Below are 50,878 nucleotides of genomic sequence, written 5' to 3' on the forward strand. Positions count from 1 at the left end.
TGGCGACCACCGCAGCGCGCTGGCCGCGCATCTCGACGCCTGCCAGGCCCGGCAGCCGGCGGAAACGCTCCTGCGCCTGCTGACGGGCGCCTGGACCACGCAGGCGCTGGCCGCGTGCGCGCAACTGCGGCTGCCCGAGGCGATGTACGACGCCCTCGCCGCCGACGAGGGCGAGGAAGGCGCCCCCCGGGACGACCCCCACGGGACGGACGCCCCCCGCCCCGCCGTCGGCGTGGACGCGCTGGCGCAGGCCATCGGGGCCGATCCGCAGAACCTGGCCACCCTGCTGCGCTACCTCGCCATGCTGGGCGTGGTCACCGCGGAGCCGGACGGCTTCCGCCTGACCGGGCTCGGCGCGCTGCTGCGGGCGGACTCCCCCGGGTCCATGCGGCCGCTGGCGCTGATGTACGGGGGTGCGTTCTACCAGTCCTTCGCCCTGCTGGCCCATGCCGTGCGGACCGGGCAGACCGGGTTCGAGCAGCTCTTCGGGGAGAACCACTTCGACTACTTCGCACGCAATTCCGAACTGGCCGAGCGCTTCGACCAGTCGATGGCCGCGAGTTCGCGCATGTTCGATCCGCTGCCCGCCCACCCGGTCATCGCCGCCGCCGGGGCCGCGCCCGGCCGCCGTACCGTCGTCGACGTGGCGGGCGGTACGGGGGAGCTGCTGGGCCGCATCCTGGCCGCGCGCCCGGCCCTGCACGGGGTCCTGCTCGAACGCCCGCACGTGGTGCAGGCCGCCCGCCGGCACCTCGACGCGGCCGGGGTCGGCGCCCGTTGCACCTACCGGGTCGGGGACTTCGCGGAGGTACCGCCCGGCGGGGACGTGTACGTCCTGTCCCGGGTGCTGCACGACTGGGACGACGCCCGCTGCGTGGAGATCCTGCGCCACTGCGCCCGGGCCATGCCGTCCCACGCCGACCTGCTGATCGTGGAGCGGCTGCTGCCTTCGGACGGCTCACCCTCGCTGGCGACGGCGTGGGACCTGCACATGATGTGCAACGTCGGCGGCCGGGAGCGCCGGGCCGGGCACTACGCCGACCTGCTCGGCCGCGCGGGCCTGCGGCTGGCCGGCCACTCCCCGCTGCCGCTGGGCGCGAGCGTCCTGCACGCGCGCAAGGCGACGGCGGCCGGCGGCGGGACGCGGCTGCCGTCCCCTTCGCGTCAGGGCTGACCGACCCGTCCTGGACGCGCACGAGCACGCGCACGATCACGATCACAACGAGTTCGAGTACGTCCCCGAGCACGCCCCGCAACCGCGGGGCGTGCTCTGGCCGTTCGGGACCGCGTACCGCTCGCGGGACCGTGCAGGTCACGGCGGGCGGAAGGCCGCCTTCCGTGAACGGGTCATGGCAGCTGTGTGAACGGGACCGCGCCGGGCGGCGGCACGGAGGGAGCGAAAAGAGCCACCCGCACCCCTTTTCAGCACCATGTGATGTGTGCAATGTTACAGCGCACACTGTTTTGCCGTGCTCACGACAGCGCCGGTTTGCGTCACATTCCGGCGTTGCGACCAATACCCCACACCCGCCGTGCTCGCCGCACGGCCCGCAGGCCGCTCGGAGGCCACATCCCCATGCGCAGTACCCCCACCAAGGGCCGTGTCCGGCCCCTCATAGCCGCCCTGGCGTGTTGTCTCGGCGTAGGAATGCTCGCTCCGGCCGGGCAGGCGCTCGCGAGCGACACCCCGGCCACCGCCGCCGCGCCCGCCACCACCACCTCCGCCCCGGCCGCCTTCCGCAAGGACGGCCTCGCGCCCCAGCCCTCGGCGGAGGCGGCCGCCGCCGACGCCCTCCGTGCCGAGCACGGCCGGCCGGACGCGGACCTGGCGCAGCGCGCCCCGCTCCGGTCCGCCGCCAAGGACCTGGCGCTCACCGAATGGCGCAAGGACGGCCGCACGCCGCAGGCCGGCGCGGGCGCCTTCGACGCCGCCGCCTGCAACGTCGCGGACTTCACCTCGAAGACCGGCAGCGCGCTGGTCCAGCAGATCAAGTCCTCCGAGCTGGGCTGCGTGAACTCGCTGTTCCTGCTCAAGGGCGCGGACGCCAAGGCCGCCTTCCGCGAGGCGCAGATGGTGTCGGTCGCCGACGCACTGCGCGCCAACTCCGCCACCTACCCCGGCGACAACAGCACGTCCACCGGACAGCTCGTCCTGTTCCTGCGGGCCGGCTACTACGTGCAGTGGTACAACAAGCCCGCCGTCGGCGACTACGGCCCGGCGCTGACGAGCTCGATCCGCGGCGCCCTGGACGCCTTCTACGCCGCTCCCCGCTCGCGCGACGTCACCGAGGCCAATGGTGCGACCCTGGCCGAGGCGGTCACGCTGATCGACAGCGCGCAGGAGAACGCGCGCTACCTGGACGTCGTCAAGCGCATGCTGACCGGCTACAACGCCTCCTACGACGCCTCGTGGTCGATGGTGGCGGCGGTCAACAACAGCTACACCGTCCTGTTCCGCGGCCACCAGACCCCGGAGTTCCTCCCGGCCGTGCAGGCCGACCCGTCCGTCCTGACCGTGCTGCGCGACTTCGCCGTCGCCCACAAGGACCTGCTCGGCACCTCGAAGTCCTACCTGACGGCCAACGCGGGCCGTGAGCTGGGCCGCTTCCTCCAGCACTCCGCGCTCAAGCCGACCGTCCGCCCGCTGGTGAAGCAGCTGCTCGACGGCGGTTCGATCACCGGCCCGAGCGGGGCCCTGTGGGTGCCGCTGGCCGAGATGACCACCGAGTACGACGCGGACAACTGCGCCTACTACAGCACCTGCAACCTGCCCCAGCGGGTCAAGGACGCGGTGCTGACCACCAAGCACACCTGCAGCCCGTCCCTGCGGATCGTGGCCCAGCAGATGGCCGCCGCCGAGCTGGCCGCCACCTGCACCAGCGTGGCCAACCAGGACGCCTACTTCCACAACCTGATGAAGGACAGCGGCCCGGTCGCCAACGACAACAACACGACCCTCGAAATGGTCGTGTTCGACTCCAGCGCCGACTACAAGACGTACGCCGGCATCATCTTCGACATGAGCACCGACAACGGCGGCATGTACCTGGAGGGCAACCCGGCCGCCGCCGGGAACCAGCCGCGGTTCATCGCGTACGAGGCCGAGTGGGTGCGGCCCACGTTCCAGATCTGGAACCTGAACCACGAGTACACGCACTACCTCGACGGCCGCTTCAACATGGCGGGCGACTTCAACGAGGGCATGAAGACCCCGACCGTGATGTGGGTCGAGGGCGCCGCCGAGTACGTCTCGTACCACTACCTGAACGTCGTCAACGACCGCGCCATCGCCGAGGCGGCCAAGAACACGTACAAGCTCAGCACGCTGTTCGACACCACCTACGACAACTCCGACTCGACCCGGGTCTACCGCTGGGGCTACCTGGCCGTGCGCTACCTGATCCAGTCGCACCCGCAGGACGTCGCCACCCTGCTCGGCCACTACCGCACGGGGAACTGGGCGGCCGCCCGCACCCTGCTCACCTCCACCATCGGCACCCGCTACGACGCCGACTTCGCGGCCTGGCTCGCCAAGTGCGCCGCCGGCGACTGCGGCGGCGACAGCACCCCGGGCAACAAGCCCCCGGTGGCGGCCTTCACCTCCACCGCGAGCGGCCTGACCGTCAGGCTCACCGACACCTCCACCGACCCGGACGGCACCATCGCCTCCCGCGCCTGGGACTTCGGCGACGGCACCACCTCGACCGCCGCCAACCCGTCGAAGACCTACGCGGCCGCCGGCACGTACACCGTCCGCCTCACGGTCACCGACGACAAGGGCGCCACCGCCACCACCAGCAAGCCGGTCACCGTGGCCGCCCCGACCAAGCCGGCCGAGTGCACCCACCCGGACGCCCGCGTCCTCGGTGACAACTGCTACCGCTCCAACGTCTCCGCCACCACCGGGAACTACGGCTACTTCTACCTCGACGTCCCGGCCGGCACCCCCGCCCTCAAGATCACCGTCTCGGGCGGCACCGGCAACGCGGACCTCTACTACAACCCCACCACCTGGGCGAGCACGAGCGCGTACACCCAGCGCTCGGTGAAGGCCGGCAACTCCGAGTCCCTCACCGTCAAGAACCCCTCGGGCCGCGTCTTCATCAGCCTGCACGCCGTGGAGGGCTTCGCCGGGGTCAAGGTCACCACCAAGTTCGGCGTCCTCCTCACCAAGTGCGCGGACCCGAACGTCCAGGTCATGGGCCCGAACTGCTACCGCTCGGGCATCAAGGCCCCGACCGGCGACCACCGCTACTTCTACGTGAACGTCCCCGCCGGCACCGCCGCCCTCAAGATCACCGTCTCGGGCGGCACCGGCAACGCGGACCTCTACTACAACCCCACCACGTGGGCGAGCAAGACCGCGTACACCAAGCGCTCGGTGAAGGCCGGCAACTCCGAGACCCTCACCATCAAGAACCCGAAGGCCGGGTACGTGTACCTGAGCCTGTACGCGAAGAAGGGCTTCGGCAAGGTCAAGGTGACGACCGAGTTCTGATCCCGCGATGAACGCCGGCCCGCCCCTCCTCGCCGAGGGGCGGGCCGGTCACTGCTTCCGGGTCTCGGCGTCCGCGCTGTTGAGGAGCTCGGCGAACGGCTTCTCGGCCACGGAGCCGCGGACCTGTGCGAGCCCGTAGCGCTCGTTGTGCCCCCTGTTGGCGTTCGGGTGGTCGGGGTCGAAGGCCTTCGTCTTCTTCCCGAGCGGCCCCACGTACACGTACACGTACGGGTTCGCGCTCTTGTACATCCACCACACGGTCACCCGGTGCCGTCCGCGGGTGGCGTTGAGGATCTCGTTGCTGTTGGACACGGTGCCCTCGTAGCGGAAGTACTCCCCCGGCGGCCCGTCGGGCTCGCGTGCCAGTTCCTCCTGGGTGAGGCCGTTGCGGTACCTCATGGACAACTCGTAACTGGGATCGATCTTCAGCCGGTCCTGCCGGACCATGTACACCTCGGTGTGGGCACGCACGGTCTCGTAGCAGGACCACTTCTCGCTGCCGATGTTCTTGACCGCGTCCCCGGAGAACTCCTCCCCGGGGTTGAGGGCGCGCCCCGGCGGCGCGATGAACTCGCCGGCCTCCAGCAGCACGGTGTCCGGGACGCTCTTCTTGTCCTTGACGAACGGGAGGCACTTCTTCATGTACGCCGGATCGCCCTTCTCGGCGGACTTCGGCGTGGCCTTGATCCAGTAGATGGTGCCCAGCACGTAGACGGGGACGTCGCCCTCGTTCCGCACGGTGAGGTGGACCGGTACGTACAGCTCCTTCCCGTCCTTGCTGAGGCTGGTCGCCTCGAACGCGGCGGGGCTCTCCACCAGGGGAGCGGCCACGTGCGGCACGTACACCTGCGTGTACAGCAGGTTCGTGCCCGCGAGGAGCCCGGAGAGCACGGCTCCCATGGCAATGCGCTTCGGATTGCGCAGCCCCCTCCAGGCCTGGGCGCGGACGAGCACGTAGAGCGCCCACACCGACCAGGCGATGAGCGCGAGCCACACCCACAGGTACGGGGTGTAGGTGCGGCCGGCGATCTGCACGTACAGCAGGGCCACGTTGACGACGAGCGAGATCGAGGCCGTGAGCAGGAGGACGCCGCCCGAGAACCGCGACTGCCGCTTCGTCCAGTAGTCCGCTGCGGCCAGGATGCCGAGGAACTCCACGATGCCGGCCGCGATGAAGGTCGCCCCGGCGAGGCGTCCGGCGTAGCTGAGGGCTCCGGCGGCGTCCGCCGTGCCGAATCTGATGAGCAGGACGGCGGTCGCGAGGAGGCCGGCTGCCATGAAGGCACCGGTGATGCGCCGGGGCCACGGCCGGTCCGGCCAGACCGTGCTGTCTCCGCCGCACCACTGCACATCGGACTCGAAGGCCAGCCCGTGGTGCCGCAGCAGCCTGTGCAGCTCGGCGGCGGACCGCACCCTGCCCAGTGTCTTTCCCCCGGCGGAGACCTTTCGCATGCCGAGACCATCCGGCGCCCCCACGGCGACCGCGGGGTTGTTCTCCATGCCTCCAGTGTGCTGCGGGCCGCCGCGATCCGCCCCCGGAGTGGCGGAACCGCAGCGGCCGCGCGGTAATCGGAAGGGGAACATCCACCGGACCGACTTTCCGGGAGTCCGCATGCGCACCCGTCTTCCCCGCCCGGCCGCCGCCCTCCTCACGGCCGTCCTGGCCCTCTCCGCCCCCGCCGCACAGGCGGCACAGGCCGCACCCTCGCCGAGCCCGACCGTGACCGACGCGCAGAAGTGCGTCACCGGCGGCGGCACCGTCGAATACGACTCGGACAAGGGCCAGTGGACCTGCTTCGGCGGCGAGTACAACAAGCTGCCGATCGAGTAGCAGCGGTCCGACCGGCCTCGGCCCAGGTCAGCCGAGGCGGGTCAGGCGAGTCGCGAAGGAGGGCTCGGCCAGGTCCGCGCCGACCGCCACCGGGACGCTCCGCGCACCGGCACCCTCGCCGACCGTGAGCACGCCGACCTCGGTGCCCGCCGCGGCCGTGTGCGGTACGGAGCCGCCCTCGGCTGCCTTCCCGTCCTTCCCCGCACTGTCGAGCGCGATGCGCAGCCGCTGCCCGGGCGTGCCGACGACGTTCAGGTCCTTCGTCGCCACCAGCGGGGTGCGCCCGCCGAGGCCGTCGTCCACGTACCCGACGGTCTGCCCCTTGCGGACCACCGGCGTGGCGGCGAGCGCACCGCGCACCGCCTCGACGACCTTCTTGCTGTTGGCCAGTACCAGGGCCAGACTGCGCGTCGCGTTCGGGTCCGCCCCCTCCGCGCGCTGGTCCATGAGCGCGCCCAGGATCATGGGGGTCTGGTCGCCGACCGACTTGTACCCGGCCCACACGAGGGCGCCGCCGGCCGGGGTGCTCGACCCCGTCTTGATGCCGCGGATGCTCAACTCGGGCGCGCTGAGCAGGGTGTTGTTGTTGATCAGCCGCTTGGAGAGGTTCTCGATCTCGGCGTCCGGCAGCGCGACCACGGAGCGGAACACCTCGTTCTGCATCACCGCCTCGGCCAGCTTGAGCTGGTCCACGGCCGTGCTGACGGTGCCCGCGTCCAGCCCGCTGGGGTCGGTGTACTTGGTGTCCTTCATGCCGAGTTCCCGCGCGGCCGCGTTCATCCGCTGCACGAACACCGCCTCCGAGTCGCTGCCGGTGTCCCAGCGCGCGAGGAGCCGGGCGATGTTGTTCCCCGACGGGATCATCAGCATCTTCAGCAGGTCCAGCTGGCTGTACGCACTGCCCTCGGCGAGGCCCTCGATGCGCGACTCGTCGTCGGAGTTGCCCTGCGCGACGGTCTTCGCGTCGATCTCGATGGAGGGGCCGTCCTGCCCCTTGCGCAGCGGGTGGTCCTTGAGCACCACGTAGGCCGTCATCACCTTCGCCACGCTGGCCGTCGGCACGGGCTTCTGCGGCCCGAACGTCCCGATGGTCCCGGAACCCGGAATGCGCACCGCCCCCTGCCCCTTGGCGGGCCACGGGATCTGGAACTGCCCCGGCACGGTGTGCACCTGCTCGGCGGCTACGAGCCGGGCGTCGGGCAGCGGACGCAGCATCTGCGCCCCGGCGAACGCCCCGGCGAGGAGCAGCAGGACCGGCGTCCACACCTTCACCCGGCGCACCGCGGTCCGGCGGAGGGTCTCGGCCGGGGGCGGGGTGTTGGTCAGCTGCGCGAGCAGGTCGAGGGGCGCGGCGTCGGGGTCGGCGGGTTCGGCGGCGGCTGCGGGGGCCGGTGCAGGTGGGGCCACGGGCGCGGCGAACTTCGCCGTGGGCGGGTCGAGCTCCTTCAGCGGAATGAGCGTACTGGTCCGCTCGGCATCGCTGTCGCGGTGAGCCCAGGAGGGTGCGGGCTGCTGCCCGTGCGCACCGGGACCGGCCGCGGTGCCCTCGTCCACCACCGCCGACCCCGTGGTCCGCGTCCCCTTCCCGCTCCCGTCACGCACGACCGTGCCGAGATCGAGGGTCGCTCCGGCGGCGGCCGCGGCCGCCTTCCCGCCGGCCCCGGAAGACGCGCCACCCTCCTCGCCCTTCACGTCCTCAACGGATCCGGAACCGGATCCGGAACCGGAGCCCGCACCGGCACTTGCGGCGAAATCAGCAGACCCGCCCCCCTCGCCGGAGACACCGCCTTCATCCGCCGACTCGACGGACTCGACGGATTCAGCGGACTCGGCGGACTCGCCGGACTCGGCGGACTCGCCGGACTCGCCGGATTCAGCGGACTCGCCGGACTCGGCGGACTCGGCGGACTCGCCGCACTCGACGGATTCAGCGGAGCCGGAGTCCTCGCCGGAGTCACCGTCAGGGTCTACGGACGCGCCCTCCCCGGCCGACTCGGCGACGACAGGCTCTTCGGCCGCAGCCGACTCGACGCCGGAGCTCGCGGGGGCGCTCTTTTCACCCGACTCGGCGTCCCGCCGATCGGTAGTGTCTTCTCCACCGTCCCCGGCGCCCCGGGACCCGTCAGCCCCACCCGCCGCGGCTCCGTCCCCGTCCCGACCCGAGCCCGGCTCGGGCTGGGGCTCGGGCTCGGGCTCGGGCTCGGGCTGGGGGTCAGCCTCGGTCTCCGAGCCCGCCTCTTGAGCCGCGCCACCCACCGGCGCCGCGCCCTGCTCCGGCGCGGCGCCGTGCTCCGGCGCCGCGTCATCCGCCGAACCCGAGCCCGCCCCACCTCGTACCGGCGCGGCAGCAGCGCAACCCGACGCGGCCCCCTCCGCCCCCTCCGGCTTCTCCGCCTCCGGAACCTCGGGGGAACCGCCCGCCACCGCCACCGTCGTCATCCCAGCCCAGCCTTGCTCTCAGATCCGTTCCGGGGCCCACAACGCCCCGCCGCCCTCCAAGATGTCCCCGACCCGAAATCTGTTCCGCCAACCAGATCTTGTGACCATCCGGTCATATTCCGCCCCTGGCACCCCCACCCCGCGCCACCTCACGCAACCCAGCCAAGCCCCCACCCCGCCCATCCCCACCCCGCCCCACCCATCCCCACCCGGTTAGGCTGACCCCATGACCGCCGTGCTCGAGTACGAAGACTTCGGAACCGGACGCCACCGCGAGGCCTCCCTGATCCGCCACGCCCTGGGCAGCGTCCACGACGAGGCCTTCGTCGCCGGCATGGCCGGGGGCATCGGTTTCATGTACTTCGTCTTCGAGTACGCCGGCCGGCTCCCCCTCCCCACGATCGTGGCCCAGTCCCACCCCGAGCCCTGGGTGCAGGTCGCCCTCGGCCGCCTGGGCGTCCCGTACGAGGCCACCCGCGCCATGAACCCGCGCTGGGGCCGGGTCCGTGCCGCGCTCGACTCCGGACAGCCCGCCTTCTGCGTGGTGGACCGTTCCTCCTTGCCCTGGCACGCGGCCGACACAGACGCCGAGATGACCGGCGCCGACGCGTACACCGTGGTCATCGCCGGTTACGACGGGGACGAGCTGCTGATCGAGGACGGGGCCGAGACCCCGTACCGGATCGACCGCGAGGAGTTCGGCGCCGCCTGGACCGCGCACCGCAAGGGGCGCCACCAGCTGATCGTGCCCACCGGGCCGTCCGAGGAGGAGCCGGACGTGGCCGGAGCCGTCGCCTCGACCGTCAGGCACCTCACCGGGCCCGTGCTGGGCAACAAGTTCGACGTGAACTTCGGCTTCAGCGGGATGGAGAAGCTCGCCGCGCAACTGCGCGACGCCACCACCAAGACCGGCTGGGAGCGCCGCTTCGGCAGCTCACCGGAGGCCTTCCGGACCGGCACCGGCCGCCTGTACGCCTGCCTGGAGGAGGAGTGGACGGCGCCCGGCGCCACCCGCCCCCTCTACGCGGACTTCCTCGACCTCGTGGGGCACGGCGAGGCCGCCGACCTCTTCCGCGAGTCGGCCGCCCACTGGTCCGCCCTGGCCACGCTCGCCCGCGACGCGTCCATGTCCGCGTCCGCGTCCGCCGACGCCATCGAACGCCGCACCCTCTTCGACGCCTGCGCCGACCACGTGGACCACTCCCTCACCCTGGAACGCCGGGCCGCGGTCCTCCTGGCCAAGTAGGCCGCACCCCGGTCCACCCCTGGCCCGGCACCCCCCCGCCCCGAGCCGCGACACCGCGCTCGGGGCTTCGTGCTGCCACCCTCGAAGCGCTCGCCGTCCTCACCGCCCTGGGACAGTACCCACCCCCACCCCCACCCGCAAGCAGCATGAAAATTTTCTGAAGCTCCATCAAGCTTCTCCTGCAAGCTGCCAGTTGGTCCTACCTGCGGCGCAATGCGCCATCGGGCCGCGAACCGGGCCCGCACCCGGGTTCCACCGGCGCGCCCTCACCGCGCACGGCTATTGACAGCGCCTGCCACCAAAGCATCAATAGGCAACACAGTCCAACAACTTCCAACACGGCGTGCAGTGACAGGCCCGTTCGTGCCTGCCGTCGTGCCTCCCGCGGCGCTCGCCTGCCGTCCCCTGCTCCCGGTCTCTGCTTTGACGGGGGCAAGGCAGGCCCTCCTCACGCGTCGCGAGGAGCCCCCCACCCGAAAGGACCCCTGCACATGCAACGTCATGCCTGTGTACTGACCGCCGCCCTGCTCCTCGCAGGCAGTGCGGCGGTCGCCCTCCCCGACACACCCGCAGCCGCAGCCGCAGCCGCAGCACCCCAGCTCAACGCCGGCCCCTACGTGCTCGAAGCCGAGAACATGGCTCTGACCAACTTCTCGACGGAGACGGTCAACCACACCTGGAACGGCACGACGGTCGACAACGTCACCTACGTCCGCGGCACCGCCGGCCAGACGAGCACCGCCCGCACGACCTTCAACGGCTCGGCCGGCACGTACGACCTGATCACGCGCTACAACGGCAAGACGGCCAACGGTGTCGCGTACGAGCTGTCCGTGAACTCCACCTCCGTGGACACGTGGGCCGGCGCCCAGCGCTACGGCCGCGACCACACCGACCCGATGAGCATCGACACCCGCACCTCCGTCAAGGTGGCGCTCAAACCCGGCGACCTCATCGAGCTCAAGGCCACGTCCGCCGGGGAGGTGCCGCGCGTGGACCGGATCACGGTTCAGGCGCACGTGGGGCCGCCGACCAGCCCGCTGACCCTGACCTCCCCGAATGCGACCCTGAACGACGGCTTCGCCTGGGGCAAGAACCGGGCCCTGGGCATGACCTTCCACCCGGGGAACCCGATGATGGGCCACGAGCCGGAGTGGTGGCGCCTCAAGAACGCCGCGCACCCGGCCGTCGAGCCCGGCTACTGGGGCGCGTACACCAACCGGGAGTCCTACTACAACCGGGACATCTCCCACCAGTCGGACGGCGCGCACGCGCTCGGGCTGGATGCGGAAACGTTTCACATGATGAAGACGTTCGCCGCGGACGCCGACGATCCGGGCCAGAACGGCTGGCCGCTGTGGGCGCACAGCTCCCACGGCGCGATGTACTACATCGACGGGACGGGTTTCCGCGAGCTGCCCTCCCCCTTCAACCTGATGGCGAAGGCGTACAAGCAGTACCAGTGGACCGGCGACGCCAAGTGGATCAACGACCCTGACCTGTCCGCGTTCTACGACTCCACGATGGGGCCGTTCCTGGCCGGCCACGAGGTGAAGTGGAACGACGCGGACCCGTCCGCCGAGCAGCCGGTCTCGCGGAAGCAGCCCGGGGAGTACACGGCGACCTTCTTCGAGTTCCCGAACGAGAACCTCGTCTCCGCCGCCGATTCGCTCGGCTACCAGTACCAGTCGATGACCGCGTACGCCGCGATCCTGAAGGCCAGGGGCGACCAGGCCGGCAGCGCGAAGTGGACCGACCGCGCGAAGCGGGTGCGCGAGCACTTCGAGCGGAACTGGTGGGACGCGTCGGCCGGCAGGTACGTCCGCGGCAAGGACGCCGCCGGCACCGGCTACAGCAGCTGGGGCCACGAGGCCAGCTTCCTGATGATGCTGACCGGGCTGGGCGACCACGGGGTCCGGACCGGCGGCTACCTCGACTTCATCGCGGCCAACGACGACGACCTGAACGTCGAGGCGACCTCCTACCTCCCGGAGATGTACTACCAGTACAACCGGTCCGCGGAGGGCTGGGCCTGGCTCAAGAAGCTCATGACCGGCCGGAACGGCTATCCGGAGGTCTCGTTCCTGGCCGTGAGCAGCGTGGTCGACGGCATGATGGGGGTGCAGCCGGACGCCCCGCACGACAAGGTGGCGACCGTCTCGCGGCTGACGTCCGAGACCCCGTGGGTGGAGCTCGACCACCTCAAGGTCGGCGGCAACGACCTGAAGCTGAAGCACACCGGTACGACGGGCTCCACGCTGACGAACAACTCCGGCGGCACGGTGCAGTGGGAGGCCCAGTTCTACGGCACCCCGGCCACGATCACCGTGAACGGCACGGCGTACACCCCGCAGACCAAGTCCCTGTACGGCAAGACGGTCTCGTACGTGACCGTACCGGTGGCCGCCGGCGCCACCGCGGCCGCGACCACCACCGGCGGCGGGGACGGCGACGGCGACGGCCCGGCGGTCGAGCTCAGCGACCTCTCCTGGAGCAGCGCCCGCACCGACTTCGGCACGGTGCGCAAGGACAAGAGCGTGGACGGCAATCCGATCCGGCTCGGCGGCACCACGTACGCGCACGGCATCGGCACGCACGCCAACAGCACCCTCACCTACGCCCTGAACGGCGCCTACACCCGCTTCCAGTCCGACACGGGCGTGGACGACGAGGTCACCGCCAACGCGACGATCACGTTCGAGGTGTGGGGCGACGGGGTCAAGCTCTACTCCAGCCCCTCCCCCATGACCCCGGCCACCCCCGCCCAGCCCGTCGATGTGGACGTCACCGGCGTGAACACTTTGACCCTCAAGGTCACGGACGCGGGCGACGGGATCAACAGCGACCACGCCGACTGGGCCGGGGCCAAGCTCCTCGCGAAGCCCCGGACGCCCACGGCCCTCAGCGCCCTGGCCTGGACGGGCACGCCCACGATCGGCTACGGCAGCGTGCAGAAGGACAGGAGTGTGGACGGCAACCCGATCCGGCTCGGCGGCACCACGTACGCGCACGGCATCGGCACGCACGCCAACAGCACCCTCACCTACGCCCTGAACGGCGCCTACACCCGCTTCCAGTCGGACACGGGCGTGGACGACGAGGTCACCGCCAACGCGACCGTGAAGTTCGAGGTGTGGGGCGACGGGGTCAAGCTCTACTCCAGTCCGTCGGCCCTCACCCCGGCCACCCCCGCCCAGCCCGTCGACGTGGACGTCACCGGCGTGGACACCCTGGTGCTCAAGGTGACGGACGCCGGCGACGGCATCAACAGCGACCACGCCGACTGGGCGGAGGCCAGGCTGGTGCGGTGACCGCGCAACGCGCGATCGGGCTCACCGGCCTACGGGCTACGGGCCCACGGGCAGCATGCGCCCGCCCGTGAGGCGCAGCAGCTCTTCGGCGGTCGTCGGGAACACCGTGTGCGGTGTCCCGGCGGCCGCCCACACGCACGCGTAGTCCGTGAGCGCCTCGTCCACGACGGTGGGCAGCGCTCGCGGGTGCCCGACGGGCGCGACCCCGCCGATCGCCTGCCCGGTGGCCTCGCGGACCTGTTCGGGCGTGGCTCGGCGGAGTTCGGGGCGCCCCCAGCGGGCGGCCAGGGCGGCGGTGTCCACCCGGTGCCGCCCGCTGGTCAGCACGAGCACGGGTTCCTCCCCGGAAAGGAACACCAGGCTGTTGGCGATGGCTCCGACCTCGCACTCCAGTGCGGCGGCCGCGGCCGCGGCGGTACGTGCGGACTGGTCGAGCTCGCGCACCCGCCCGGGGACCCCTGCGGCCGCGAGCGCCCGGGCCACCACCGCGCTGCGGGCGGGCAGGGAGGAGGAGATGTTCTGTTCGGACTCCACGGGACTCCTTGGCGGTTGGCACTCGGCGGTGGGCAGTCGGCGGTGGGCAGTCGGCAGTCGGCAGTCGGCGGTTGATGCAGAGGTGTACGGAACGAACGATAGGGGTCGCGGTCAGCCGGTCGCGCCCACGTCCCAGCAGGTGACGTCGCCGCTCTCCTGGGCGACGTACAGGGTGCCGTCGGGGCCGAAGACGAGGCCGTGCGGTTCGCAGGCGGGGTCCGGCAGCGGGAGCTCGGTGATCCGGCCGCCGGGTGTGACCCGGCCGATCCGGCCGGTGGCCCACTCCGTGAACCAGCAGGAGCCGTCCGGCGCCACGGCCACCGCGTGCGGTCGGCACTCGGGGTCCGGCAGCGCGTATGCGGTGACGGTGCCCTCGCTGCCGGACGGGTCCAGGCGGCCGATGCGACCGGTGCCGATGTCCGCGAACCACAGTGTGCCGTCGGGTGCCGCCGTCAGCCCGACCGGGGCGGCCCCGGCCGTGGGCAGCGGGTACAGCCGCACCTCCCCCGTCACGGAGATGCGCGCCAGGGCACCGGCCTGGTTGAGGGTGCACCACAGGGCGCCGTCGGCGGCGGCGGTCAGGAAGGCCGGGAAGGATCCGGCGCCGCCGGGCAGGGGGTGTTCGGTGATCTCCCCGTCCGGGGTGATGCGGCCGACCGTCGCGGAGTTCATGGCGGTGTACCAGAGCGCACCGTGCACACCGCCCGCACCGTGCACACCGTCCGGACGGTCCGGGCCGGCGGCGATCCCGTACGGGCCCGGGCCCGGGCCCGTCCCGCTGCCGCGGCCCTGCAGGGCGTAGGACTCGGACCGGCCGTCGGTGGTGATGCGGCCGATGCGGTGGTCCCGGTTCCGGGTGAACCACAGCGCGCCGTCGGGTCCGGCGGTGATCAGGCTCGGCCCGCAGTCGGGCGAGTCGAGCGGGAACTCGTCGATCCGCCCGCCGGGAGCGAGGCGGGCGATGCGCCCGGCGTGGACCAGGGTGCACCAGACGTTCCCGTCGGGACCGGCGGCCAGTCCGTACGGGCCCGCCCCCGGGGTGGGGACGGTGAAGGTACGGATCAGGCGGGCGGCTTTGCGCGCGGTCAAGCCGAAGTCCTTTCCAGGGCCGGTTCGCGGCCGGTTCGGGTGGCCTGCAGGACGAGCCGGTCGCCCTGCCAGCGGGTGCACAGCCGGCGGTCGTGGCTGACCACGACCACCGCGCCCGGGAAGGCGGCGAGCGCCGCCTCCAGTTCCTCGGCGAGGACGGGGGACAGATGGTTGGTCGGCTCGTCGAGCAGGAGCACGTCGGCCGGTTCGGTGACCAGGCGGGCCAGTGCCAGCCGCTGCCGCTGGCCGGCGGAGAGGGTGCCGACTGCGGCGCCGAGCCGTTCCCGGGCGAACAGGCCCAGGGACAGCAGCTGTTCGGTGTGCTCCTCGGGAGTGCCGGGGCGGCCCTCGGCGAAGGCTTCGAGGAGGGTGCGGGCGGCCGGCCCCGCATCGGCCTGCTGCGCCAGCAGCCCGGTCCGGACCTGCCGTACGACGTGTCCGCGGTCGGGGGCGACGGTCCCCGCGAGCACCCCGAGCAGGGTGCTCTTGCCGGCCCCGTTCGGCCCGGTGACCAGCAGTCGTCCGGTGGCCGACAGGCTCAGGTCCACGGCCGCCAGCCGACCCGCCACGGACACGCCGTGCGCCGCGAGGACCGGGCGCTCATGGAGCCCTGTCGCACGGGATGCGGCAGGCGCACCGGGCAGGGCGGGCGCACGGGATGCGGCAGTCGTACGGGGTCCGGGCGTCGTATCGGCTCCGTCAGGCGTACCGGCTCCGTCAGTCGTACGCGGTACGGCCGTGAACCGCAGCGGCTCGGCCGGCGCCGGCACCGGGTGGGCCAGCAGCCTGCCCAGCCGCTCCTCCGCATTGCGGACCCGGCTCGCCAGGGACTGCTGCACCCGGCCGGCCGCCCGGTCGTACGCCATCTTGTTGCCGTCCTTCATGGCCCGGCCGGGGGCCACCCGGCGGGCGGTGACGGCGGCGGACTCCCGCAGCCGGTCCGCCTCGGCGCACCACGCGGCGTGGGCCTGGGCGCGGCGCTGCCGTTCGGCGGCGTGTCCGGCGAGGTAGCCGGCGTAGCCGTTGCCGTAGCGGACGGTCCGGTGCAGGTCGCCGTCCACTTCCAGGAGCGAGGTGGCGACGCGTTCGAGGAACCGGCGGTCGTGCGAGACGGCGACGGTGATGCCGCGGCGGGCGCGGAGGTGCTCCTCCAGCCAGGTGAGGGCGGAGTGGTCGAGGTGGTTGGTGGGCTCGTCGAGGAGCAGCACCTCGGGGTCGGAGGCCAGGAGTGCGGCGAGCCGGAGCCGGACCCGTTCGCCGCCGGAGAGCTCGCCGGCGGTGCGGTCGCGGGGCAGGGCGAGCAGTCCGAGGCCGTGCAGGGCGCGCTCGGTCCGGGCGTCGGCGTCGTAGCCACCGCGCAGTTCGAAGGCGGTGAGCAGGTCGGCGTACGAGGTGAGCACCTCGGCCGTGGTGTCCCCGTCCGCCATGCGGGCTTCGAGCCGGCGCATCCGGTCCTCCATGGCGCGGAGTCCGGCGAGGGAACGGTCGATGACCTGCTGGACGGTGAGGCCGGCGGGGAGGGTCTCCTCCTGGGCGAGGTGGCCGACGCCGCCGTCGGCGCGGACGGTCACGGTGCCGCGGTCGGGGCGTTCGGTCCCGGCGAGGAGGCGGAGGAGCGTGGACTTGCCGGATCCGTTCTCGCCGACGATGCCGAGGCGGGTCCCGTCGGTGACGGAGCAGTGGACGGAGTCGAGGACGGGGCGGCCGTCGTAGGACTTGCAGAGGTCAGTGGCGGTGAGCTGTGCGGTCATGGAGCGGCTCCAGGGGTCCGGGGGCGAGGACGGGGACGGGGGCGGCGGTGGAGAGGGGTGCGGCAGGAAGCAGGTGGACCATCGGAGGCTCCTTATGGCGACGGATGTTGCGTTAAGTGCGTTAAGATCGTTCCATGGATGCCGCAGCGCACGCAACCGATGAATCCGGCCACGGAGACGACCCGGATCCGGCCGCTCCGAGACGCCGTACGGGCGGCCGCAGCGCCCGCGTCCGCACCCAGGTCCTGACGGCCGTGGGCGAACTCCTGGTGTCGGGCGGGTACGACGGGCTGACCGTCGATGCGGTCGCCGCGCGCGCGGGCGTGCACCGCACCACGGTCTACCGGCGCTGGCGCGATGTCGGCGGCCTGCTGGCGGACGTACTCGACGCCGCCTCGGACGACACCTGGACCCCGCCCGACACCGGTTCACTGGTCGGGGACCTCACGGCACTCAACCAGGAGGTGTACGAGGCCCTGGCCGGCGGCGGACCCGGCCTGACCACGGCGCTCATCGCCGCCGGCTTCCGTTCGGCCGAGGCGGCCGGGGCCCTGTCCCGCTTCTGGGAGGACCGCTACGCCCGCTGCGCGGCGGTCGTCACCCGCGCCGGCGCACGCGGCGAACTCCCCGCCCCGGCCGACTCCCGCGCGCTCCTGGTCGCCGCGACCGCCCCGCTCTACCACGAGCTCCTGCTCCTGCGGGCCGCCCCGGACCCGTCCCTCCCCCGCCGGGCCGCAACGGCCGCCGCGGCCGCGGCCCGGGCCGGCGCCTTCGCCGACCCGTCGGCCACCGGACCCGCCGCGCCGTGACCACGGGGGCGGATTCCGGCCTTTGTGGGAAAAGCGGAGCGCGATCCCGTCCACGAGCCGAGCGGCTGGGCAGACGAGCGGTGTCACACCCGACTGTCACGCACGACTGCAAGGAGGTTGCAGCATGCTGATCACCGTGACGCGCACCGGAGGCTTCGCGGGCCGCGAGCGCCAGGCCGCCCTCAACACCGAATGCCGGCCGGACCGCGCCGAGTTGGAGTTCCTCGCCGAGCGGGCGCTCGCCGACGAAACCCCGACCACCCAGCAGCCGGACCCGGCACCGATACCGGCCCCCACACCGGCGCCGACTCCGTCTCCGGTTCCCGACGGGTTCCGCTACGTCGTGCAGGTCGACGGGAAGACCATCGAACTGCACGACCCGTACCTCAGCGAGAACCAGCGCCGCCTGATCCACGCCGTCCTCGGCGAAGGCGCCTGACCTGAGCGGAAGCACACCAGCGCACCACGGCCGGCCCGGCGGGGATTCCCGCCGGGCCGGCCGTCCGCGCGCATCACTTGCCCATCAGATGATGTGGCCCCCGAACGGCCCCATCTCGGCGTAGTACCGCCCGATGTCCTGGTGGTAGTCCGCATCGCGCAGGTGCTTCTCGCGGTGGAACTCCGGAGCCGCCTTGATCTGCTCCTTCGTCCGGTCGACGTGGACCGTCTCGTTCTCCCGGTCCACGCGGACGACCGTACCGGCGGGCAGCAGCACCTCCTTGCCGAAGATCCAGACCCCGGTGTCCACCACCAGGTAGGCGTCGGAGACCTCCCCGGAGTGCTTGTCCACCTTCCCGATGTGGCCGTCGACCGCTTCCACCCGGTAACCCGTCAGGTCCTCGCCCGTCGGGTGGACGATGCCGGAACGGAAGGCCCACATGTCGTCGGTCATGTGTCTCAACTCCTTTGCGGATGACCGCTCTGCCGTACCACCCGCCCCTGCCCCGAAACCGGGATCCCACGCACCGCCCGCACCCCTGCCGCTCAGAGCGCCGCCGCTCGGGCCGTTGCCACGTCGGCGTACACCAGGTGGTGGTCCGAGTACGGGCTCGGGCGGACGTGCTGGGCGAGCGGGCGCAGGCCGCGCAGGAAGACGTAGTCGAACTTGCTCTGCCAGTCGGTGGTCGGCTCGCAGGAGCCGGTGCCGCCGGGGCGGCAGCCGGGGTCCGCCTCCGTGGCCCGCGCCTGCATCCGCTTGAGTTCGGGGGCGTCCGGCACCGCGTTGAAGTCGCCGAGGACGATCGCGCGGTCGTACCGGGCGACGGCCGCGGCCAGTACGGGGACCTGCGCGGCCCGGATCCGCTCCTGCCGCCGCTGGGCGAGGTGGGTGTTGAAGACCCGGACGGAACGGCCGCCCACCTCCGTGGTGACGGCCATGTACCCGCGGTCCTCCGAACCGCCGTCCGGGTACTCCTCCGTCACCAGGCCGGACATGGGCGCCGCCGAGAGCAGCGCCTGCCCGAAGGCGCCGGGGTGCCACGGCACTCCCCCGCAGCGGCCCCAGTTCCGCAGGACCGACCCGTACTCGACGTGGTAGGAGAGCCCGTAGAAGGTCCTCAGGTAGTGCCGGATCCGTTCCACGTCCCGCACGCACGCCTCCTGCAGGGCCACCACCTGCGGCGCGTACGTGGCGATCTCCGCGGCCCGGTCCTCGTTGCTCTTCCCGCACGGGTTGCAGATGTTCCAGGTCATGACCCGGTTCGGCACGACCTCCCGGGGCGCACCGGCCGGGAGCGGCCTGCCGGACCGGACCCCGCTCGGCGAACTGGACCCGAGGAACACCGCACAGGCCACGACCACCACGCCCGCGAACACCCGCGCACCCCTACCGAGCACCCTCGCCTCCCCCACGTGTCTCCTGCGTATCGCCCGCGGCTCCGGAAGAGCCGGGGGCCGGGGGAGCGATCGTAGCCCCGGGCCCGCCGCCCGGTCCCGGCCTGCGCCTCAGCGGCCACCACCGGCTCGGCGCCCACCCTCGTCCCCGCGCCCACCGTCGTCCCCGCGGCGGCCGCCCCCCGCCACCATGGACTGGCCGCCGATGTCGGCCGCCCCGTCCAGGACCTCCCGCCACCAGACGGCCGCCCGTCCCGGGTCCATCGCGGCCCAGTCCGGGGTCTCTTCCACCTGGGCGCGGCCGAGGCGCCGGGCCAGGGCCACCAGGTCCCGGCCCGCCGGGGTGCGGGCCGCCCGGTACCGGTCCACGAGCTGGTCCCAGGAGGCGGCGTCCCGCCAGGCCTCGCCGAAGGCGGTGGCGTCCTGGAGCGCCCTGGCCACCCCGCTGGTGTTGTGCGGGCGTACGACGGTGGCGGCGTCCCCCGCGAGCAGCACCCGCCCGGCGGCGGTCAGCGGCGCCTCCAGGTCGTAGATGGGCTGTACGAAGGTGTCCTCGGGGGCGGTGAGCGCGAGCAGTCTTCCCCAGTACGGGGGGAACTCGCGGTCGAGCAGCTCCGCGAGACCGGCGGCGAGGCCGGGGGTGAGCCGGCCGGGCGGGAAGCTGGTGGGGTCGTCGAGGCGCAGGGTCCCGTCCTGCGGGGGCACGGCGTACAGGACCCAGTTCACGCGGGTGCCCTCCGGGCCCGGGATGCGGTAGATGACGCAACTGCCGCCGGGGAAGCAGACGGTGCTGACCGCGTCGGCGGGCCAGAGGTCCGCCCCGAGCCCGTCCACGAGACGGACGTCGAAGTGCCCGCGCCAGCAGACGTAGCCGGCGTAGTGCGGGCGGGACCCGGCTGTGACCGCCTCGCGGACCACGGAACGGTAGCCGTCGGCGCCGATGACCAGGTCGTAGCGCTCGGCGGTGCCGTCGGCGAGGGTGACCTCGGGACGGCTCGCGCTGTCGCCGCCGCTGTCCCTGTCGCCGTCGGCAGCGGAGGGGCCGTTCGCAGCGGGGGACGTCGGTGCCGCCGTCACGCCCGTCACGGCCGCACCCTGCCGGTAGACCACCGCGTCGGGGGTCGCCTCGCGCAGCCCCTGCCAGAGCAGGCCCCAGTGGTACGAGTGGAAGGGGAAGGGCTGCTCCCAGAAGAGCTTTCCGGCTGCGGCCCCGCCGTCGCGCACCACCCACCGGCGCCGGGTCAGCCGGTGTGCGGCGATGCCCGCGGGCAGGGTGCCGGCGGCCGCGAGTTCGGCGGCCCGGTCGTTGTGGATGCACAGGCCGAAGCCCCGGTCCGCGAGCCGCCCGCCGGTACGTTCGAGCACCTCGACCCGGTCCGCCCCCGCGCGCACCGCCACCGAGGCGAACGCGCACCCCGCAATGCTCCCGCCGACCACCGCGACCGACCCACCGCTCCGCATCCCGCTCCCTCTCCCCGACCACCCGAACCCACACCTGCACCCGAACGCGCGTACTCCGCCGCCATCCTCCCGGAAAGCACCCCGCGCCCGGCCCCTGAACTCCCGCAACGGCCGGAACCAGCCTCCGGCTCCTCAACTCCTCGGCGTCGTCGCGCTGTCGGTCTTCGTTCCGGCGGCGCCCATCGGGCAGCCCGGCGCCGGTGCGGACCAGCGGTCGCCGAGGGCGGTCGGGATGTCGAGGGTGGTGCGTTCGCCGCCGGTGAGGGTGCGGACGCTGCCCGCGAGGAGCAGCATGCCCGCCTTGTCGAGCACCTCGCGGGCGGTGGCGTGGCTGTCCTCGGCGCGCTCCAGGCGGCGGACGAGCCGTGCGCCCCATGCGGTGACGCGGCTGAACAGGCGGGGGCGCGGGACCTCGAGGGCGTCCGCGACCCGCGGGTCGACCACCTGCCGGATCATGGCGGGCACGATGGCGTCGAAGGCCTTGCCGGGCACGAGTTGCTCGTAGAAGCCGATCAGTCCGCGGGTGAGGGCGATGCCCTCCGGGGAGGGCGCGAAGTGGCGCCGGACGATGAGCCGGTCGGTCTCGCGGGCCTCGGCGAGCGTCTCCGGCATGGCCTCCTCGCGGATGCCGAGCATGGCGCCGGCGACGCGCCACACGTAGTAGTAGTCCTCGGCTTCCTGCTCCGTGACGGAGATGCCGAGCCGTTCCATGCCGTCGAGCACGTGCACGGAGAAGATCAGCAGGGCGGAGAGCATGTCCTCCTGGCAGACCGGGACCCCGTCGCGGTCCGCGTCCCACTCGCCGGAGGCGGTGATGAGGTGGCGTACGGCGGCGTGGATGAGCCGGGTCTTCTGGAGGGTGGGCACGAAGGCGCCGCCCGGCCCGTACGGGTCCTCGTCCATGAGGTGCAGCACGAACTGCGAGGTCTCGGCGAGCCGGCGGTGCGGGCGGTTCAACCGATGGGTGAGGTCCAGGATCCGGGAGGGCACGGGCGCCGCATAGCAGTCGACCATCGCCCCGTAGGACAGGACGGAGGCCACGTGCACCCCGTCGTCGAGGAAAAAGGCGTGGGCGCCCGCGATCCGCTCGGAGCGGGCCCAGGCGGGCGGGGCGTCGGTGACCGCGAGGTACTCCCGTACGCAGTCCGGCAGATCGTCCGGAAATGCCTGGTCGTTACGGGTGAACTCGCGCAGCAGCCGGTTGACCTCGCCGGTCGCGCCGGAGGCTGCGAGTTCGGCGATGACCGCATCGGCGAGCGGGTCCCCTTCCCTCCGCAGCGCGTCCAGGCTCTCGTGGGTGTGGGGCATGACGGGCTCTCCTCGCGGTCGTCCGGGCTCTCCCGCGCGAGTCTGGCCGACCGGCGCCGCGGCACGTGCGCACGGACCGGAACGCGTACCTCCGGTGACCGGAACCGGCCGTTGTCAGCGGCGCCGTGCACAATGCCCGCACGGACGGAACGTACGGCGGCACCGGGACCGGGGGACTGGACATGGAGAACGCGAGCACGATGGACGCGGAGGACCTCTACACGCTGCGGAACGCGGCGGCGGGCCTGGTCCTGGCCACGGAGGGCGGCCGCTCGGGCAGCGGCACCCGGCTGCGCCTCGTCCCGGAGGCGGAAACCACGCAGCGCTGGCGCATCGTCCCGGTGCACCCGGGCGCGGCGACGTACCACGTGGTGCACCCCGACAGCGGCAAACGGCTCGACGTGGCGGGCGCCTCGACGGAGAGCGGCGCCCGCGTCCAGCTGTGGTCGGCGAACGGCTACGGCGCCCAGGAATGGCTGGTGGAGGAACACCTCGACCAGCCCGGGGTGGTCACCCTGGTCGCCTGCATCAGCGGCCTCCCCCTGGACGTGGACGAGGAGGGCCGCGCCCGCCAGTGGGAGGAGACCGACGCCCCGACCCAGGGTTGGCGCCTGGAACGGGCGCAGTCGGCCCGGAAGTAGCCGGAAGAAGCAGGATCAGTGCCCCGCCGGGGCCGCACGGCTCACACGGCCGTGTTCCCGTGCCGGTCTCTTCCGTGTCCGCCGCCGCGAGCAGGTTCCTCGCGGCGGCGACGGTGAGGATGCCGGCACGGGCGCCCTGAAGGGACGCTGAAGTTCCGGGCGGGGAAGTTCCGGGCGGGGGAAGTGCCCGGCGGGGGAAGTGCCGGGCCGGGGAAGTGCCGGGCCGGGGAAGTGCCGGGCCCGGCAGTCCGGACGACGTGTCAGAAGCCGCAGGAGGCTCGCGCGTCCCGGAACCGGTCCGGGTGCCGGCGCCGGTACTCGACCAGGGACTGGGCCACCGCGGCACCCTCGCCCACCGCGGCGCCGACCCGCTTGACGGAGCCGGCCCGCACGTCGCCCACCGCGAACACCCCGGGCACGCTCGTCTCCATCGGCAGCGCGTCCGGGCCGGCTGCTCCGCCGCCGGTCAGGACGTACCCGCGGTCGTCGAGCTTGAGCAGGCCGCCGAGCCAGTCCGTGGACGGGTGGCCGCCGATCAGGACGTACAGGCAGTGCGCCGGGACCGTGCGTTCGGTGCCGGTACGGTCGCGCAGCCGGAGCCCGGTGAGGGTGGTCTCGCCGAGGCATTCGGCCACTTCGGTGCTGAGCAGGACCTTCAGGCCCGGGGTCCGCTCGATGCGCTGGACGAGGTAGCTCGACATGGAGGAGCCGAGGTCGGTGCCCCGTACGAGGAGGGTGACGCTGCGGGCGTAGCGCGCGAAGTAGAGGGCGGCCTGCCCGGCGGAGTTGCCCGCGCCGACCATGTACACGTCCTCCCCGGCGGCCGCGGGGGCGTCGGACAGGCAGGACCCGTAGTAGACGCCGGAGTTGAGCAGGCGGTCGACGCCGGGGGCCTTGAGGCGGTTCCAGTCCACGCCGGTGGCGACGATCACGGAGGCCGCGGTCACCGAGGCGGTCTCGTCGGTGCCCGCCTTGACGAACTCGACGGCGTGGTCGCCGGTGCCGGTCGGGGTCACCCGGCTGGCGACACGGGTGGGCTGCCACTCGACGCGGGCCCGGCGGGCCTGCTGGAGGGCGCGCTGGGCGAGGTCTCCGCCGGTGAGGCCGACCGGGAAGCCGAGGTAGTTCTCGATCCGCGAGGTCGATCCCGCCTGGCCGCCGGGGGCGTCGTCCTCGATCACGACCACGCTCATGCCCTCGGCGGCGGCGTACACGGCCGCGGACAGCCCGCCGGGGCCGCCGCCGATCACCGCGACGTCGTAGTGGTCCTGCTCGGCGGGGCGGATCAGGCCGAGCCGCTCGGCGAGTTCGCTGAGGGAGGGGTCCACGAGCTCGGTGCCGTCTCCGAGGCGGACGGTGACCGGGGCCTCGCGTACGTCCTCCTCGGGCAGCCAGCGGAAGATGACCCCGCTGCGGCCGAGGAAATCCCGTACCGCGTAGGCGGCGGGGGAGAACCGGCTGCCGCGCACCTCGGCGGTGGGCAGCTCGCCCCGGCAGTCGGCGTTCCACGTGCAGAGGGAGTCGTCGAGCGCGGCCCGGAGGTGCTCGGTGGGGCTCGTGTCACCCTCGTCCGCCCCGGTACGGGCCGCGGACGCGGTGCCGCCGGAACGTAAGGCCAGCGGCAGCCAGCGCACCCCGGCGTGCGCGGCGCCCGGCTCCGGCACCTCGTCCGCGACCACGGCCGCGACGGGCACCTGCCGTTCGGCCAGCGCGCGCAGCACCCGGACCACCTCCGCCGGCCCGCCGACCTGGAGCACGCGGAACGAGGTCCGGTACCAGCTCTGGACCAGCTCGGCCGTCTCGTGGCGGCGCAGCGGGTCGGAATCGGAGAGAACGATCACCGGCAGGGCGGCATCGGTCATCACGAAGGTCCTCCAGGGGTGGGAGTGGCACGGGCGTGGGCAGGGGGCCGATCGGCATTCCGCCCCGCTCAACGAGCGGGGAGGCGATACGAACCGGCTTGCCGCCCGCGGAGGAACGGGCGGCGGTACGGGGGACGGCCCCGCCGTCCCCCGGCCACCCTCAGAGCCGGCCGAAGAACTGGTTGCCCCGCGCCGCGTGGTTCTCGCTCGTGTAGTACTCCTTCATGGCGGAGCTGATCTCGTCCCGGCTGAGCTGCCCGTCGCCGTCGGCGTCCAGCTGCTCGAACGCCTCGTCGCAGGTCTGGCGGGGCAGGCGGAACATGCCGTGGAGCAGGGAGGTGTACTCCTCCTTGCTCAGCATCCCGTCGCCGTCGCGGTCGCCGAGCTCGGTCCACGCGTTGCTCATGTTGCGGATCCGCTCCCAGATCCGGTTCTGGTCGGAGACGATCCGCGCCCGGAACGAGGCCCGGAACTCCTGCCGGTCCACCCCTCCGTCCCCGTCCCGGTCCATCCTCTCGAAGACGGTGTCCCACAGGTCCGCCAGCGAGTTCCGGAGGCCGGCCACCTCGTCCGGGGCGACGCCGAGCGCCTCGGCGAGCTTGTCCGACAGACCGATGACGTCCGACTTCTCGAGCCGCCCGTCGCGGTCCGCGTCGAACACGTCGAACGACCGGTCAAGCTTCATGTCCAGAACGCTCACGCCACATTCCCCTTCGCTCACTTCACGTGATCGTCCCGCTACGGTGCGGGACGGGGCCCAGGAAACCACAGCGCCCGCCCGCCGCGCGCGGAACCGGCGGCCGACTGATCATTCCGGGTGAAGCGCCTCCGGCCGGCGCACCTCGTAGAGGAAGCAGCCGTATTCGACGGCCCGTACGTGGGCGAGCGCGACCTCCGGGTCGGCGAAGGCCCGGGCCAGGGCGCGCGCGACGGCGGCCTGGGCTTCGGCGGGGTCCTCGGGGAGGTGGACGAGCGTGCCGCCGGCGATGGCCCCGCGGGCGTCGTAGCGGCGTACGACGCGCAGGGCGCCGGTCTCGGCGAAGGGGTGGCCGGCGGCCGGGTCCGGACCTTCGCAGGGGGTGGTGTGGATGAAGACCGGACCCACCTCGTCGTACGCGCCGGGGGTGGCGCCGGTGCGGGCGGCCCAGCGGCGCAGGGGGGCGTAGGACACCAGCGTCACCGCCTCGCCGGCGCGGCTGCGGCGCAGGCAGCAGCGCAGCGGGGCGCCGCCCTCGTCCTGGGCGCGGGTGTCGGTGCCCCGGACCGCCCCGGCGTCGTCGCGCGCGCGGAGCTGCGCGAGTACGCCGGGGGCGATGGCGGTGGCAGTGGGCAGAAGGGGCGCTGCGGTCGTGGTCATGGGCCCAGCCTGCGCGGCGGAAGCCGGCTGTGCTGGCAGGAATCCGACGGCACGTTCGACGGCGCCGCCGGGGGTCAGGCCTTCTTGACCACGCTGGACTTGAGCTGCATGGCGCCGAAGCCGTCGATCTTGCAGTCGATGTCGTGGCCGTCGACGCCGTCGACCAGCCGAATGTTGCGGACCTTGGTGCCCGCCTTGATGCCCGAGGGGCTGCCCTTGACCTTGAGGGCCTTGACCACGGTCACGGTGTCGCCGTCGCTCAGCACGTTGCCCACCGCATCCTTGACCACGCGCTCCCCGGCGGCACCTTCGGCGTCCGCCGAGGCCTGGGCCGGGACCCACTCGTGGCCGCACTCGGGGCAGACCATCAACGCGTTCATCTCGTAGGTGTACTCGCTGGAGCACTTGGGGCAGGGGGGCAGGTTCTCGCTCACCCGCACAGGTTACCAAGTTGCAGATTTATGCAATTAGCGAGGTCTTCGACCCGGTCGCAAGCCCCACCGGGAGGCTGCCCACCGAGAGGCGGCCCACCGGGAGGCGGCCCGCCGGTCGGCGCGGAGCGCCGCGGAGCCTCCGACTTCCAGAATTGCAAAATTCTGCAATTACATACATTCTTAGATGGCTGTGTCCGCAGGTAGCCACGGGCACAGCCGTCAGCACTTCCCCGGCAGCCGGGCGACCAGGCGGCCGGGCGACCAGGAAGGGTGGACGGATGCTGCTTCCGCTGTACCAGGCGAAGGCCGAGTTCTTCCGGATGCTCGGACACCCCGTACGGATTCGGGTCCTGGAGCTGCTCCAGGACGGCCCGATGCCCGTCCGCAGCCTCCTCGCCGCCATCGAGGTGGAGCCGTCTGCGCTGTCGCAGCAGCTCGCGGTGCTCCGCCGGTCCGGCGTGGTCACCGCCACCCGGGAAGGTTCCACCGTGGTCTACGGCCCGGTCTGCGGAGACGTCGCGCAGCTCATGGCCTGCGCCCGCAGGATCCTCGTCGGGCTTCCGGCCGGGAGTCCGGAGCCCCGGGAGGCGCTGCGCGGGAGCGGGGTGCGCGCGTCGTGAGCGTGAGCACCAGGCCCGGTTCCTTCCCGGCCCGGCTGCGGGCCGTGCTGCCCGCGCGGGCCGACTTCGCGGTCATGGCGTCCGCTCCGCGGCGGGACCTGACGGCCGGGTTCACGGTGGCGATCGTCGCCCTCCCCCTCGCCCTCGGATTCGGCGTGTCCTCCGGGCTCGGCGCCGGGGCCGGGCTGGCCACGGCCGTCGTGGCCGGGGCCCTCGCGGCCCTGTTCGGCGGCTCGGACCTCCAGGTCTCCGGCCCCACCGGCGCCATGACGGTCGTACTGGTGCCGATCGTGGCGGTGCACGGCCCGGCCGGGGTGCTCACCGTCGGACTGATGGCCGGGGTCCTGCTGATCGCCCTCGCCCTGGCGCGGGCCGGGCAGTACATGCGGTACGTGCCCGCCCCGGTCGTGGAGGGCTTCACCTTCGGGATCGCGTGCGTGATCGGCCTCCAGCAGGTCCCGGCGGCGCTCGGCGTGGACCGGCCCGAGGGCGAGAAGGTCCTCGCCGTGGCCTGGCGGGCCGTGGCCGCCTTCGTCTCCGCGCCAAACTGGACCGCGCTCGCCCTGTCCTGCGGGGTGGCGGCGGTGATGCTGGCGGGGGCCCGGTGGCGGCCCGGCTTCCCGTTCTCACTGGTCGCGGTCGTCGCCGCCACCCTCGTCGTGGAGGCCTTCCACGTGCCCGGGGCCGCTCCGATCGGCGACCTGCCGTCCGGTCTGCCCGCCCCCTCCCTCGCCTTCATCGACCCGTCCGCCCTCGGCTCCCTGGTCGCACCGGCGGTGGCGGTCGCCGCCCTCGCGGCCCTGGAGTCGCTCCTCTCGGCGACGGTCGCCGACGGAATGACCGTCGGCCGGCGGCACGACCCCGACAAGGAGCTGTTCGGGCAGGGCATCGCGAACCTCGCCGCCCCGCTGTTCGGCGGGGTCCCGGCGACCGCGGCGATAGCCCGTACCGCCGTCAACGTCCGCACCGGCGCCGTCTCCCGGCTGGCCGCGCTCACGCACGCGCTCGTCCTGGCCCTCGTCGTCTTCGCCGCCGCCCCGCTCGTCTCCCGGATCCCGCTGGCCGCCCTCGCGGGGGTGCTGCTGGCCACCGCCGTACGGATGGTCGAGGTCGGCGCCCTGCGCGCGATGGCGCGGGCGACCCGCTCCGACGCCGTGGTCCTCGTCCTCACCGCGGCCGCCACCCTCGTACTGGACCTGGTGTACGCCGTCATCCTCGGCCTGGCCGCGGCCGGGGCCCTCGCCCTGCGCGCGGTCGCCCGGCAGGCCCGCATGGAGCAGACCGACGTCCGCACGGACCTGCCGGGCGAGCACACCGAGGAGGAACATGCGCTGCTCGCCGAGCACATCGTGGCCTACCGGATCGACGGCCCGCTGTTCTTCGCCGGGGCCCACCGCTTCCTCCTCGAACTCGCCGAGGTCAGCGAGGTCCGCGTGGTGATCCTGCGCATGTCCCGCGTCACCACGGTCGACGCCACCGGTGCCCTCGTCCTGAAGGACGCGGTGGACAAGCTGCACCGGCGCGGGATCGCGGTCCTCGCCTCCGGCATCCGGCCGGGGCAGCGCCGCGCGCTGGACGCGGTGGGCGCCCTCGACCTGCTGGAGCGCGACGGGGAGTTCGCCACCACCCCGGAGGCGATCGCGGCCGCCCGCGGGCACCTCGAACGGTCGGGGCTGCTCCCCCGGGGCCACCACGGCCCCGACCACCACCGCCGCCACCACCGCGACCACCCGCACCGGCTCGGAAAGGCCCCCCGATGACCGCACCCGCCGACCGGCTGATGCTGGAGGTCTCCGGCACCGAGGCCCTGTGGCTGCTGGAGGGCACCGGCCACGGCCGCCTCGTCTACGTGCAGCGCGACCGCCCGATGGTCCGCCCGGCCACCCACGTCCTGGAGTACGGCCGGCTCGTCGTCCGCGCCCCCGTCCAGCCGCTGATCGTCCTCGCCCGCACGGTCCTGACGTACCACGCCGAGGACATCGGGCACCCGGCGCGCACCGGCTGGACCGTCACGGCCCACGGCCCCGCCGACCCCGTCACCGACCCGGACGAGGCCGCGCACTACCGCCGTACGCTGCCCGGCTGGTCCCACGGCCCCCACGACACCCTGCTGCGCCTGCACCCGGAGTCCGTCTCGGGATTCCGCCTGGCCCGCCCGGTGACGGGATGACCGACCGGGTGAGCGGCCGGGTGAGCGGCGGGGGTGAGCGGCCGACAGGGGCGCCCCGGACCGGCGCGCGGGCGACACGACTGTTCGAAACTTGCAGGAATCTGCAATTGTGGAGGTCACAGGAGCGAGCGGACGCCAGGGTGCCGCTCGCGGCGAGCGTAGGGCGGACGAGGTGCCGGGAACGCGGGCGGGCGGCAGGCAGGGCGAGCCGGGGGGCGGGAACAGCCAGGTGAGCGCCCCGCTCTACCAGCTGAAGGCGGAGTTCTTCAAAACCCTCGGCCACCCCGTGCGCATCCGCGTCCTGGAGCTGCTCAGCCAGCGGGAGCACGCCGTCTCCGAGCTGCTCCCCGAGGTCGGGGTCGAGGCCGCGGCCCTGTCCCAGCAGCTCGCCGTGCTGCGCAAGGCCAACCTGGTGCTCACCCGCCGCGAGGGCGTCAACGTGTTCTACCGGCTCGCCAGCGAGGAGGTCGCGGAACTCCTCCGGGTCGCGCGCACCATCCTCTCCGGTGTCCTGCGCGGCCAGGCCGCCCTCCTCGCCGACCTGGACGCGGCCGCGCCCCGGCAGCCCTGAGCCGCCGGGGCCGGGCGCCGGGGTTCACGTCACCGGGGGTCACTTCTGGGCGTGCGAGCCCAGGTAGAACAGCAGGTACACGAAACCCGCGAAGACGTGCGTGCCGAAGACGTAGAAGAAGGCGCGCAGGGCGACCCCCTTCTCCTTCCACCGCTCGCCGTCCGCCGCGGCGGGCTTCTCGGCCATCGGGGCTCCCCTCCGGTCTCCACGGCGACCGAAAACTAGTGAATTGCAGAACTCTGCAAGTCTAGCCGCTGCCTCCCGCCCGTCTCGGGCGGGCCGGGACCCGGCGCACATACGATCAGCCGATGATCACTTCCGTCACACTCACGGCCGCATCGACCCCGACCGCCCCCGCGCTGACCCTGCGCCCCTGGCGACCGGACGACGTGGCCGCGCTGGTCGAGGCGTACCGGGATCCCGCCCTGCGGCGCTGGACGGGCACCCCCATGGCGGGTCAGGAGGACGGGCTCAGGTGGGTGCGGGCGCAGGAGGCGGGGTGGGCGGCCGGGGAGCGGTTCGGCTTCGCGGTCCTGGAGACGGATCGTGACGCGGCCCGTGGCCCGGCACCGGCGCGCCTGGTCGGGAACGTCGTGCTCAAGGAGGTCGCGCCCGGCAGGCCGGCCGCCGAGGTCGGCTACTGGACGGCGGGGCAGGCCCGCGGCCGGGGTGTGGCCCCGCGGGCCCTGGGAGCGCTCACCGCCTGGGCCTTCGACACGTTCCGCGCCGGGGGCCTGGAGCGCCTCGAACTCCTCCACCAGGTGGACAACCCGGCCTCCTGCCGGGTCGCGGAGAAGTGCGGCTACGCCTTCGACCGGATCCTGCCCTCGGCTCCCCCCGCCTTCCCGCTGGACGGCCACCTGCACGTCCGGCGCGCGACCCCCTGACCTCGCCGCTCCCGACGCTCCGACCGTCCGCCCGGGCCTCTGGCATTCCCGCACCCGGCCCTGCGCCGGCACGCACCTGCCACCGGGGGCCACCGGCCACCGCCGCCCGACCGGCACCGGCCATACCCCCCAAATCCACCCGAGCGGCACTCCGATAGCATGCTCGATCAAGCTCGATCAAGACCGACGACCACGGCCGGGGCCAGATCATTGATATCGAAAACATCGCTGGTGATCCCACCAACGGATGACGGGGTGCAGCCCGCTCCCGCCGTCGCCGGATGGCGCCGCCCGCGCGTGATCCTCTGGGCCGCAGCCGGCGTGGTGGGTCTCGGATTCCTCGTCGCACTGGAGGTCGCCGCGCGCCACTACGGCGTACGCGGCCCGCTCAGCAACCAGGTGCGGGAGACGGTGTTCGCCCCGAAGTCCGCCCCGCTGCTCTACGGCAGCATGGCCTTGATGATGACGGTGCTCACCTGGCGGCAGCGTTTCATCTCCCTCGGCGCCGCGGTCGGCATCGACCTCCTCTTCCTCCTGGTGCGCCTCGCGACCGACGCCGAGCTGACCCCCGGCAACGGTGCGCTGTGGGTGGTCCTGGCCTGGGGGGCCGTCGCCGTCGCCCGCCGCACCGGCGCGGACCGCGTCCTGCTCCTCAAGGGCGTCGGGCTCGGCCTGCTGCTCGTGGCCGGGCGCAAGGCCGGCGACACCTGGCTGCTCATCACCTCGAAGAGCCGCCCGCTGGTGCTCGACCAGTACGTGGCGACCGCCGACCACGCGCTCGGCAGTCCGTCGTGGCTGGCGGGCCGGATCGTACGGGCCACGGGGACGGTCGGCCACCACCTGCTCGACGTGGTCTACGGCCAGCTCGGCGTGGCCGCCGTCCTGGTCATGCTCTACCAGCTGCGCAAGGTCGCGGCCGAGCGCCGCTTCCCGAGCCACCACCTGGTCCGCACCTTCCTGGTGATCGGCCTCCTGGGACCGGGCATCTACATGCTGTTCCCGGTGGTCGGACCGATCTACGCGTACGGCGCCGACGGCGGGCAGTGGGCGCTGGCGAACCTGTGGCCGGACACCCCGCCGCTGCCCTCCGCCGTCCCGCAGCCCTTCCCCTTCGACGGGATCACCCCGCGCAACTGCATGCCCAGCCTGCACACGGCCTGGGCCACCGCCATCTTCATCCACTCCCGGCGGGCGACGCGGACCCTGCGGTTCTTCGGCACGTTCTGGCTGATCACCACGCTCGCGGCAACGCTCGGGTTCGGCTACCACTACGGCGCGGACATCATCGCCGGGGTGGTCTTCACCCTGACCATCGAGGCGGCGCTGCGCGCCTCGGCGCGCAGCTGGGACCGGACGGCGATCCGGTTCGTCGCGTCCGGCACGGCGGTCTTCGTGGCCTTCCTGCTGTCGTACCGCTACCTCCCGGTCCGACTGGCGGAGCACCCGTGGCTCTTCGGCCCCCTCCTCATGCTCACCACGGCCGCGATCGTGCTGGCGTACGTCCGCATCACGAAGTCCTGGGACCGCAGCACGGCCCCCCTCCCCCACCAGCGCAACCCCCGGCCGGAACCAGCCTGACCCCACCCGGCACCCGGCGGCTGCTCGCCCCACGGCTCCCGGCGAGCCCCGGCCCCCGTCCCCCGCACTCACGCAGGGGACGGGGGCTTCGTCGTACCCGGGCCGGAGCGGCGAGTGGCGGGGGTCGCCCCTCACTGGCGAGTGGGCCCGCGCCCGCCCGCAGGGACCCGGGCCCATGTTCCGCCCGCGCGCATCTCGACCAGTTCGAATCCGCCCTGGTCACGGACGATGTGGTGGCTGACCGGCGAGCCCGAGCTCCGTACGAGGCCGACCCACCCTTCGGTGAGGGCGTACCGCAACACCCAGCCCACCACCTGCATCACGATTCCGAACTCGTCCTCGTGGACACTCGCCCGCAGGGTCAGCGCCCACGGGGCCGTGCCGTGCGCATCGACCCGGTCCTCGGCCCGGACGAGCACCGCGCATCCCGCGCCGCCGAAGGCATGTCCGGCATCCGCCGCGTCGGCAAACACCTGCCAGGGTCCGTCCCACTCCTCCCACGCGGCGGCGGAATGCACCTCGGGGGCGTCGTCCGCCACCCCCATGTGCCACCGCAGCTCGTCCAGCACGGTGCCAGGCAGTTCCCCATCGAGATCCGCGGCCAGGAAGAGGTCGTAGTAGTCACTCACCCAGTCGAGCCCAACCAGCGGCGGTCGAGGGCGCCGGGAGGGTCTGCCGGCCCGTCAGCGGCCCAGGCGGCGTTGGGTGTCGAAGCGTCGCAGTACGCGCACGACGCGCCAGAGGGCGGCGGTGCCTGCCGATACGGCGCCTGCCGTCAGCAGGCCTCTGCGCACGGGGTCCGGCACGCCCAGGGTCAGGGCGGGCACGAGGAACACGGCGAAGACCAGTGCGGCGAGGAAGCCCGCGGTGATCAAGGCGAAGACGACTTCCACCGTCATCGCGTCCTTCTCCCAGCGTGACTCCCGCCCCGTGTCCATCCTGCGATCCTCCCACGTCCTCCGCGCTCAGCGGCTCCCGCCGAGATGGTCCAGGAAGAAGGCCGCCGCCTCGTTGCCCACGCGGACGCGGGCGGTGGGGTCGGCCGGCTGGGGGGCGAAGAAGTCGTCGTGGCGGACGGACGGGCCGGCCGAGCGGCCCGTGGCCGTGGGGATGTGCTCCAGGTACGGGCGGGTGTCGGCCTCGAAGGGGTTGACCGTGTCCGCGCCGCCCCAGCGGATGCCCACCGGTACCCGGATGGTGGCCAGGCTGCCCGGGGTCACCAGTCCGCCGACTCCGGGGGCCACCTGGAAGACCGCCCGCACCCGGGGGTCGGTCAGGTCCGCCGAGGCCTCGGCGAGGGTACGGCGCGACGCGTCGTCGAGCTCCGGCTTGTACGTGCGGCGCAACGCGTCCAGCGCACCGGGAAGTTCGGGGATCTCCGGCAGCGGGACCGCGCCCGTCAGCACCCCCCAGAGGAGGTGCGGGTCCACTCGGGCCCCGGCGAGTGCCACCGCGGTGTAGCCCCCGAGGGAGAAACCCGCAGCGCCGACCGGGCCGAGCGGCTGTTCCCGGGCGAGGGCGTCGAGGACGAACGAGACGTCCCGGGGGCGGTCCCACACGTAGAGGAAGCCTTCGGGGAGGTAGCCGTCGACGAAGTTGTTTCCGTGGTGGTCCGGGGCCACCACCCGGAAACCCGCCTCGCGGAGGGGGCGTACCAGCCAGTCCATGGCCCGGCCCGAACCCCCGGTGCCGTGCGAGACCACGACCAGCGGGGCGGGGGCGGCGGCATGGGCGGGGGCATGGGCATGGCCGGAGGCCGAGGCGGGCGCCGACGGCGATGCGGCGGGCGCCGGCTCCCACTGGTAGATGCGTACGGGACGCGGCCGGTCCGGGTCCCGCAGGTCGCTGCGGGACTCGTCGTACAGGACACGTACCAGCGGCTGCGCTTGCCCAGACTTTGTCATGATCACATCCTAGGGAGGCGTGCGGTCCGCACGACGCCCGCCGCCCGGCCGACTTTTTCGGAAAAAACGCCGCAGGCACCGGTGATGATCCCTATGCTCCAGCTGTCACGGCCGCGGAGCCGGCCTCTACCCAGCACACGGGAGCGCGAGATGGCACGGGTGTCGATCGACTCGGATGTCTGCATCGGTTCGGGGCAGTGCCTGCTGACCGCCCCCGGCGTGTTCGACTCGGACGACGACGGCTTCCCGCTCGTGCGCCCGGGGGCCGAGGACGGCAACGGCGACCCGATGCTGAAGGAAGCGGTCCGCGCCTGCCCGACCCAGGCCATCGCCCTGACCGAGGAGTAGCCGGCGGCGGAGGTCCGGCCGACGCGTACCGGAACCCCAGGTTTCGGTCGCTTCAGTCGCTTCAGTCGCTTCGGTCGCTTCGGTCGCTGCGGTCGCCGCAGCGGCTCGCTCGCGGCGGGGCCTCGGCCCCGCCGTCCGCCCGTTCCGCCATTCGGTCGCTTGAGTCGCTTCGGTCGCTTCGGTCGCTGCCCGGAGCGGGCGGGCGGCCGACGGACCGGCTCACCCGGCCCGGAAACCCGTTTGACCCGTCCGGCAGGATGGAGCCGTGATCTCCAAGGAACGCGCCGTCGAGCTCGTCGAGTCCTACCTCGCCGGAAGGACGGATCCGCGGGAGGGGCCGGTCCCCGAGCGGGTCGCCACGGCCGTGGAGGAGTACCCGGTCGGCTGGCTCGTCTTCTGGAGCTGGGAGCAGTCCTCGCGCACCCGCGCCGCCGGTGACGGGCTCGTCGGCACCGGCAGCCACCTGCTGGTCGACCGCGAGGACGGGAGCATCCACTACGTCGCCAACGCCTGGGGTCCGGACGAGGGCTGGCAGGAGCACTACCTCCTCGAAACCAAGGGCATCAGGCCGCCCGACCCCCTGGCCGCCGCCGTACGCGAGCTCGTACGGTCCGCCGGAACCGTCGCGGCCATGAGCCACCTGCGCAAGCAGGCCCCGAAGCTGAGCCCCCGGCAGGCGAAGGCGTACATCCTGTCCGTCCGGGACGGCTCCGAACCCCCGGAGGAACTGGCAAGCCTCACCCGCAAGCCCCCGACATGGACGCTGTGGCCCATCGACACGGTGGCGGGCCCGGTGGAGTGACCCGCGCGCCGACCGGGGAAGCGACGCACGAGCAACCCGGCGAAGACGTGCCGCGGGACCTGGGTCCCCGGCCCGCCCGGCTGCGCCGCCCCGCAGACCGGGGGTGGTTGAACGCGTTCAGAAACGACGGCGTAGGGTGCCTGTCATGAGCGAGCGCAACGCCCTCCTGCGGCGCATCCGTGTGTGGCTGGCCCTGTTCGCGGTCTGCCTGGTCCTCAGCGGCCTGACGGCATTCCCGCTGGTCACCGAACTCCACTGGCTTGACTCAGTGCTGACGAACGACTGGCTCCACCGGGTCCGCACCGGCCTCGACCAGGCTGACGCCTCGTACCCCTTCCTCCTCTACGGCACCGACTGGTTGGCCTTCGCCCACCTCGTCATCGCCGTCTTCTTCTACGGAGTCCACCGCGACCCGGTCCGCAACATCTGGATCGTCGAAGCGGGGCTGATCGCGTGCGCGGGCATCATCCCCCTCGCCCTGGTCTGCGGCCCGATCCGCGGCATCCCCTTCTCCTGGTCCCTGATCGACATGTCCTTCGGCCTCTTCGGCGCCGTCCCCCTGCTCCTCCTCCGCCGCATGATCAAGCGGCTGGAGTCCCTGCACCCCGCCCTGGCCGCCCCCGCCCGGCAGGCACCGGCGTCAGCTGCCTGAACCGGGTCGGCACCCGTCCCCGTGGGGTGCGGGGACGGGTGCCGACCGGCCTCGTCAGGCGATGTTGTTGAACTTCGTGCCCTCGCCCGTGTACAGGTTCGTGGTCTGGCGGGTGAAGGGGGTCGTGGCGGTGCCCGTCGAGCGGTAGACGGAGGTGGAGGTCGGGCCGTAGGCGATCAGGTCGGGGCGGCCGTCGGCCGTCACGTCGCCGGCGCCCACCAGGTGGGTGAACGCGTTCCAGCCGGCGCCGATCTTCACCCGCGTGGTGAAGTTGCCCGCGCCGTTGCCCTGGTAGAGCCACAGCACACCCGCCGTGTCGCGCGCGACCAGGTCCCCGGCCGTCGTGCCGGCGATGTTGCCGACCGCCGTGATCTGGTTGTAGATCTGCCAGCCGGAGCCGACCTTGACCCGGGCGGCGAAGGGGGCCGTGGCACTGCCGGTGCCCTTGTAGAGCCACAGCACGCCCGCCGTGTCGGTGGCGAGGAGGTCGGCGCGGCCGTCGCCGTTGAGGTCGCTGCCGCCGGTGAGCTTGTTGTAGATCTGCCAGCCGCTGCCCACCTTGGCGCGCGGGGCGAACGTACCGTCGCCCTTGCCCGTGTACAGCCACAGCACGCCCGAGCCGTCGCGGGCGACGAGGTCGCCCGTCGCGCTCCCGGCGAGGTTGCCCGCGGCCTCGATCTGGTTGTAGATCTGCCAGCCGGTGGCGACCTTGGTCCGCTGGGCGGTGTCCACCTGGCCGCTCGTCGCGGACGGCCAGTCGTAGAGGTCGTCGCGCCACAGCACGCCCGAAGCGTCGCGGGCGAGGACGTCCGTGGAGCCGTTGCCGTTGAAGTCGTGGGGGTTGGCCTTGCGCGTGACCTTGAAGCCGCCCGAGGCGGTGGCCGGGCCGCCGACCCCATCGGCCGGGGTGGCCGTGATCTGCCAGGTGTAGGCGCCGTTGGGGGCGCTGATGCCGTCGAGGATGCCGTCCCAGGCGAAGGAGAAACGGTTCTCGGCGGTCGGCTGGGCAAGGTGCCGGGTGAGCTTCCGGCCGGTGGCGGTGTGCGTGAGCGTCAGGTCCACGGTCGCGTTCGGGCGGGTGAGGGTCCACTCCATCGGGACGGTGGTGCCCGGCTTCTCCAGGTCCACGGCCGCCGGGACCTTCGTTCCGGCCACCTTGACGGCCAGGACCCGGCCGGTCTCGGCGAGCAGGGTGAGCTCCGGGGCGCCGCCGTCTCCGCTGGTGATGCGGAACAGGCCGTCGGCCTCGGCGGTGGCTCCGCGTACGAGCAGGCTGCCGTCGGGCGCGTGCGCCACGCTGGAGAAGTGCTCCAGGAGCTTGTACGGGGCGGCGGACTCGGTCTTGAGGTGACGGGCGTACAGCGGGTGCAGCGTCTGGACGTCGGCCGCCTGCCCCGGGACGCCGTACATGATCGTGTCGCCTTCGATGCCGGCGATGACCGCGTCCTTCATGGCGGCGTCGAGGAGGTAGTTCCGGAAGACCGCCCCGTCCACGGCGATGTGGGTGCCGTCGGCCCGGTAGTCGGTCCACGCCTTGTAGTCGGCGGCGTACGCGCCCGTGGACTGCTGCGTCCACTTGCCGGTGGCCGCCTGGTCCGTCAGGGGGCCGTCGGCGATGTTCGTCTGCGCCTTCCAGAACTGGGTGCGGTAGGTCGGCCCCGAGAACACCCGGTTGCTGCCGAGGAGGAGCATGTCGTACCCGGTGGAGGCCACGACCTTGTAGTCCACGCCGTAGGGGCCGACGAGGAACCCGGTCTTGGTCAGTTTCCCGCCGGACACGGCGACCTTCCACAGGTCGTCGTAGTCGGCCGTGGTCGGGACCGTCACGAAGAGGTTCCCGCCCACCACGCCGACCAGCTTCGCGCCCGCCTTGAACTCGGCCACGAGGTCGACGGTCACCGTCGCGGCGGCCGGGGAGCCGGGCTCGGCCGCCATGTCCCGTACGGACACGGTGGTGCCGCCGTCGCTGGTCACCACGTAGTCGGAGGTGCTGTCGTGGCCCACGACGCCCGTGCCGGTGGTGACCGGGACCAGCGAACCGTCGGCGTACCGGTGCCACTCCAGGACGGTGGCCCCGACCTCGTCCTTGCGGGAGGTGAGGTAGCCGCTGTCACCGGTGCTGACGATCTCGGCGCCGAGGGGCAGGGCCGCCACGTCGGTGGCGGAGGTGGCGGAGACGGCTGCGGTGGAGGCGGCTTCGACGGAGGCGGCCGGGGCAGCGGTGCGGGCGGTGGCGCCCGCGGCCGCCGCGGCCACCGCTCCGGGCGCGGCCAGCACGCCCGCACCGGCCGTCACGGCGAGAACGGTCGCTGCGGAGGCGGCGAGACGGCGGCGGCGGGTGGAGCGTACGGAAGTCAAGGAAGTCCCTCCTGATGAGCCGGGCGGCGGCAGCACGCGCATCTGTGCGCACTGCCGGATGAGACTCGCGAGAAGCGGAGGGGGTTGTACGAGTTGCTCGTGTTTCTTTTGTGGAGTCATGAGGGAGGAAGTGCGACGGTTCTAGCGCGGGATCACCCAGCTCGGCGTCCAGGTCCCGGCGGTGTCGCGGCCCCCCGCTGCGGCCGCGAGGTGGGCGCGGAGGGTGGCGAGTGCCGGGTGCGGGTTGTCGCGGTGCCAGAGGAGGGCGTGGGGGTAGACGGGGACCGGGTCGGTGACGGGGATGCGGCGCAGGCCGTGTCCGGCGGGCCAGACCAGGCGGGTGTCCCCGCCCGTGAAGGTGGCCAGGGCCGGGGTGTCGGCGATGGTGTCGAGGAGTACGTCGGAGCCGAAGTTGGGGCCGGTGGCCTCGATGGTGAGGCCGAACTCGGCGACCAGGTCCTCGTAGTAGGCGGTGCTGATGCTCGGCCCGCTCGGCTTCACGCCGTGGCAGTACGGGCTCGCGTTCGCCGCGCCCTCGGTCGGCGGACTGCTCGGTGCACGGCTGGCCGGGCCGCTGGTCGCACGGTTCGGGGAGCACCGGGTCCTGGCCGGGTCCGGGACGCTGCGCGCCCTGTGGCCGGTCGGCCTGGCCTTCCTGGGGCCGGGGACGGACGGGCTGCTCCTGGTGATCGGCATCGAACTCGGGCTGGTCTTCTGCTGCGCGGTCTTCAACCCCGTGTACGCCACGCACCGGCTGCGGCGGACCCCGGCCGACCGGGTCGCCCGTACGCTCTCCGCCTGGGCGGTGACGACGAAGGCCGCGGCCGCCCTGCTGACCGCCCTCTGGGGGGTCCTCGGCACCCTGCTCGGGCTGCGCACGGCCATCGGGCTCGCGGGGGTGCTCCTGCTGGCCACCCCCCTCCTGCTCCCGCTGCGGGCCGGCTGCCGGGCGGCTGCTCCATGAGGCCGGAGGCGGGGGCGGGCACGAAGGCGAAAGGCCGGAGTTCGCCCCGCCACGGTCAGCCGCCTGCCGTCGTCTCGGGGCTCCGCCCCGAACCCCGCTCCTCAAGCGCCCGGAGGGGGCTGGAGTTGGCCCGCCCCCGGGGCCAACACGCTCTGCAGGCCGACATGGCGGCTGGATCCAGACCCGCCAGCGGTCGGGGCCCCGCCGGGTACCGGCGGGGCCCCGCAAGATCAGCTCCCGCTCGGCGCCCCCTCGCAGAACACCGTCTTGATCAGACCCTCCACCAGCCGCGGAAACTGCTTCGCAGGATCGTCCGCCGCGTCCCCGCTCGTCACCGACGCGGTCAGCGTCCGGCTCCCGTCCGGCGAGGTGTACATCAGCGTCGCGTAGCCGTTCACGCTCCCGTTGTGGTGGAGGACCGTTCCTCCACAGGCCGGGCCCACGTCCTGGGCGAACAGCCCGAGCCCGTAGCCGTACTGGCCGCTCTTCGGGTGCGGGGTGCGCATCTCGGTCAGCAGCCGGGCCGGCAGCAGCCTGCCGCCCGCCAGCGCCGACATGAACCGGCTGAGGTCCTTCGTCGTCGAGATCATTTCTCCGGCCGCGGAGATCCAGGACGGGTTCTGGCTGCTCACGTCGAGCGTCTTCCACTTGCCGTCCGCGCCCTGGTACCGGTGGTACCCGTGCGCATGCGGCCCGGGGATCCACGGCCGGTCACCGGGTACGTACGTGCCGGTCAGCCCGAGCGGCCGGACGATCCGCCGCCGCATCTCCTCCCCGTACGGGCGTCCGGTGACCTTCTCGATCAGCAGGGCGGCCAGCACGTAGTTGGTGTTGGAGTAGCTCCAGCCGGTCCCGGGCTCGAACCGCGCCGGCTTGGCCAGCGCGAACCGTGCGAGCTCCTCCTTCCCGTATGTGTGGAACCGCTTGTCCACCCACTCCTGGCCCTGCCACGGGATCCCGGGCACGACCGTCCCGTCCTCGTGGTACTCGCCGGTGAAGTTGAAGACCCCGCTGGTGTGCTGGAGCAGCATCCGTACGGTGATCCGCCGGTCCAGCCCGAGCCCGGGCAGGTGGTCGGCGGCCGGGGAGTCCAGTCCGACCTTGCCCTCGGCCACGAGCTGGAGGACCACGGTCGAGACGAAGGTCTTGGTGGAGCTGCCGATGCGGAACAGCCCGTCCGTAGCCGGCTTGGCGTTCTCGCCGAGCTTGCGCACACCGGCGCTGCCGACCCAGTCGGCCCCGCGCTGCCGGTCGTGCACCCGTAACTGCATCCCGGCGAAGCCGGCGTCGACGAACTCCTGCACGGCCGCCTGGAGTTCAGGCCGATCGTTCGCCTGACCGGCCGTCCGGAGGACCGGTCGGCCGCCCGTCCGGCCGTTCGGCTGCTCGTACGTCCGGTCCGTCACGCGCTGCTGCCCGGCCCCGGCCCCGGCAGCAGCCGCGCCCGGTACGGCAGCCCCGGCGAGCAGCACGGCCGCCACGGCCGCAACCACCGCGCGGCGGGCCGTGCCCCTGGCCCCGCCGCGCGGTCTCCGGGCAGCAGCGGCGGACGCGTCGTACGCGGCGCGGGCAGGGCGGAAGGAGTCGCTCATGGTCGTTCCCCATCTCGTCATCGTCGGCAGAAAGTCCCGGGCCGCGCCCCGCACACGAGCACGAGCACGAGGAGGAGCACGCACGCATGCAGATGCACGACAGACACATGCACACACATGCACGACACGCACGACACGCACGCACAATTGCGCTCGAACGTACCGACGCGGCCACGGCGCCGAGTCTGCCCCCTGCCCCGAGGGCCGGGTCAACTCGCCCCCGGCGACGGTGCGGTGCAGCTCTCCGCGGCGGTGCTGCGCGGGTGCTCGCGCGACTGTTCCCGGACGCGCCTGCGTCCACGGACTGGTGGCCGACGCTGCTGTGGGCCACGGGGGCCGAGCTCCCCGGATACGGCCGTCTGACCAGATGGCGCCGGGACGGTACACCGCGCCGCTGGTCGGCGTACCCGGCCGTGGCGGCGGCCGTGCAACGCCTCTCAGGTATCAGAGGCCGGAAGGCTCAGAGGTCTCGAAGGTCTCGGAGCTCTCAGACGTTCAGGGGTCTCAGACGTTTCAGCCTCTCAGAGGGCTGAAGCGACGGGTTCGGTGGTGGGTTCGATGGCGGGTTTGGTGGCGGGTTTGGTGGCGGGTTCGGTGGCAGCCGCGGCGCGCACTGCCGCCGTGCCCTCGCCGGCGGGCACCCCGCCGAGCAGGGCGAACACCGAGTCCAGGCAGCCGGCGGCCTGGGCCGGGTCCGGGTTGACCTTGCGCATGATCTGCACGCCCTGGACCAGGTTCTGGAGGAGCCGGGCGCCGTCCCGGGGGGTGATCGCCGGGGAGAGTTCCCCGTCGCGCGCCGCGCGCTCCAGCTGCGCGGTGAACTGCTCTTCGGCGCTCTGCATGCTCGTGCGCGCCAGCTCGGCGACCTCGGCGTCGTGCGGCAGCAGTTCGGCGATGCTGTTCACGCTGAAGCACCCTGCGTTCCCGCATGCCGCGTCGGCGGCGAGGAGCCGGTCGAGGACCTCGCGGAGGCGGGCGAGCACGGGCCGCCCGTCCTCTTCGAGGGCGGTGGTGAGCAGCCGGTTCTGGTGGTCCAGGTAGCGGCCGAGGGCCCGCACGAACAGCTGGTGCTTGTCTCCGAAGGCCGCGTAGATCGAGCCGCGGCCCAGTCCCAGCTCTTCCACCAGATCGCTCATGGCCGTGGCCTCGTAGCCCTTGCGCCAGAACAGGAGCATTGCGCGGTTCAAAACCGCTTCTTCGTCAAACGTGCGTGGTCTCGCCATGTACCCCACGGTAGCGAAGACGTGGCCGGGAAGCAGCAGGTACTTGACCGTTCGTTCCAGAACTGTCTAAATTATGGAACGAGCGGTCCGGAATCCCCGTCCGAAGGTCACCCGGGCACGGACAGCGCTCGCACGAACGCGAACAAGGAGTCCCCCATGAAGGCAGCAGTCATCACCCAGTACGGCCAGGTCGGCGACGTGGTCCAGGTCACCGAGGCCCCCGTCCCCGCGGCCGGACCCCAGGACGTGCTGATCGAGGTCCGCGCGGCGGGGGTCAACCCGGTGGACCACCTGATCGTCAAGGGCTTCATGGCCGCGGGCGAACTGCCCGGCCCCGTGGTCATCGGCAGCGAGCTCGCGGGTGTCGTGGCCGCGGTCGGGGCCGAGGTAACCGAGTTCTCCGTGGGCGACGAGGTCTTCGCCCGGGTGGACCCGCGCGTCGGCGGCGCCTTCGCCGAGTACGTGGCCGTGAACCGCAGCCTGGTCGCCGCCAAGCCGGCCAACATCTCCTTCGAGGAAGCGGCCTCCCTGCCCCTGGTCGCCCTCACCGCCCTCCAGGCCCTGACCGAGCAGTCCGACGTACGGGCCGGCAGCCGCGTGCTGATCCACGGCGGCGCCGGCGGGGTCGGCTCGGCCGCCGTCCAGATCGCCAAGCAGCTCGGCGCGGAGGTCGTGGCCACCGCGGGCACCGGCAGCACGGACCTCGTCCGCTCCCTCGGCGCCGACCAGGTGATCGACTACCGTGCAGAGGAGTTCGACGAGATCCTCTCCGGGATCGACGTGGTCCTCGACACCATCGGCGGCGAGACCCAGGAGCGCTCGCTGCGCGTGCTCAAGCCGGGCGGCAGCCTGGTGTCGATCGTCCCCGTCCCGGACGCCGAGGCCAAGAAGGCCGAGTGGAACGTCGACGTCCGCAGCTTCCTCATGCGCCCCCACGGCGAGCAGCTGGCCCGCCTGGCCGCCCTCGTCGAGTCCGGCCACCTCCGCCCGGTCGTCGAGACGGTCTTCCCGCTGGACGAGACCCCCGCCGCCCTCCTGAAGGTCGAACGCGGCGGCGCCCGCGGCAAGACGGTCATCGGAGTCAGCGCCTGAGGCCCCACTGGCCGCCCGATCCTCCTCCTTTCCCCCCCGCTCCCCCCGAGAGGGGGGGCTCATGCAGGGCTGAGGCTTCGGTTCAAGACGGATCCTGCAAGCGGCGGGGGACGGTGGGAGGTCGGGTGGGTGGCCGAGTGCGGGTGGTTGGGGGTGGGCGTGGGGTGGGCGGGGTGGAGCGTGGGAGCGGGTTGGGGGTTGGGTCGCTTCGGTCGCTTTGGTCGCTGCTTTGGGGAGCGGGGGTCAGCGGCGGTTGACGGTTCAGTCGCTGCGGATGGCTTCAGTCGCTTTGGTCGCTGCAGGTTGGAGGGGTAGCGACTAAAGGAGCAGCGACCGAAATCGTTCAGTCGCTGGTTCAGTCGCTGAGTGTTTGTGCAGGTCAGCGGTGTGATCAGAGGTGGATAGCGACCGAAGCGACTCAAGTTCCTGCATATGAAGACATTCGCGTGTGCGTGTGCGTGTCATAGATGGGACCCTTCAGTCGCTTCAGTCGCTATTTTGGGGTCTGGACCCCGGTTGACCTGCGAAGATGGGGTAGCGACTGAAGCAGCGACTGAAAAAGTTCAGTCGCTGGTGTCTACGCGTTCAGTCGCTGAGGCCCGTCGGGCACGGGAGCGGGGGCTCGTGGGCTGCGACCGTCACTCGTTCGCCACACCGGGATGCTCCCTCCTCCAGGTGTGATCGTCCGCTAGGGTGTGCTTGCCCCATTGTTGAGCTTGAGTCGCTTCGGTCGCTGTTGGAGTCACACATGGCCCCTGAGCTGCAGTTTTCTTGCAGCGACCCAAGGACCGGCTCAGTCGCTGACGTACGGAAAGACCCGTGACCCGCCGCGCCGCAGGATTCGATGGACCCGAGAGCCGCTCGGTCGCTCGATGGTGCGCCGAGCGGGGTTGGCCTGTGCACCCGCTGGCCGCAGGGCAGAAGACTCCGCCGAAGAACTGCATGCTCTGCCAGGCCCACAGCCATCAGCCGGCGGACTGCCAGTGCATCCCGGCCGGGCGGTGGTGCCACGGGTTCCACGCCGCCACCACCGATCTCGCACGGATCGAGAACTGGTGGGGTGCTCAGCCGGGCTTCGGTGTGGGGGTCGCCACCGGTGCGGCCGGGCTGGTCGTCATCGACATCGATGCGCACGGCGGAGAGGTCCCGGCGCGGGACCGGATCCTTCCCGGCATCCACATCGGCGACCACGTCGACCTGAGCGGACTCGCGAGCGGATTCCACACGCTCGCCGTGCTCGCGGCGCTGCGCGGGGCACCGGATCCTGCGTGGGACGAGGAGACCCTGCGGGTGCGCACGCCTTCGGGGGGACTGCACTTGTGGTACCGCGTGGGCGAAGGGCGCCAGTGGCACTGCTCGTCGGGAGCGAGCCGGACGCGTGCACTCGCGTGGCAGGTCGACGTACGGGCCACCGGCGGGTACGTCGTCGCGCCCGGGACCGTCACGAAGGCGGGGACGTACGAGCTGCTCGGGACCTGTCGTACGCCCGGTGAGCTGCCGCAGTGGCTCGCCGACGAACTCGTGCGCACCGGACACCTGGTGGGGGCGGGGGCGGAGAAGCCGGCGAAGGCTTCGAGGAGCGGGCGGGTTTCGGCCCACGGTCCGACGCCCGCGTCGGCGGCGGGTACCGCCCGTGGCACGGCTCGGGGGGCTGCTTCGGCGACGGGTTCGGCGACGGGTTCGAGGACTGCGGAAGCGGCTGAGGGGGCGCAGAAGGCCAGGAGCCGTACGACGGCCCCTGTGCGCCCGCGAGAGGGCGTCAAGGGGGCTGGTGGCCCCAACACCCCATCCGGGGGCCGGAAGAGCCCCAGAGGGGCACAGAAGGCCGCTGTGGCCGCTTTGTCGACGGTGCTGGCCGAAGTCGCCGCGTGCAGCAGCCAGAGCCACGGAACGGGCTTTTCGGAGAAGTTGAACCGGGCCGCGTATACGGTGGGCGGGCTCGTGGCCGCCGGGCACATCGAGGAGGCCGCGGGAGCGGAGGCGCTGCGCGTCGCCGCCGAGCACGCGCGCCCCGGCCAGGGTGCACGTGCACAGCAGATCATCGTCAGTGGGATGACCGCGGGGCGGCAGAAGCCCCTGTACGCAGGGGGGCGTTGATGACGAACCCCGGTGGCGACTTCGACCCGGTGGCCGTGGCCCGGCAGATCCTCCAGGGCGCACCGCAGCAGCTGGAGTTTCCCGGTCAGCTGGAGCAGGCGGAGGACGACGGGCGGGACGGCGGGACCTTGGACGCGGGCCGTGCCGAACAGGCCGGTCACAGCGGCCATGGCGGCCAGAGCGGGCCTGGCGGGCAGACCGGCCAGGTCGAACTGCCCGCACAGCAGGGGCCTGCGGCCGCGGGCGCAGGGAGCACGGCTTCCGGCGGCGCCGCGGCAGCCGAGCCCGCCGCCACCCCCCGCGTGCCCGCCGGCCGGTCCGCCTCGCACGGCCTGATGCCGGACAGCCTCACCGACCGGGGCAACGCCAAGCTGTTCGTACGCCTTTACGGGCGCGAGTACCGGCACATCCCGGGCCTCGGCTGGTACCGGTGGATCGGTCACCGGTGGGAGCTCGACGAGGACGACACCGTCATGTGGGCGGCCGGGGAGATGGCCGAGCAGCTCACCGAGCACGACCCCGAGGGCATCCACACCACCACCAACCTGCGCCAGCACCGCCGACGCGCCCTGTCCACCTCGGGCATGAAGGCCATGCTGATGCAGGCCAAGTCCGCGCCGGGCATGGTGCTGAGCGCCACCCAGCTCGACGCCGACCCGTACGCGCTCTGCACGCCGGGCGGTGTCGTGGACCTGCGGACGGGTGCGGTCATCGCCCCGGACCCGGGCAAGCACTACCACTCCCGGGCCACTTCGGTCGCCCCCGAGAACATCCCCACCCCGCGCTGGCAGATGTTCCTGGAGGACACCTTCGGGGACGACGCCGAGGGCAAGGAGGTCATCAGCTTCCTGCACCTGCTGCTCGGCTACTCGATCACCGGTGACGTGGGCGCGCAGATCATGCCGTTCCTCTACGGCATGGGAAAGAACGGCAAGTCGGTCCTCCTGGACGTGATGGTGAAGCTGCTCGGCGACTACGCCGACGCGGCCCCGCCCGGCTTCCTGATGGCCAAGCCGTTCGAGGGGCACCCCACCGACCTCGCCGAACTGCACGGCCGGCGCGTGATCGTGTGCTCCGAGCTCAAGCCCGGGGACCGGTTCGACGAGGCCCGCGTCAAGCTGCTGACCGGTGGCGACCGCATCAAGGCGCGCCGGATGCGCCAGGACTTCTTCAGCTTCGACCCGACGCACAAGCTGTGGCTGCTCGGCAACCACCGCCCCGAGGTCGGCACCGGCGGTTTCGCCTTCTGGCGGCGCATGCGGCTGATCCCGTTCGAGCGGGTCGTCCCCGACCACCGCAAGGTCGACAACCTCGCGGACGCGCTCGTCAACGAGGAGGGTCCGGGCATCCTGGCCTGGCTGATCGACGGCGCGCGCCGGTACCTTGGCGGCGAGAAGGATCTCACCGGACCGGACAAGGTCCGGATCGCGACGACCGCCTACGCCGAGACCGAGGACCACATGGGCCGCTTCATCAGCGAAGCGTGCGTGTTGCAGTCCGGTCTGCGAGCCGAGCAGACCCGGATGTACCAGGCGTACCGTCAGTGGTGTGCCGACGAGGGTGCCAACCCGGTGACCTCGCGCGCGTTCGCGGCCCGGGTCCGGGAAACCCTCGGCATGAGCAGCCCGAAGGGCATGCTCACCTCGAATCAGCGGAAGTACTACCCCGGCATCGGTCTGATGGCCGACCCGGACCAGGAGGAGGAGGGTACGTGAGCGCGCTTATCGAACCCCAGCAGATCGCTCACGAACACGAGATCGTCTGGCTCGAGTCCATCGACGGCCTCGACTACGTACGGCAGAGCCTGGACCGGCTGCAGACCCGCCGCGGCAAGCCGCCGTACCACCGCGACGGCCGCATGGTCGGCTACGCGACCCTCGCCTCCAGCGCCCGCGCCTCCCGGGCCTCGGGGACCTTCCTGCGGCGGGTGTTCTGGCTCCTCCCCCACGACCGCGACCAGCAGCCCGACGGCAGTTACGCCTCCAGCTCCCCGTCGGAGGCCATCGACCCGCGCACGATCGCGCCGAAGGTGACGGGTCACAAGACGCAGCGCTCGGCGGGCCCGCCGTCGGCGGCGATGCGCGAGCTGGGGATAACTCTTCCGGAGAGCTGAGGAGTTGCCCGCCCCCGTCCCCGTCCCCGTCCCTGCCCCCGGCCCGTCCCCGCTCACGACCGGAGGGCCGCGAGGGCGGCGAGGGCCGCGGTGACGGCCGCGGAGAGGGTGAGCACGGCGGCGAACGCGGTGGCCGCGCGCAGGATCGCGGCCGGGTAGGTGGCCCCGTCGAGACGGGCGAGCTTGCCCGCGCCGGCTGCGACCAGGACGGCCAGCACGAGGACCACGGCGATGGCGAGCAGGACGGTGGTGAGGGCACCGGACACGACGACTCCCTGAATGCGGTTGGATCCGGGCCTGGTTGGGCCCGATGGGTCGAAGGTCCCCGAGAACGTGTTCGCCGGGGTTCGGACCGGCCGAAGACGAACACCGGCGAACATCCTTGAACACCCTGCTTGAACATCCCCTCTGAACACCCTTGTGCGGAGCGGCCGTCCGGCCGCTGCTCCCCCGCCCCCTCCCGCGGCCAGGGGTACGAGGGCCGAGCGGTGGGCGTCGACGCTTCGAATCCGCAGCCCGGTCAAGCCGGTCAAGGGGGAGTCGCGCAGCTTGCCGTGGAGCACGCGGAGCAGCGGGGTTGCCGAGGTCTTCCGGGCCCGCGCCGGCGATACGAGCGTTGCCGAGCTCGGCGCGGAGCGCCGGCCCGGCCATGCTGAGGCCCCCGCTCGATCCGGAGCCCGCGGAGGAGGCCTTCAGGATGTCCAGCGGACTCCCTGCGGCCGGTACGTCGTCCTCTGTCGCTGGCCCCTGCGGCCGCTTCCTCTTCCCGGCCGTGCGACGGCCAGGGCTCGCTGATGCCCAGCGGCGCTCCGTCCCCCGTGTGGCCGTCCGGCGTGGCCGGATGGCTCTGGGCATGACAGCCTGCCCGACCGCGGTCGCGACCGCCGCCGAGGGAGAAGTGGCGGATCCGGCCACCGCTGCGACGGGACGACGGATCCCGCCGGGCGGCTGCTTTCAAAACCCGGTTTTGAAAATCGGCCTGGAGGGGCGCCGGGCTCAGGCCCCCGGGAGCCGCTTCTCGAACCAGTGGTCCGGGTACGGGGAGTCGTTGTACGCGGGGATCTCCGCGTAGCCGTGGCGCTCGTACAGGGCGCGGGCCTCCACCAGGTCGCTGCGGGTGTCCAGCACCAGCCGCCGCGCGCCGAGGCCTCGGGCGGCCGTCTCGACCGCGGCCATGAGGAGGTCCGCTCCCCCTTTGCCGCGCATCTCCTTGCGGAGGAAGACCCGTTTCACCTCCGCCGTGCCCGGCTCCAGCAGGTGCACCCCGGCACAGCCCACCGCCTCCCCCTCGTACCGCGCGATGAGCAGCGCACCGGAGGGCGGCCCGAACTCGGCGCCGGTGGCCGCGAGGATCTCCCGCTCCAGCTCCTCGGAGTCGTCCCTCGGGAGCCCGTACTCGCGCTGGTACCAGCGGTCGCTGAGCTCCGTGTAGTACGCCCGCCAGAGCGCGAGTGCGGCGGGGGAGTCGAAGGGTTCGGGGGCGACCGTCCACGGCGTCATGGCGCTGATCGTCGGGCGGGGCTTCGGGGGCGCGCAACCGGATTACGGCCGGGTGGCCGGGGGCGGAAACGGGCGGAGTTCAAAACCGGGTTTTGAAAGCACCGGCCTTCCGGCCCTCGGCTCCCCTGCCTCCGGCCGCCCGACGACCGCCCCGAGGCCGTTCTTCAAAACCGGGTTTTGAAGAACGGGCGGGCAAGCGCGGAGAGAGGGGCGGCTGCGGCTGCGCGGTCTCAAGGGCGGGTCGCGTCCGGGCCCCCGAAGGGCGGGGCGATGAGGGGGTCGAAGGGGTCGCCCTCGGGTCCGATCACGCGGCAGGTCTCGGCTGCCGGGCCGCGGGAGAGTTCGGCGAGCCGGGTCAGGGCCGCCGTTTCGGACGGCAGTCCGGCCGGGTCGAGACCGAGTGCCCGGGCCGCGCGGTCGCGGCTCGCGTCGAGGCCGGGGCGGGCTGCCCGGACCTCCTCGGCTGTGGCTGTCCGGCCGAGCGCGTCCCGCCACCAGGGCGCCACGAGACACAGCTCCGCCAACTCCCCCAGGCCGAGCGCGAGCGGGCCGGCCTCCCCGTCGAGGCCGACGTACACGACGGGGCGTTCCTCGCCGCCTTCGCCGACGAAGCAGTACGCGTCCCCCGAGCCGGCCCGGGCGAACTGCTCCAGCCGCGCTCCGGAGGCGAGTCGGACTCCGTCCTCCAGGGCGTGGGCGGCGGGATCGGTCGCGTCGAGATCCGCGACTCCGGCGAAGTACCGGATGACGGTCGCGTCGCTGCCGAGGAGTGCGAGGAGCGGGGTGGGGACGGCGCGGGTGTCGGGTGGGTGCGGGGTGTCCATCCGGGCACCGTATCCGGGGCGGTCCGGGAGGTGTTCCGGCGACGGGCCGGGGGTGTTCCGGGGGTGTTCCGGGCGGCCGGATGTGGCCCCCGCTCGCCGGTTCTTCAAAACCGGGTTTTGAAAACGAGGGCGAGCCGCCTCCGTCCGTCCCGCCTCCGTCCGTCCCGCCGCCGAGCCCCCGTCCGGTCCCGCTGCGGTCGCCGACAGGCGGCCGTTTTTCAAAACCGGGTTTTGAAACGGGGCACGGCCGCAGCCGGGTCAGCCCCGCGGCGAGCGCCCCTCCCCCACCGGCCCCTGGGGCTGGTCGTCGGGCGTTGAGGCGGCAGCCGTTCTAGCCGAGGGGTGGGAGGAGGCGCGTGGCTTCGTCGCGGACGCCGGGGTCGGGGTCGGAGGTCAGGGCGCGGAGTTGAGCGGTGAGCTCGCCGAGGTCCTCGGGGGTTTGCCAGCGGGGGTCGCAGTCGAGCTCGGCACTGAGCTGGTCGGCGGTTGCCGTGCTGGACGCGACCGCCCGGGCAGCGAGTACGGCACGGAGCCCGTCCGGGTCTCTGCGTGCCAGGAGCGCCACAGCCGTATCCGAGGTCACGCCGGTGTCCTGGGCGTCGAGCAGGAGCCGGTGGAGGATGCCGCCGACGGACTCGATCCGCGGTGCCGTCGCCAGACGCCGCCCTGCGGCCGCCCGGACGGACCACTCCGGGGAGTCGGCGCCCGCGATGGCATCGGCCAGTTCTTGATCTCTGGAAGCTTCCACGGCACCAGTGTGCGGGGGCGCGTGGAGCACCGGTCCGCCGGCCCCAGGACTCCCCCAGGATGCCCCGGTTTCAAAACCGGGTTTTGAAACCGGGGGCTTGGTGGGCCGCGGTGAGGGGTCTGGGTGGTGGGTCGTGTCGTGGGTGTGGTGGGGGATTTCCTGGGGCGGGTGCTGCTGGGTGTCGGCGGGCTGGTCGACACGAACCGTGGAGAGGTTTTTTCGGTGGGGGAGTGGCTGGCGTTCACTGGAGGCCCGGAGGGGGCTGCGCCGGGTTCGGAGCACGGAGGCGGGGCTCGCTTTCAAAACCGGGTTTTGAAGCCGGGGGCTTGGTGGGTCGCGGTGAGGGGTCTGGGTGGTGGGTCGTGTCGTGGGTGTGGTGGGGGATTTCCTGGGGCGGGTGCTGCTGGGTGTCGGCGGGCTGGTCGACACGA

45 protein-coding genes and 2 pseudogenes (1 of these 47 running past the window's edge) are annotated in these 50,878 nt (G+C 72.7%); 22 read left to right on the top strand and 25 right to left on the bottom strand.

Features of this window, described 5'->3' with window-relative positions:
- Both ACZ407_RS15705 and ACZ407_RS15710 read left to right on the top strand, forming a co-directional pair.
- Positions 1-1,174 carry the 3' portion of a methyltransferase gene (locus ACZ407_RS15705; RefSeq protein ID WP_468128627.1) on the top strand. Its footprint begins 680 nt before the window's first position, so the window shows 1,174 of its 1,854 coding nt (coding positions 681-1,854); its start codon lies beyond the left edge, outside the window; the stop codon is at positions 1,172-1,174.
- Positions 1,175-1,648: 474 nt separating this feature from the next.
- Positions 1,649-4,498: a collagenase gene (locus tag ACZ407_RS15710; RefSeq protein ID WP_468128628.1), complete on the top strand. Its 2,850-nt coding sequence runs from the start codon at positions 1,649-1,651 to the stop codon at positions 4,496-4,498.
- A 48-nt stretch (positions 4,499-4,546) separates the two neighbouring features.
- Here ACZ407_RS15710 and ACZ407_RS15715 read toward each other — a convergent pair whose 3' ends face one another.
- Positions 4,547-5,998, bottom strand: a complete 1,452-nt coding sequence (locus ACZ407_RS15715; protein WP_468128629.1) for a Yip1 family protein — start codon at positions 5,996-5,998, stop codon at positions 4,547-4,549.
- 112 nt (positions 5,999-6,110) lie between these two features.
- Here ACZ407_RS15715 and ACZ407_RS15720 point away from each other — a divergent pair, with 112 nt between their 5' ends.
- Positions 6,111-6,329: a hypothetical protein gene (locus ACZ407_RS15720; protein WP_468128630.1), complete on the top strand. Its 219-nt coding sequence runs from the start codon at positions 6,111-6,113 to the stop codon at positions 6,327-6,329.
- Between the two features lie 27 nt (positions 6,330-6,356).
- Here the strand turns inward: ACZ407_RS15720 and ACZ407_RS15725 are convergent, their stop codons facing one another.
- Entirely contained in the window at positions 6,357-8,021 is a 1,665-nt protein-coding gene (locus ACZ407_RS15725; RefSeq protein WP_468128631.1) for a D-alanyl-D-alanine carboxypeptidase family protein, read from the bottom strand.
- Positions 8,022-8,994: 973 nt separating this feature from the next.
- Here ACZ407_RS15725 and ACZ407_RS15730 point away from each other — a divergent pair.
- Together ACZ407_RS15730 and ACZ407_RS15735 are read left to right on the top strand one after the other, a co-directional pair.
- Positions 8,995-10,014: a BtrH N-terminal domain-containing protein gene (locus ACZ407_RS15730; protein WP_468128632.1), complete on the top strand. Its 1,020-nt coding sequence runs from the start codon at positions 8,995-8,997 to the stop codon at positions 10,012-10,014.
- Positions 10,015-10,505: 491 nt separating this feature from the next.
- A complete protein-coding gene (locus ACZ407_RS15735; RefSeq protein ID WP_468128633.1) occupies positions 10,506-13,325 on the top strand; it encodes an NPCBM/NEW2 domain-containing protein in 2,820 nt (939 codons plus the stop codon).
- 36 nt (positions 13,326-13,361) lie between these two features.
- Here ACZ407_RS15735 and ACZ407_RS15740 read toward each other — a convergent pair whose 3' ends face one another.
- The 3 genes from ACZ407_RS15740 to ACZ407_RS15750 form a co-directional block, all read right to left on the bottom strand.
- Complete coding sequence (locus tag ACZ407_RS15740) at positions 13,362-13,859, bottom strand: YbaK/EbsC family protein (RefSeq protein ID WP_468128634.1); 498 nt, start codon at positions 13,857-13,859, stop codon at positions 13,362-13,364.
- Positions 13,860-13,970: 111 nt separating this feature from the next.
- Positions 13,971-14,948, bottom strand: a complete 978-nt coding sequence (locus ACZ407_RS15745; RefSeq protein WP_468128635.1) for a Vgb family protein — start codon at positions 14,946-14,948, stop codon at positions 13,971-13,973.
- Positions 14,945-16,699, bottom strand: coding sequence for an ABC-F family ATP-binding cassette domain-containing protein (locus ACZ407_RS15750; protein ID WP_468128636.1), 1,755 nt, complete (start codon positions 16,697-16,699; stop codon positions 14,945-14,947). Before ACZ407_RS15750 ends, ACZ407_RS15745 begins: the two co-directional genes overlap by 4 nt.
- A 134-nt stretch (positions 16,700-16,833) precedes the next feature.
- On the opposite strand from ACZ407_RS15750, the gene ACZ407_RS15755 reads away from it, so the two are divergent.
- Together ACZ407_RS15755 and ACZ407_RS15760 are read left to right on the top strand one after the other, a co-directional pair.
- Positions 16,834-17,508: a TetR/AcrR family transcriptional regulator gene (locus ACZ407_RS15755; RefSeq protein ID WP_468128637.1), complete on the top strand. Its 675-nt coding sequence runs from the start codon at positions 16,834-16,836 to the stop codon at positions 17,506-17,508.
- Between the two features lie 124 nt (positions 17,509-17,632).
- Positions 17,633-17,947, top strand: a complete 315-nt coding sequence (locus ACZ407_RS15760; RefSeq protein WP_468128638.1) for a protealysin inhibitor emfourin — start codon at positions 17,633-17,635, stop codon at positions 17,945-17,947.
- 84 nt (positions 17,948-18,031) lie between these two features.
- Here the strand turns inward: ACZ407_RS15760 and ACZ407_RS15765 are convergent, their stop codons facing one another.
- The 4 genes from ACZ407_RS15765 to ACZ407_RS15780 form a co-directional block, all read right to left on the bottom strand.
- Positions 18,032-18,400 carry a PRC-barrel domain-containing protein gene (locus ACZ407_RS15765; RefSeq protein ID WP_468128639.1) on the bottom strand — a complete coding sequence of 123 codons (369 nt, stop codon included), beginning with the start codon at positions 18,398-18,400 and terminating at the stop codon, positions 18,032-18,034.
- Between the two features lie 92 nt (positions 18,401-18,492).
- A complete protein-coding gene (locus ACZ407_RS15770) occupies positions 18,493-19,344 on the bottom strand; it encodes an endonuclease/exonuclease/phosphatase family protein (protein WP_468128640.1) in 852 nt (283 codons plus the stop codon).
- Between the two features lie 108 nt (positions 19,345-19,452).
- Positions 19,453-20,802, bottom strand: a complete 1,350-nt coding sequence (locus tag ACZ407_RS15775; protein WP_468128641.1) for an FAD-dependent monooxygenase — start codon at positions 20,800-20,802, stop codon at positions 19,453-19,455.
- 132 nt (positions 20,803-20,934) lie between these two features.
- Positions 20,935-22,110 (bottom strand): oxygenase MpaB family protein, encoded by a 1,176-nt coding sequence (locus ACZ407_RS15780; protein ID WP_468128642.1) that lies wholly within the window; start codon positions 22,108-22,110, stop codon positions 20,935-20,937.
- 182 nt (positions 22,111-22,292) lie between these two features.
- Between ACZ407_RS15780 and ACZ407_RS15785 the strand changes: the two genes are divergently transcribed.
- A complete protein-coding gene (locus tag ACZ407_RS15785) occupies positions 22,293-22,751 on the top strand; it encodes an RICIN domain-containing protein (protein ID WP_468128643.1) in 459 nt (152 codons plus the stop codon).
- Positions 22,752-23,011: 260 nt separating this feature from the next.
- Here ACZ407_RS15785 and ACZ407_RS15790 read toward each other — a convergent pair whose 3' ends face one another.
- From ACZ407_RS15790 to ACZ407_RS15805, 4 genes are all read right to left on the bottom strand, one after another.
- Positions 23,012-24,613: an NAD(P)/FAD-dependent oxidoreductase gene (locus tag ACZ407_RS15790; RefSeq protein WP_468128644.1), complete on the bottom strand. Its 1,602-nt coding sequence runs from the start codon at positions 24,611-24,613 to the stop codon at positions 23,012-23,014.
- A 160-nt stretch (positions 24,614-24,773) separates the two neighbouring features.
- Positions 24,774-25,298 carry an EF-hand domain-containing protein gene (locus ACZ407_RS15795; protein ID WP_468128645.1) on the bottom strand — a complete coding sequence of 175 codons (525 nt, stop codon included), beginning with the start codon at positions 25,296-25,298 and terminating at the stop codon, positions 24,774-24,776.
- A 123-nt stretch (positions 25,299-25,421) separates the two neighbouring features.
- The gene (locus tag ACZ407_RS15800; protein ID WP_468128646.1) at positions 25,422-25,970 is read right to left on the bottom strand and encodes a DUF1203 domain-containing protein; all 549 of its coding nucleotides are present in this window, start codon (positions 25,968-25,970) and stop codon (positions 25,422-25,424) included.
- Positions 25,971-26,044: 74 nt separating this feature from the next.
- Positions 26,045-26,404 (bottom strand): zinc ribbon domain-containing protein YjdM, encoded by a 360-nt coding sequence (locus tag ACZ407_RS15805; protein WP_468128647.1) that lies wholly within the window; start codon positions 26,402-26,404, stop codon positions 26,045-26,047.
- A gap of 278 nt (positions 26,405-26,682) precedes the next feature.
- Between ACZ407_RS15805 and ACZ407_RS15810 the strand changes: the two genes are divergently transcribed.
- The 4 genes from ACZ407_RS15810 (at position 26,683) to ACZ407_RS15825 (ending at position 29,765) form a co-directional block, all read left to right on the top strand.
- Positions 26,683-27,024: an ArsR/SmtB family transcription factor gene (locus ACZ407_RS15810; protein ID WP_468128648.1), complete on the top strand. Its 342-nt coding sequence runs from the start codon at positions 26,683-26,685 to the stop codon at positions 27,022-27,024.
- Positions 27,025-27,098: 74 nt separating this feature from the next.
- Entirely contained in the window at positions 27,099-28,784 is a 1,686-nt protein-coding gene (locus ACZ407_RS15815) for a SulP family inorganic anion transporter (protein WP_468128744.1), read from the top strand.
- On the top strand, positions 28,781-29,194 hold the full coding sequence (locus ACZ407_RS15820; RefSeq protein ID WP_468128649.1) for a pyridoxamine 5'-phosphate oxidase family protein: 414 nt from the start codon (positions 28,781-28,783) through the stop codon (positions 29,192-29,194). The genes ACZ407_RS15815 and ACZ407_RS15820 overlap by 4 nt, the downstream gene beginning before the upstream one ends.
- 229 nt (positions 29,195-29,423) lie before the next feature.
- The gene (locus ACZ407_RS15825) at positions 29,424-29,765 is read left to right on the top strand and encodes an ArsR/SmtB family transcription factor (RefSeq protein ID WP_468128650.1); all 342 of its coding nucleotides are present in this window, start codon (positions 29,424-29,426) and stop codon (positions 29,763-29,765) included.
- A gap of 39 nt (positions 29,766-29,804) precedes the next feature.
- On the opposite strand, the gene ACZ407_RS15830 is transcribed toward ACZ407_RS15825, so the two are convergent.
- A complete protein-coding gene (locus tag ACZ407_RS15830; RefSeq protein ID WP_468128651.1) occupies positions 29,805-29,951 on the bottom strand; it encodes a DUF6126 family protein in 147 nt (48 codons plus the stop codon).
- A 122-nt stretch (positions 29,952-30,073) separates the two neighbouring features.
- Here ACZ407_RS15830 and ACZ407_RS15835 point away from each other — a divergent pair, with 122 nt between their 5' ends.
- Positions 30,074-30,652, top strand: a complete 579-nt coding sequence (locus tag ACZ407_RS15835) for a GNAT family N-acetyltransferase (RefSeq protein WP_468128652.1) — start codon at positions 30,074-30,076, stop codon at positions 30,650-30,652.
- A 300-nt stretch (positions 30,653-30,952) separates the two neighbouring features.
- Positions 30,953-32,230 (top strand): phosphatase PAP2 family protein, encoded by a 1,278-nt coding sequence (locus ACZ407_RS15840; RefSeq protein ID WP_468128745.1) that lies wholly within the window; start codon positions 30,953-30,955, stop codon positions 32,228-32,230.
- A 131-nt stretch (positions 32,231-32,361) separates the two neighbouring features.
- Here ACZ407_RS15840 and ACZ407_RS15845 read toward each other — a convergent pair whose 3' ends face one another.
- Genes ACZ407_RS15845 through ACZ407_RS15855 form a run of 3 tightly spaced genes read right to left on the bottom strand, consistent with a single transcriptional unit; the run spans position 32,362 to position 34,134 of the window.
- Positions 32,362-32,859 (bottom strand): hypothetical protein, encoded by a 498-nt coding sequence (locus ACZ407_RS15845; protein ID WP_468128653.1) that lies wholly within the window; start codon positions 32,857-32,859, stop codon positions 32,362-32,364.
- Between the two features lie 54 nt (positions 32,860-32,913).
- Positions 32,914-33,168, bottom strand: coding sequence for a DUF6332 family protein (locus ACZ407_RS15850; protein WP_468128654.1), 255 nt, complete (start codon positions 33,166-33,168; stop codon positions 32,914-32,916).
- Between the two features lie 27 nt (positions 33,169-33,195).
- A complete protein-coding gene (locus tag ACZ407_RS15855) occupies positions 33,196-34,134 on the bottom strand; it encodes an alpha/beta hydrolase family protein (RefSeq protein WP_468128655.1) in 939 nt (312 codons plus the stop codon).
- A gap of 150 nt (positions 34,135-34,284) precedes the next feature.
- Here ACZ407_RS15855 and ACZ407_RS15860 point away from each other — a divergent pair, with 150 nt between their 5' ends.
- From ACZ407_RS15860 to ACZ407_RS15870, 3 genes are all read left to right on the top strand, one after another.
- Positions 34,285-34,482 carry a ferredoxin gene (locus tag ACZ407_RS15860; RefSeq protein ID WP_468128656.1) on the top strand — a complete coding sequence of 66 codons (198 nt, stop codon included), beginning with the start codon at positions 34,285-34,287 and terminating at the stop codon, positions 34,480-34,482.
- A 265-nt stretch (positions 34,483-34,747) separates the two neighbouring features.
- Entirely contained in the window at positions 34,748-35,284 is a 537-nt protein-coding gene (locus ACZ407_RS15865) for a YrhB domain-containing protein (RefSeq protein ID WP_468128657.1), read from the top strand.
- A gap of 145 nt (positions 35,285-35,429) precedes the next feature.
- On the top strand, positions 35,430-35,936 hold the full coding sequence (locus ACZ407_RS15870; protein ID WP_468128658.1) for a hypothetical protein: 507 nt from the start codon (positions 35,430-35,432) through the stop codon (positions 35,934-35,936).
- 54 nt (positions 35,937-35,990) lie between these two features.
- On the opposite strand, the gene ACZ407_RS15875 is transcribed toward ACZ407_RS15870, so the two are convergent.
- Both ACZ407_RS15875 and ACZ407_RS15880 read right to left on the bottom strand, forming a co-directional pair.
- Complete coding sequence (locus tag ACZ407_RS15875; RefSeq protein ID WP_468128659.1) at positions 35,991-38,294, bottom strand: FG-GAP repeat domain-containing protein; 2,304 nt, start codon at positions 38,292-38,294, stop codon at positions 35,991-35,993.
- 141 nt (positions 38,295-38,435) lie between these two features.
- Positions 38,436-38,768: pseudogene (locus ACZ407_RS15880) on the bottom strand (type 2 periplasmic-binding domain-containing protein); the annotation flags it as partial.
- On the opposite strand from ACZ407_RS15880, the pseudogene ACZ407_RS15885 reads away from it, so the two are divergent.
- Positions 38,764-39,258: pseudogene (locus ACZ407_RS15885) on the top strand (MFS transporter); the annotation flags it as partial. The pseudogenes ACZ407_RS15880 and ACZ407_RS15885 sit on opposite strands and share 5 nt — an antisense overlap.
- Before the next feature lie 230 nt (positions 39,259-39,488).
- Here ACZ407_RS15885 and ACZ407_RS15890 read toward each other — a convergent pair.
- The gene (locus ACZ407_RS15890; RefSeq protein WP_468128660.1) at positions 39,489-40,850 is read right to left on the bottom strand and encodes a serine hydrolase domain-containing protein; all 1,362 of its coding nucleotides are present in this window, start codon (positions 40,848-40,850) and stop codon (positions 39,489-39,491) included.
- Positions 40,851-41,371: 521 nt separating this feature from the next.
- On the bottom strand, positions 41,372-42,037 hold the full coding sequence (locus ACZ407_RS15895) for a TetR/AcrR family transcriptional regulator (protein WP_468128661.1): 666 nt from the start codon (positions 42,035-42,037) through the stop codon (positions 41,372-41,374).
- 192 nt (positions 42,038-42,229) lie between these two features.
- Between ACZ407_RS15895 and ACZ407_RS15900 the strand changes: the two genes are divergently transcribed.
- From ACZ407_RS15900 to ACZ407_RS15915, 4 genes are all read left to right on the top strand, one after another.
- On the top strand, positions 42,230-43,165 hold the full coding sequence (locus ACZ407_RS15900; RefSeq protein WP_468128662.1) for an NADP-dependent oxidoreductase: 936 nt from the start codon (positions 42,230-42,232) through the stop codon (positions 43,163-43,165).
- Between the two features lie 819 nt (positions 43,166-43,984).
- Positions 43,985-45,262 (top strand): bifunctional DNA primase/polymerase, encoded by a 1,278-nt coding sequence (locus tag ACZ407_RS15905; RefSeq protein WP_468128663.1) that lies wholly within the window; start codon positions 43,985-43,987, stop codon positions 45,260-45,262.
- Between the two features lie 335 nt (positions 45,263-45,597).
- The gene (locus ACZ407_RS15910) at positions 45,598-46,977 is read left to right on the top strand and encodes a DNA primase family protein (RefSeq protein WP_468128746.1); all 1,380 of its coding nucleotides are present in this window, start codon (positions 45,598-45,600) and stop codon (positions 46,975-46,977) included.
- Positions 46,974-47,375 carry a DUF6009 family protein gene (locus ACZ407_RS15915; protein WP_468128664.1) on the top strand — a complete coding sequence of 134 codons (402 nt, stop codon included), beginning with the start codon at positions 46,974-46,976 and terminating at the stop codon, positions 47,373-47,375. The genes ACZ407_RS15910 and ACZ407_RS15915 overlap by 4 nt, the downstream gene beginning before the upstream one ends.
- 53 nt (positions 47,376-47,428) lie before the next feature.
- On the opposite strand, the gene ACZ407_RS15920 is transcribed toward ACZ407_RS15915, so the two are convergent.
- From ACZ407_RS15920 to ACZ407_RS15935, 4 genes are all read right to left on the bottom strand, one after another.
- A complete protein-coding gene (locus ACZ407_RS15920; RefSeq protein ID WP_468128665.1) occupies positions 47,429-47,641 on the bottom strand; it encodes a hypothetical protein in 213 nt (70 codons plus the stop codon).
- A 730-nt stretch (positions 47,642-48,371) separates the two neighbouring features.
- Positions 48,372-48,875 (bottom strand): GNAT family N-acetyltransferase, encoded by a 504-nt coding sequence (locus ACZ407_RS15925; RefSeq protein ID WP_468128666.1) that lies wholly within the window; start codon positions 48,873-48,875, stop codon positions 48,372-48,374.
- Positions 48,876-49,105: 230 nt separating this feature from the next.
- Positions 49,106-49,699, bottom strand: coding sequence for a hypothetical protein (locus ACZ407_RS15930; protein WP_468128667.1), 594 nt, complete (start codon positions 49,697-49,699; stop codon positions 49,106-49,108).
- Positions 49,700-50,030: 331 nt separating this feature from the next.
- A complete protein-coding gene (locus ACZ407_RS15935) occupies positions 50,031-50,447 on the bottom strand; it encodes a hypothetical protein (RefSeq protein WP_468128668.1) in 417 nt (138 codons plus the stop codon).
- Positions 50,448-50,878: the final 431 nt, after the last annotated feature.

The sequence above is a fragment of the Streptomyces sp. NPDC030809 genome, assembly GCF_055572195.1.

What these genes read in the sequence shown, in the direction of transcription:
- ACZ407_RS15710 (WP_468128628.1), top strand. Translation starts at nt 1,649, where the DNA reads ATGCTCGCTCCGGCCGGGCAGGCGCTCGCGAGCGACACCCCGGCCACC.
- ACZ407_RS15715 (WP_468128629.1), bottom strand. Translation starts at nt 5,998, where the DNA reads ATGGAGAACAACCCCGCGGTCGCCGTGGGGGCGCCGGATGGTCTCGGC.
- ACZ407_RS15720 (WP_468128630.1), top strand. Translation starts at nt 6,111, where the DNA reads ATGCGCACCCGTCTTCCCCGCCCGGCCGCCGCCCTCCTCACGGCCGTC.
- ACZ407_RS15730 (WP_468128632.1), top strand. Translation starts at nt 8,995, where the DNA reads ATGACCGCCGTGCTCGAGTACGAAGACTTCGGAACCGGACGCCACCGC.
- ACZ407_RS15735 (WP_468128633.1), top strand. Translation starts at nt 10,506, where the DNA reads ATGCAACGTCATGCCTGTGTACTGACCGCCGCCCTGCTCCTCGCAGGC.
- ACZ407_RS15750 (WP_468128636.1), bottom strand. Translation starts at nt 16,699, where the DNA reads ATGACCGCACAGCTCACCGCCACTGACCTCTGCAAGTCCTACGACGGC.
- ACZ407_RS15755 (WP_468128637.1), top strand. Translation starts at nt 16,834, where the DNA reads ATGGATGCCGCAGCGCACGCAACCGATGAATCCGGCCACGGAGACGAC.
- ACZ407_RS15760 (WP_468128638.1), top strand. Translation starts at nt 17,633, where the DNA reads ATGCTGATCACCGTGACGCGCACCGGAGGCTTCGCGGGCCGCGAGCGC.
- ACZ407_RS15765 (WP_468128639.1), bottom strand. Translation starts at nt 18,400, where the DNA reads ATGACCGACGACATGTGGGCCTTCCGTTCCGGCATCGTCCACCCGACG.
- ACZ407_RS15775 (WP_468128641.1), bottom strand. Translation starts at nt 20,802, where the DNA reads ATGCGGAGCGGTGGGTCGGTCGCGGTGGTCGGCGGGAGCATTGCGGGG.
- ACZ407_RS15780 (WP_468128642.1), bottom strand. Translation starts at nt 22,110, where the DNA reads ATGCCCCACACCCACGAGAGCCTGGACGCGCTGCGGAGGGAAGGGGAC.
- ACZ407_RS15785 (WP_468128643.1), top strand. Translation starts at nt 22,293, where the DNA reads ATGGAGAACGCGAGCACGATGGACGCGGAGGACCTCTACACGCTGCGG.
- ACZ407_RS15790 (WP_468128644.1), bottom strand. Translation starts at nt 24,613, where the DNA reads ATGACCGATGCCGCCCTGCCGGTGATCGTTCTCTCCGATTCCGACCCG.
- ACZ407_RS15795 (WP_468128645.1), bottom strand. Translation starts at nt 25,298, where the DNA reads ATGAAGCTTGACCGGTCGTTCGACGTGTTCGACGCGGACCGCGACGGG.
- ACZ407_RS15800 (WP_468128646.1), bottom strand. Translation starts at nt 25,970, where the DNA reads ATGACCACGACCGCAGCGCCCCTTCTGCCCACTGCCACCGCCATCGCC.
- ACZ407_RS15810 (WP_468128648.1), top strand. Translation starts at nt 26,683, where the DNA reads ATGCTGCTTCCGCTGTACCAGGCGAAGGCCGAGTTCTTCCGGATGCTC.
- ACZ407_RS15815 (WP_468128744.1), top strand. Translation starts at nt 27,099, where the DNA reads ATGGCGTCCGCTCCGCGGCGGGACCTGACGGCCGGGTTCACGGTGGCG.
- ACZ407_RS15820 (WP_468128649.1), top strand. Translation starts at nt 28,781, where the DNA reads ATGACCGCACCCGCCGACCGGCTGATGCTGGAGGTCTCCGGCACCGAG.
- ACZ407_RS15830 (WP_468128651.1), bottom strand. Translation starts at nt 29,951, where the DNA reads ATGGCCGAGAAGCCCGCCGCGGCGGACGGCGAGCGGTGGAAGGAGAAG.
- ACZ407_RS15835 (WP_468128652.1), top strand. Translation starts at nt 30,074, where the DNA reads ATGATCACTTCCGTCACACTCACGGCCGCATCGACCCCGACCGCCCCC.
- ACZ407_RS15850 (WP_468128654.1), bottom strand. Translation starts at nt 33,168, where the DNA reads ATGGACACGGGGCGGGAGTCACGCTGGGAGAAGGACGCGATGACGGTG.
- ACZ407_RS15855 (WP_468128655.1), bottom strand. Translation starts at nt 34,134, where the DNA reads ATGACAAAGTCTGGGCAAGCGCAGCCGCTGGTACGTGTCCTGTACGAC.
- ACZ407_RS15860 (WP_468128656.1), top strand. Translation starts at nt 34,285, where the DNA reads ATGGCACGGGTGTCGATCGACTCGGATGTCTGCATCGGTTCGGGGCAG.
- ACZ407_RS15870 (WP_468128658.1), top strand. Translation starts at nt 35,430, where the DNA reads ATGAGCGAGCGCAACGCCCTCCTGCGGCGCATCCGTGTGTGGCTGGCC.
- ACZ407_RS15890 (WP_468128660.1), bottom strand. Translation starts at nt 40,850, where the DNA reads ATGAGCGACTCCTTCCGCCCTGCCCGCGCCGCGTACGACGCGTCCGCC.
- ACZ407_RS15900 (WP_468128662.1), top strand. Translation starts at nt 42,230, where the DNA reads ATGAAGGCAGCAGTCATCACCCAGTACGGCCAGGTCGGCGACGTGGTC.
- ACZ407_RS15910 (WP_468128746.1), top strand. Translation starts at nt 45,598, where the DNA reads ATGCCGGACAGCCTCACCGACCGGGGCAACGCCAAGCTGTTCGTACGC.
- ACZ407_RS15925 (WP_468128666.1), bottom strand. Translation starts at nt 48,875, where the DNA reads ATGACGCCGTGGACGGTCGCCCCCGAACCCTTCGACTCCCCCGCCGCA.
- ACZ407_RS15930 (WP_468128667.1), bottom strand. Translation starts at nt 49,699, where the DNA reads ATGGACACCCCGCACCCACCCGACACCCGCGCCGTCCCCACCCCGCTC.